The following is a 57238-nucleotide window of genomic DNA, read 5'->3' on the forward strand; positions in this document are numbered from 1 at the left end:
ATGGAGTATCTGAAGCGCTTCAGCCCCAAGCACGCCCCCACCGAGGAGGAGCTGCACGAGGTGCGCTTCGACTTCGACCCGGCCCCGCCGCTCGAAACCCTCATGCTGCATTTCTGCGGCGAGATTCGCCTCAACCACTGGTACCGCCGTGCCGCCCAGTGGCACACCGAGCCGGTCATCAAGCACATCTACACCACGCTGAGCCAGGACGAAGCCCGCCACGGCGGCGCCTACCTGCGCTACATGAAGCGCGCGCTGGAGAAGTTCGGCGACGAGGCCCGTGCCGCCTTCACCAAGGTCGGCGTCCTGATGGCCAGCGCCCGCCGCACGGCGCAGGCCCTGCACCCGACCAACCTGCACGTCAGCAAGGCGCACTTCCCGCGCGACACCGTGCAAAGCCGCATGCCCGACCCCGACTGGCTGGAGCACTGGCTCGACAAGCAGATCAAGTTCGACGCCGTCTGGGAAACCAAGGTCGGCGAGCGCATCCTGCACAACCTGAGCCTGCTGATGAACCGCAGCTTCAAGACGGTGCAGGAGCTGAACCGCTACCGCAAGGAACTGGCAGCCACCCTCGGCCCCAAGCCCGAGTACCAGGGCGCGTAACTGTTGCTCGCCCCCAGGCTGCACGACATTTCGTGTCGCTTCGCCAACCCCCTAGCGGGGGCGGCCGTGCGCGACGGCCCTCCCTAAAACTCCACCTGTTGGTGAGAGGGCGTCACAAACCGGGGACGCCAGCCGTCTAGCCCGCATGGACGACGCAACCCTCACCTTCGACCGCCACCGCCCTCGCCTGCAGGGCATCGCCTACCGCATGCTCGGTTCCGTGGCCGAGGCGGAAGAGGTCGTGCAGGACGCCTGGCTGCGCTGGCACGAAGCCGCCAGGGACACCCTCGACAGCGCCGAAGCCTGGCTCGTGACCGTGGTCACGCGCCTGTCGATCGACCGGCTGCGTGCCGCCAAGGTCCAGCGCGAGCACTACATCGGCGCCTGGATGCCCGAGCCCACGCTGACCGGCGAGCACGATTCGCCCGCCACGCCCGAACAGCTGCTCGAGCGCGCCGACAACATCTCCGTCGCCTTCCTCGCCGTGCTGGAACGCCTCGCGCCCGAGGCCCGCGCCGCCTTCCTGCTGCGCGAGGTGTTCGATGCCGACTACGACGAGATCGCCCTCACCCTCGGCAAGACCGAAGCCGCATGCCGCCAGCTCGTGCACCGCGCCAGGCTCCAGGTGCAGGAAGGGCGCCCGCGCTTCTCCGTGCCGCGCGAGACCCACGAGCGCCTGTTGCGCGCCTTCGCGGACGCCGCCTCGCGCGGCAGCCTGCAGGAGCTGAAGGCGCTGATGGCCGAGGACGTCGAGCTCATCGGCGACGGCGGCGGCAAGGTGCAGACCTTCAGCAAGATCCTGCGCGGCAGTCAGCGCCTCGCGCAGCTGTACTTCTCGCTGTGGCGCCGCCTGGGGCCGGCGGTGCGCATGGAGCTTGTCGACATCAACGGCGAGCCCGGCATGCTGCGCTTTCTCGACGGCGAGCTCGAATCGGCCCAGACCTTCGAGATCGAGAACGACCTCATCGTGCGCATCCGCGCGCAGCGCAACCCCGACAAGCTCGCACGCATCGCGCAGATCTATTCCTCGAAATAGTTCGCGCGGCTGTCACAGGGCGCCCGGCCCGCCCGTCTTCAGTGGGTAAGCAGATCGATTCCATCGCAACCCACTGGAGAAACCGAACCATGAACACCACCGCACGCCTGAACTGGTTCAAGCTGGTCCCGAAGTCCTTCGAGGCCATCCTCGGCGTCAACGCCACCATCGAGTCGAGCACGCTCGGCAAGGTGCTGGTCGACTACGTCTACGCCCGCGTCTCGCAGATCAACGGCTGCGCCTACTGCCTCGACATGCACGTGCGCGACCTGCGCAAGCAGGGCGAGGAATGGCAGCGCATCAACAGCCTCGCCACCTGGCGCGAGGTGGGCTTCTTCAACGAGCGCGAGCGCGCGGCGCTGGCCTGGGCCGAATCGCTCACGCGGCTGGCCGACCGCTACGACGCGCGCGACGCCGAATTCGCGGCGCTCAAGGCCAACTTCAGCGACCTGGAGATTGCCGAGCTGTCGGTGGCCGTCGCGCAGATCAACACCTGGAACCGCCTCAACGTCGCCAGCGGCATTCCGGTAGCGGTCAAGCCGCTGCTCTGACCACAAGGCGAAGGCGCGCAGGTGCCTACCTGCGCTCGACCACCATCGGCGAGATGTGCAGGTTCTCGCGCAGCTGGCCGACCACCTCGCCGGCTGCGTTGCGCGAGGCAAATGGCCCGGCCTGCAGCCGATGCGTGCCGGCCTCGCTGAACACGCGCAGCTGCGACGCCAGCGACGGCACGCCGCGCGCGGCCTGGTTCAGCAGGCTCTCGGCACCGTCCCGCTCGCGGAATGCGCCCAGCTGCACCCAGAAGCCGGGAAGTGCCGCGGCGGGCCGCTGAGCGACGTCGGCGGGCGGCGTAGAGGGCCGCGCAGAGGGCGGAGCCGCTGCCGCCTGCAGCGGCGGCAGCTCGTTGACCACGATGGCCTGCCGGCCCGGCGGAATGGATGGCGGCGACTGCGCCGATTCCGGCTCCGCCCCCGTCCCCGGCGGCAGGGCCGCGGCCATCGGCGTCTGCGGAACGACGGGCATCGTTGATGCGGGCTGCGGCGCGTCGCCGCCGGCCATCGCCACCGGGGCCACCCATTCGGCCGGCACGCGCACTTGCTGTTGCTGCTGCTGTGGCAGCGCCGCGCTCGCCACGCGCACCGGCGCCGTCCGTACCGGCGGGGGCGTTTCGGCGGCGGCATACGCCGTTCCCGAATCGCGCCGCCATGCGCCGGTGCGGATGTCCTCGTTCGTGATCCGCTCGATCTCCACCGGCGCCACGCCGCGAAGCAGGTCGAGCTTGAGCGCGGCCGTGTAGCTCAGGTCGATGACGCGGCCGTCCACGAACGGGCCGCGATCGTTCACGCGCACGATCACCTCGCGCCCGTTGGCCGGGTTGCGCACGCGCACGTAGCTCGGCAGCGGCAGCGTCTTGTGCGCGGCCGTCATGGCGTACATGTCGTAGGGCTCGCCGCTGGACGTGGACGCCGCATGGAACTTGCGCCCGTACCACGAGGCCAGCCCCGATTCGCGGAACGGCCGGTCGTCGGTGATCGGCACATAGCCGCGACCCAGCACCGTGTAGGGCTTGCTGGTGCCGCCCAGGCTGCGGATCGGCTCGACGCGGGGTTCGGCGTCGGGCACGTTGGCGAGGTCGGGCGGAATGTTGGTCCCGGGGCCATCGCGGCCGCTGGCCACGCCGCCCCCGCTGCGCGGACCGCTGGCGCAGCCCGCAAGAAGAACGGCGACGGCTACCGCGCACGCCGCCAGCGCGGTGGTGGCCGGGGAACGGGTTCCCTCAGCCAAATACGGCCTTCCACAGCGCCAGCATGGCATCGCGCTCGGCCGCCAGCGCGGGCGGCGTGACCTGCGTAGGTTCCTCGTTGAGGCGCGCGCGGTGCTGCACGCGGCGCAGCTCGCGGTACGCGCGCGCCGCGCTGCGGCCCACGCCTTCGGGCAGCAGGCCGGCCAGTTCGGCACGCAGCAGGAGGGCGATGTTGCCCACGTTCGGAATCAGCTCGGGATGGTCGGCCGAAGACGACAGCACCAGGAACTGCACCGCGAACTCGGCATCGACCATGCCGCCGGGGCTGTGCTTCACATCGAAGCGGTCGGGCTTCACCGGCCGCGCGCTGCGCAGCTTGTTGCGCATCGCGATGATCTCGGCCTTCAGCGCCTCGCGGTCGCGCGGCGCCACGAGCACCGCCTCGCGCACCTGGTCGAATCGCGCGCCCAGCTCGGCGCCGTGGTCCTCGCTGCCGAGCACGAAGCGGGCGCGCGTCATGGCCTGGTGCTCCCAGGTCCACGCGGTGTTGCTGCCGCGGCCGAGCTGGTACTTCTCGTAGGCCTCGAAGCTGGTGGTCAGCAGGCCGGAGTTGCCGTTGGGCCGCAGGGCGGTGTCGATCTCGAACAGGTCGCCCTCGCGGGTCTTCACCGTGAGCCAGTTGATGAGCTTGCGCACGTAGGCCGCATAGACCTCGCCGGCGCGCTCGTCGTCGTCGTCGTAGACGAACACGATGTCGAGGTCGCTGCCGTAGCCCAGCTCCTTACCGCCGAGCTTGCCGTAGCCGATGATCGCGAACTGCGGCACCTCGCGGTGCCGGTTGCGCACGTGCGGCCAGCACCAGCGGGCGGTCACGCGTAGCGTGGCGTCTGCCAGCGCGCTGAGGTCGTCGGCCACCTGCTCGACGGTGAGCCGGCCGTCCACGTCGCGCGCCAGGGTGCGGAACACCTCGGCGTGGTGCGCGTGGCGCAGCAGGTTCAGCAGCCGCTCCTCGTCGGCCTCGCCGGTGCGGGTGAGCGATGCGTGGCGCGCGTCGAGCTCGCGCTCGAACTCGGCGGCGACGAAGCGGCCCGAGAGCATCTCGTCGCTCGCGAGCTCGTCGATCACGCCGGGGTGCTGCATCAGGTAGCGTGCGGGCCACTTGGCCGCGCCCAGCAGGCGCAGCAGGCGTTCCTGCACGGCGGGGCGCTCGACCAGAAGCGCCAGGTAGCTCTCGCGGCGCATCAGCGGCTCGATCCAGTCGGCCCAGCGCATGGCGGCGTCGACGTGGCGCGGGGTCTGGCCCGCGCCGTCGCCGTCGGGCTCCTTGAGCCACTGGCCGGTGCGCTGCACCAGCTGGCGCAGGCGCGCGCGGGTTTCCTCGCGCAGCGCCAGCACGCGGGGTTGCTCGCACCAGTCGCGGATGCGCTCGGCGAACACCGGGGGCAGGTCGCCGAGCAGGTCGGCCAGGTCGGCGGGGGCGGCGGCCTTCTTGCCGCTGCACTTGCCGTTGCAGGGCTTCTCGCCGCCGAGCAGCTTGTCGAACTCCTGCGCGACGAACTCGCGGTGCGTGTCGAGCTGCTCGAGGAAGGGGCAGCAGCTCGCGTAGCCCATGCTCTGGGCGATCCAGCGCAGGTCGTCGTCGGACACCGGCAGCACGTGGGTCTGCTGGTCGTCGAGGTACTGGATGCGGTGCTCGACGCGGCGCAGGAACTCGTAGGCCGCGGCCAGCGCATCGGCCGTCTCTTGCGGCATGAGGTTGGCGCGAGCCAGGCGCTGCAGCGCGTCGAGCGTGGGCCGCGTGCGCAGCTCGGGGAACTGCCCGCCGCGCACCACCTGCAGCAGCTGCACGGTGAACTCGATCTCGCGGATGCCGCCGCGCGAGAGCTTCACGTCGTTGGCACGCTCGGGGCGCCCGGCGCTGCGGCGTGCCGACTGCTCGCGGATCTGCCGGTGCAGCACGCGCAGCGAATCGAACACGCTGTAGTCGAGGTAGCGTCGGAACACGAAGGGCAGCACCGCGCCGCGCAGGCCCTGGGCCTGGCCCGCGAGCACGACGTCGCGCGGCGCGACCACGCGGCTCTTCATCCAGGCGAAGCGCTCCCACTCGCGGCCCTGCACCTGGAAATACTCTTCCAGCGCATCGAGCGAGACCACGCTCGGGCCCGAGTTGCCGTTGGGCCGCAGCGCCAGGTCGACGCGGAACACGAAGCCGTGCTCGGTGGTGTCGCCCACCAGCGCGTAGATGCGCTTCACGGCGCGCGCGAAGTATTCCTGGTTGGACAGGCGGCCGCGCCCGTCGGCGTCGCCCTGGGTCTCGCCGTCGACGTCGTAGAGGTAGATCAGGTCGATGTCGCTCGACACGTTGAGTTCGCGCGCGCCGAGCTTGCCCATGCCCACGATCCACAGCTGCGCGCGCTGACCCTCGGGGCCCATCGGGGCGCCGTGCGTGGCGTCGAGTTCGCGGCAGGCCTCGCGGCAAGCGATGTCCAGCGCCAGTTCGGCCAGCTCGGTGACGGCGGTGGTCACCACGGCCAGCGGTGCCTGCTCGTCGCAATCAAGAGTTACAAGCCTCTCCATCACCAGCTGCCGCACAATGCGCAGAGCGTCGCCGACGCCGTCCCCGCGCTGGCGCAGTGCCTCGTAGGCCACCGCCATCGATTCGCGCCGCGGCGCGCCCGGGGGAAGCAATGCAAGCTCGGCGGCATACCTGCGGCGCAGGCGCTGCACGAACCTCGAATACGAAGAGAAGGCGCCCTGCGGCGCCGGAGAACTGGGAGAAATGGTGTCTGGCAACTGGTTCACACCGATGCTGGTTTCCGCGGAACCCGTCTGAAAGCTGGCGGTCATAATTCCGGACACAGCGCGATCCTCAATGAACGACACGGCGTCTTCCCCTTCACGTCTGCTCAAAATCACCGCTGTGACGGCGCGCTGGCTGCTCGGTCTCTTGATCGCTGCATGGCTTCTGCTGGCGCTGTCAGTCGTTGTCCTACACGCGTGGATTGTGCCGCGAATCGGCGATTTCCGTGACGCGCTCGAGGCGCAGGCTAGCAAGGCCATCGGCGTGCCGGTGCGCATCGGATCGATCACCGCCCGCTCCGAAGGGCTTTTCCCGGCCTTCGAATTGCGCGACGTGGTGCTGCAGGACGTGGACAAGCGGGAGGCCCTTCGCCTCGCACGCGTGGTGGCCAGCGTGTCGCCGCGCTCGCTGTGGAGGCTCAATTTCGAACAGCTCTACATCGAGCGCCCGCAGCTCGACGTGCGCCGCGACCGTCAGGGAAAACTCCATGTGGCTGGTTTGCACATGGACACCGACACGACCGGAGAAACCCGCGGTGCCGACTGGTTTTTTGCGCAGCGCGAGCTGGTCATCGAAGGCGGCACCGTGCGCTGGACCGACGAGCAGCGCCAGGCAGAGCCCCTGCTGCTGACCGACGTGCGCTTCGTCGCGCGCAACAGCGCCCGGCGCCACGGCCTGCGCCTGGACGCCACGCCGCCGGCCGGCTGGGGCGAGCGCTTCACGCTGCGCGGCCAGTTCCGCCAGCCGCTGCTGTCGATCCGCACCGGCCACTGGCAGACCTGGGACGGCCAGCTGTACGCCGACCTGCCCTACATCGACGTCACCCGGCTCGGCCAGTACATCTCGCTCGATGCGCGCATCCGCGAGGGCAACGGCGCGCTGCGCCTGTGGGCCGACGTGGACGACGGCCAGGTCGTCGGAGGCGCGGTCGACCTGGGGCTCGACAAGGTCGACGTCTCGCTCGACAAGGGCCTGCAGCCGCTGGTTCTGCGCGCGGTCACCGGCCGCCTTTCCGGCCAGCTCACCGAGGAGACGCTGGAGTTCTCCACCACCGCCTTGCAGTTCGATACCGCCGACGGCATGCGCTGGCCCGGCGGCAACCTGTGGCTTCAGCACACGCCCGCCAGGGGCCGCACGCCCGAGCACGGGGCGCTGCGCGCCGACCGGCTCGACCTGGCCGCGCTCGCCCTCATCGCCGACCGGCTGCCGCTGGGCGACGCCACCCACCGCCTGCTCGATAGCTACGGGCCGCGCGGCCTGGTCGAGCACGTCGACCTGAACTGGCAGGGCTCGCTGGGCGCACCCACCCGCTACCAGGCCAAGGGCCGGGTCAGCGGGCTGCGCATCGCCTCGCAGCCGGCGCCGACCGACGCCGCGGCGGGGCCTTCGCAGCAGACCCCGGCGGCTCCGGTCGCGATACCCACCGCGGCGACCACGACCGTCTCCACCACGGCTGCCACCGCTGCCACCGCTGCTGCCGCTGCCAACGCCGCAGCCCCGCACCAGACCCACGACGCCGGCACCCCCGGGCTGAGCGGCGCCACCATCGACTTCGACGCCACCCACACCGGCGGCACCGCCACGCTCGCCATCGCGCAAGGCACGCTCGAATTCCCCGGCGTGTTCGAGGAGCCCGTCATTCCCGTCGACCGGCTCTCCACGCAGCTGCAATGGAAGCTCGACAGCGGCAATGGCAGCGCGCAACTGCAGGTGTCGAAGCTCAGCTTCGCCAACACCGACGCGGAAGGCGAGGCCCAGGCTAGCTGGCGCACCAGCGATCCGGCCGTCTCGGGCGGCAAGTCGCGCTTTCCGGGCGTGCTCGACCTGCAGGGCAAGCTCACCCGCGCCGATGGCACGCGCGTGTTCCGCTACCTGCCGACGGGCATCCCCCAGCACACGCGCGACTACGTGCGCGAGGCCGTCACCAAGGGCGTCGCGAGCAGCGTCGACTTCCGCGTGCGCGGCGACCTGCACGACATGCCCTTCAAGGACCCGAAGCAGGGCGACTTCCGCATCGCCGCCAAGGTGTCTGACGTCAACTACGCCTACGCGCCGCCTTCGATCACCAACGCAACGCCTTCGCGCAACGGCACCCCGGCGCGCGTCTGGCCGGCGCTCACCGGCCTGTCGGGCGAGCTGGTTTTCGAGCGCGACAGCATGCTGGTGCGCAACGCGCGCGGCCGCCTCGCAGGCACCGCCGGCGTCGAGGTGACCAGGGGCGAGGCGCAGATCCCGGAGCTTTCGCACCATGCGCAGGTGCTGCGCGTCGACGTGCAGGCCAAGGGGTCGCTGGGCGAGGTGCTGCGTGCGGGCGCGCCGCTGGCCGGCACCGAGCCGGGCGGCATCGGCGAGATCATGCAGGCCGCGCGCGCCACCGGTTCAGCCGACTACAAGCTGCACCTCGAGCTGCCGCTGGAGGCCATGGACAACGCCAAGGTGCAGGCCAGCGTGGCACTGGCCGACAACGAGCTGCAGGTGGTGCCGGCGGCGCCGTCGTTCACGCAGGCCAGGGGCACGGTCAACTTCACCGAGACAGGCTTCTCGCTGGCCGGCGTGCAGGCGAAGCTGCTGGGCGGCGACATCCGCGTCGAAGGGCGCGGGCGCTTCAGCGGCCCCAACCGCGAGGTCGCGCTGAAGGCGCAGGGCACGGCCACCGCCGATGGACTGCGCGGCGCGCGCGAGGTCGACTGGCTCGCGCGCCTCGCGAAGAAGGCGACCGGCAGCACGCCCTACACAGCCACCTTCTCGGTGCGCGACGGCGCGCCCGAGTTCTCGTTCGCCAGCAGCCTGCAGGGCCTGGCGCTGCAGCTGCCGCCGCCGCTCGTGAAGACGGCCGAGGAGCAGATGCCGCTGCGCATCGAGAAGAAGGTGCTCGCGCGCGACACCTCGAAGCAGGGGGCCGCCGCGGCCACGCAGGACCAGATCTCGCTCGACCTCGGCCGTGTCGGCGCCGTCCAGTACGTGCGCGAGCTCGTGGGCAGCGAGGCGCGCGTGCTGCGCGGCAGCATCGGCGTGGGCCTCGCGCCGGGCGAGACGGCGAGCCTGCCCGACAAGGGCGTGTTCGCGAACATCAACGTCGCCAAGCTCGACACGGCGGCCTGGGAGGCGCTGCTGGGCGAGGCGACGAGCACAGGCACAGGCGCCAACGCGGCCACCGGCACCAACGCCAGCGCCGATGCCCCCGAGCGCCCCGACGATCCGGCGATGGCCTACCTGCCCACGCGCATCGCGGTGCGCGCGCAGCAGCTCGGTGTCGCGGGACGCACGCTCCACAACGTGGTGCTCGGCGGCACGCGCGATGGAAACCTCTGGCGCGCCAACATCGACGCCAGCGAGCTCAGCGGCTATGCCGAATACCGCCACGCGCAGGCCGGGCGCCTCTATGCGCGCCTCGCGCGGCTGAAGATCGCGCCCTCCGAGGCCACCCAGGTCGAGACCCTGCTCGACGAGCAGCCCGGCAACCTGCCGGCGCTGGACATCGTCGTCGACGACTTCGAATTGCTGGGCAAGCGCCTGGGCCGCGCCGAGATCGACGCGGTCAACCGCGGCGGCGCCGGCCGCGAGTGGCTGCTCAACAAGCTGACCTTCACCATGCCCGAGGCCAGCTTCGTGGCCAAGGGGACCTGGGCGGCGGGCGCCGGAGCTCCGGCGGGCCAGCGCCGCACCGCCATGACCTTCAGGCTCGACATCGCCGACGCCGGCGAGCTGCTCACGCGCTTCGGCATGCCCGGCGTGCTGCGGCGCGGGCGCGGAAGGATGGAGGGCGACGTCAACTGGCGCGGCTCGCCGTTCTCGCTCGACTACCCGAGCCTGGGCGGGCAGCTGCAGCTCGACGTGGAGCAGGGCCAGTTCCTCAAGGCCGACCCGGGGCTGGCCAAGCTGCTGGGCGTGCTGAGCCTGCAGGCGCTGCCGCGCCGCCTCACGCTGGACTTCCGCGACGTGTTCAGCGAGGGCTTCGCCTTCGACTTCATCCGCGGCGACGCGAAGATCAGCAAGGGCATCGCCAGCACCAACAACCTGCAGATGAAGGGCGTCAACGCCGCCGCGCTGATGGACGGCTCGGCCGACATCGTGCGCGAGACGCAGAACCTGCGCGTGGTGGTGGTGCCCGAGATCAATGCCGGCACCGCCGCGCTGGTCGCCACCGCCATCAACCCGGCCGTCGGCCTGGGCACCTTTCTTGCACAGTGGGTGCTGAGCAAGCCGCTCGCGGCGGCGGCCACGCAGGAGTTCCACATCGAGGGCACCTGGGCCGACCCCAAAATAGCGAAGGTGCCCCGCACCCTGCAGCTTCTGCCGCAGACCATTCCCGGCGCGCCCGGTCTGCCGCCGACCTCGCGGACCGCGGACGACGGCAAGAAAACGGAGACCAAGCAATGAAAGTCGCAGCCATCCAGATGGTGTCGGCCATCGCCCGCGAAGCCAACCTCGCGCGCGCCCACGACCTGCTCGCGCAGGCCGCCGCCGGCGGCGCCGAGCTCGCGGTGCTGCCCGAGTACTTCTGCATGATGGGCGCGCGCGACACCGACAAGCTGGCCCTGCGCGAGACGGCGGGCGCGGGCACGGTGCAGGGCTTCCTGGCCGACGCGGCGCGCGAGTTCGGGCTGTGGATCGTCGGCGGCACGCTGCCCGTCGAGAGCACCGACGTGGAGCACGTGTTCAACAGCTCGCTGGCCTTCTCGCCCGACGGGCGCTGCGTGGCGCGCTACGACAAGATCCATCTCTTCTTCTTCGACAACGGCACCGAGCGCTACGACGAGCGCCGCGTCATCGCGCCCGGCGCGAAGCCGGTGGTGTTCGAGCTGCCCTCGCGCGACGGTCACCGCTGGCGCGTGGGCATGAGCGTCTGCTACGACCTGCGCTTTCCCGAGCTGTACCGCGCGCTCGCGAAGCAGGGCGCCGACCTGCTGCTGGTGCCCAGCGCCTTCACGCGCACCACCGGCGCCGCGCACTGGGAGGTGTTGCTGCGCGCCCGCGCCATCGAGAACCTGGCCTGGGTGGTCGCGCCCGCGCAGGGCGGCACGCACGAGAACGGCCGCCAGACCTGGGGCCAGTCGCTGGTCGTCGATCCCTGGGGCACGGTGGTGGCGCAGCAGGCCACCGACGAAGGCGTGGTGCTGTTCGACATCGACGCGGCCAAGGTGCAGAGCACGCGCACGCAGCTGCCCGTGCTCTCGCACAGCGTTCTCTAGATGACTCCCAGGCCTGCCCGCTTCGTGAGGCCGCCGACCCCCTTCGAGGGGGCAACACCGGCGGCCCGGCGAAGCCGGTTCCGCGGAACTCTCGGATTCACCCCCAGGCTTCGCGCACTTCGTGTCGCTGCGCCAACCCCCTTCCAGGGGGCAACACCGGCGGCCCGGCGAAGCCGGTTCCGCGGTGTTCCTGGAACAAGCCGCGTACCTTGCGTGCGGCGGTGGTGCCGGCATGTCTGATGCGCTGCTGACCGTCGCACCGCAGCGATGGGCGCTGCTGGCCTATGCGCGGCTGCGCTCGCTGTGGCAGCGCTGGTTCCTGTGGCTGCTGCTGGCGGTGCTGGTGTCGGTGCTGCTGGTCACGGTGGTGTGGCTCGCGGGCCGGCACGAAGTGGAGCAGGTGCAGGCCGCGCTCGACCGCGACACCGCCGACGCGGTCGCCGACCTGCGCAGCGGCTTCCAGCGCAATGCGCAGAGCCTGCGCGCCACGCAGGCGCCCGGCGCCGATCCCGCCAGGTGGCCGGAGGTGGCTGCCGCGCTGCTGCGCGAGCATCGCGAGTGGCTGCGGCTCGAATGGCGCGATTCGGCGCTGCGCCCGCTGCAGGCCGTCAATACGCCCTACCGCATGCGCGTGCTCGACGAGGACACGCGCGGCCCCGACCAGTCCGACGTGTCGCTGGCCTGCGCCGCGGCGCGCAAGCTGGGCGCGTCGGCCTATTCGCCGAGCCACTACGTGCCCATCGCGGGCGGCGGCGGCATCGAGGTGATGGAGCTGTGCGTGCCGATCGACGCGGGCGGCTACCTGGTGGCGAGCTATTCGCTGCGCGACGCGCTGATCGAGCTGGTCGGCCCCACGCTCACGCGCGGCCAGGAGGTGGCCTTCACCGAGGCCGACGGCACGCGGCTGGTGGCGCTGGGCAGCTCGCGGCGCACCGGCACGCGGGTGTTCACCTCGCAGCAGCTCATCGACCTGCCGGGCACCTCGCTGATGCTGCGCGTGGACGGCTGGCGCGCGGCGCCCGACCTGTTCCCGAACATGCTCACGGCGCTGGTCACGGCGATCTCCATCGCACTGGTGTCGGTGCTTGTGCTGCTCGCGCGCGACACGCGCCGCCGCCTGCGCGCCGAGCGCGACCTGGCCGACGCGCTGGCCTTCCGCAAGGCGATGGAGGACTCCGTCATCACCGGCCTGCGCGCGCGCGACCTGCGCGGCCGCATCACCTACGTCAACCCGGCCTTCTGCGAGATGGTGGGCTTCAGCCCCGAGGAGCTCATGGCGGACAACGCCGAGGCACCCTACTGGCCCACCGAGCTGGCGCACGAGTACCAGCAGCGGCAGGCGCGGCGACTCGCGGGCGGCATGCCGCCGCGCGAGGGCTTCGAGTCGGTCTTCATGCGCAAGGACGGCACGCGCTTTCCGGTGCTGATCTTCGAGGCGCCGCTGATCAACGCGCACAAGGTGCAGACCGGCTGGATGAGCGCGTTCATCGACGTGAGCGAGCAGCGCCGCATCGAGGAACTCTCGCGCGCCAGCCAGGAGCGCCTGCAGGCCAGCGCGCGGCTGGCCACCGTGGGCGAGATGGCCTCGCTGCTGAGCCACGAGCTCACCCAGCCGCTGGCCGCCATCGCCAGCTACGCGAGCGGCTCGCTCAACCTGCTGGGCCCCGACGCCAAGGGCGACCAGGGCGAGGTGGCGATGGCTGTGAAGCGCATCGCCGAGCAGGCCGACCGCGCCGGGCAGGTGATCCGCAGCGTGCACGACTTCGTGCGCCGCCGCGACCGCACGCGCGAGGCCGTCGCGCCGCAGGCGCTCATCGACGCGGTGCTGCCGCTGGTGCGGCTGCAGGCGCGCAAGCTGGGCGTGATCATCGAGGTGGTGCTGGAAGACCGCCTGCCCGCGGTCATGTGCGACCGCACGCTGGTCGAGCAGGTGCTGCTGAATCTCGCGCGCAACGCGATGCAGGCCATGGACAGCCCCGACAACATCGGCAGCCGCGTGCTGCGGCTGCGCGTGGCGCGCGCCGCCGCGATGGGCGCCGCGGGCCAGGAAGACGGCCGGCGCTGGATCGAGTTCTCCGTGGCCGACCTCGGCAGCGGCATCACCGAGGAGGTCGCCGAGCGGCTCTTCACGCCCTTTTTCACCACGCGCGCCGACGGCATGGGGCTCGGCCTGAGCCTGTGCCGCACCGTGGTCGAGCAGCACGGCGGGGCGCTCCTGTTCGAACCCAACAAGCCGCGCGGAACCGTGTTCAGGTTCACGCTGCCAAGTACATGATCACCCCCAGGCTTCGCGCACTTCGTGTCGCTTCTCCTTCCCCCTCGCCGGGGGCGACACCTGCGGCCCGGCGGAGCCGGTTCCGCGGTGCCCTCGAAGGGCCCGCGCCTGTTTTTGGATTGAATTGATATGCAACCGCTGATCGACGGCTTGATCTTCATCGTGGACGACGACGCCAGCGTGCGCGAGGCGCTGGCTTGGCTGCTGCGCTCGCGGCGCCTGGCCAGCGAGCACTTCGCGAGCGCGGAGGCGTTCGAGCAGTTTCTCGACCAGGACCCGCTGCCGCAGCAGCCGCTGTGCCTGCTGCTGGATGTGCGCATGCCCGGCACCAGCGGGCTGGTGCTGTTCGACCGCATCGTGGAGCGCGGGCTGCTGCCCGCGATGCCGGTGATCTTCCTGACCGGCCATGCCGACGTGCCGACGGCCGTCGACGCGGTCAAGCGCGGCGCCTTCGACTTCTGCGAGAAGCCCTTCTCCGACAACGCACTGGTCGACCGCATCGAGCATGCGCTGAGCGCGTCGCAGCAGGCACTGGAAGTGCAGCGCGCACGCCGGGGCCTGGCCGAGCGCATCGGCGAGCTGACCGAGCGCGAGCGCGACGTGATGCGGCTGGTGGTCGAGGGCCTGCCGAACAAGCTCATCGCCGACCAGCTCGCGATCAGCGTGCGCACGGTGGAGGTCCACCGCGCGCGCGTGTTCGACAAGATGGAAGTGAAGTCGGCCGTCGAGTTGGCCAACCGTCTGCGCGAACTCTAGCCCCCTGATTCTTCGCGGAACACCGCGGAACCGGCTTCGCCGGGCCGCAGGTGTTGCCCCCCTGAAAGAGGGAAGGCGCGCGCGACATGCAGTGCGCGAAGCCTGGGGGTCAGCTCAGGACCACCGCGGAACCGGCTTCGCCGGGCCGCAGGTGGTGCCCCCTGAAAGGGGGTTGGCGAAGCGACACGAAGTGCGCGAAGCCTGGGGGTTAGGCCTTCTCCGCCACGAAGATCTCGACGCGGCGGTTCTGTGCGCGGCCTGCGGCCGTGTTGTTGTCCACCAGCGGTTCGCGCGAGCCGCGGCCGTCGGTGGTGATGGCGGTGGTCGAGACGCCGCGGCTCACGAGGTGGTTGCGCACGCTGTCGGCGCGGCTCACCGAGAGGCGCTCGTTGCCTTCCTCGCTGCCGGTGTTGTCGGTGTGGCCCACCACGCGCACGCTGGCGGCGGTGGCGCTCTTCAGGCCTTCGGCGACCTTGTCGAGCACCTGCGCGAGGTTGCGCTTGACGTTGGCGCGGCCGGTGTCGAACGACATCTCGTTGGGAATCACCAGGTGGAGCTGGTTGTCGGCGGTCTGCTCGATCACCACGCCCGTTCCCTTGGTCGAGGTCTCGAGGTCGCTCTTCAGCGTGGCCAGGCGGGCCGTCCAGCTGTTGGCCGGTGCGGCTGCGGGCGCGGCTGCAGGCGCGGGTGCCGGCGGGGGAGCCGACTGCGATGCGCAGCCCGCGATGAACAGCAACGCGGCGGCTGCCGCACTCGAAACAACGAACTTCCTCATGAGATTCCCTCTTAATGGACCAATGGAACGGTTATGGCGGGAACCGGCCTTTCAGCGCGGCCGGTTTCCCTCTCGTGCGCCGGCGCTCGCTCAGCCTCGCGGCCCGCGCTCGCCCACGTAGATTTCGACGCGGCGGTTCTGTGCCCTGCCTGCGTCGCTGTTGTTGTCGGCGATCGGCTCGTGCGAACCGCGGCCTTCGATGCGGAAGATCGCTGCGTTCACGCCGCGCGCCACGAGGTAGTCGCGGGTGCTGGCCGCACGTTCGACCGACAGGGGGTTGTTGATGGCGTCCGAACCGGTGCTGTCGGTGTGGCCGATGATGCGCACTTCGGCGTTCGGGTTGCCGCGCAGGCCGCTGGCGAACTGGTCGAGCACCGGCGCGAAGTTGGGCTTGATGTTGGAGCGGCCCACGTCGAACGACACGTCGCTCGGGATCTGCAGCTTCAGCTCGTTGTTGGGCGTCTGGGTCACGGCCACGCCGGTGCCCTGGGTGGCGGCTTCCATCTGGCGCTTCTGGTTCTCCATGCGCTGCGACCACAGGTAGCCGCCGAGCGCGCCGGCTGCCGCGCCGACAACCGCACCCGTGCCGATGGCCCCGCGGTTTCCGCCGGTGGCCGAGCCGATGGCGGCTCCGCCCAGCGCGCCGATGCCGGCGCCGATGCCGGTGTTGCGCTGCGTGTCGGTCATGCCGCCGGCACAGCCCGAGAGGACGAGCGCGGCGGCGGTGGTGGCGAGTACGAACTTTTTCATGGCGTTCCCTTTCGAGGTTGATTGAAGCGAGCGACAGCTTAGCCTTCGGGGAGTGCGTGATGGTACGGGCTCAAAGCCCTACGGAAAATAAGAAAAGTTTCGTCATCGCGCATGAATGCTGCGATGATTGCTACCAAAGTAATAGCAATGGGGTGGTTGTCCGACAGTGCTGAGCGGCCGGGGACTTCAGGAGCAATTCACGCTTCGGGCGGGCGCTTTCCCTGGTCGGTGCCGCGGCCGGCCTCCGGCTCGTCGTCGTCATCGTGCAATTCACCCTTGTTGCGGCCGGAAAACATGGTCCACCAGATGATCAGAATGAACACCAGTCCCGCGGCGAGGGCTTCAAGCAGAATCAAACCCATGAGAAATGGACTCCAGTGGCTGGTCGGGATTGCGATCGTAGCAACGCTCGCCGCCTGCTCCACCGGCCCGCGCACGCCCGAGGCCCCCATCCGCCCCCCCGTCAGCCAGCCGCGCGACCTCGGTCCGCTCACCGGTTCGCTCGCGCATCCCAAGAGCCGCTGGGTGCCCGTCGGCTGGAGCGAGCTCCCTGGCTTCGGCGAAGACCCCCTGCACGAGGCGTGGATCGCACTGCTGGCGAACTGCACCCGCCCCAACGCCGCCTTCGCGCCGCTGTGCCGCGACGTGCGCCAGCTGACCATCGCCACCCCCGAAGAGCAGCGCCAGTGGATGACAGAGCGGCTGCAGCCCTATCGCGTGGAAGCGCTCAACGGCCAGAGCGAAGGCAAGCTCACCAGCTACTACGAGCCGGTGTACGAGGCCTCGCGCGTGCCCACTGCCACCTTCAACGTGCCGATCTACCAGGCGCCCGACGGCCTGGTGCCGCGCCGCCCCTGGTACACGCGCCAGGAGATCGAGACCCTGCCCGAGGCGCAGGCCGCATTGCGCGGGCGCGAGATCGCATGGATGGCCGACCCCATCGACGCGCTGATGCTGCACATCCAGGGCTCCGGGCGGCTGCGCATCACCGAGGCCAACGGCTGGCAGCACACCGTTCGCGTCGCCTTCTCGGCCACCAACGAGCAGCCCTACCGCAGCGTGCAGCAGTGGCTCGTCAGCCAGGGCGTGGCCAAGGTCGGCAAGTGGCCGGACGACACCAAGGCCTGGGCCGCGCAGAACCCGCAGCGCGTGACGCAGATGATGTGGAGCAACCCGCGCTACGTGTTCTTCCGCGAAGAGACCATGAGCGAGGTCGATGCCGCCTTCGGCCCGCGGGGCGCGCAGGGCGTGCCGCTCACGGCCGGCCGCTCCATCGCGGTCGACCGCGAGAGCATTCCCTACGGCACGCCGGTGTGGCTGGCATCCAGCGGACCGGCGGCGCAGCTGCAGAAGCTGGTGGTGGCGCAGGACACCGGCAGCGCCATCCTCGGCGCCGTGCGCGCCGACTACTTTGCCGGCACCGGTGCCGATGCGGGCCGCCTCGCGGCGAGCATGAACCAGCCGCTGAGGCTGTGGGCCCTGTGGCCGCGGCAGCTGCCCGCGCCCTGAGCAGGGGAGCGCCGATCCGGACGAGGCTTCGATGAAGGGTTTCCGAAAAAGACCCGGCATAACCTGACCGGAAGCTGATCAATTCACGGAGTCGTCATACGAAGTGCCTAACTTCGCGGGCTGGTTTTTCCCCAACCCACGAAGAAAGACATTGCGCATGACCGCAAACACCCGCTCCGACGATCGCCCGGTCGAAATCGAAGACATCGGCACCAACACCACGTCGAATCCCTCGTTCAACGACCTGATCGCCGCCCGACTGAGCCGCCGCCGCCTGTTCGGCCTGGGCGTCGGCACGGCCGGCACCGCGCTGCTGCAGGCCTGCGGCGGTGGTGGCGGCGGCGGCACCGCCTTCCCGGTGCTGCCTCCGGCACCTGCACCGGCTCCCGCTCCGGCGCCTGCCCCCACGCCGGCACCGAGCCCCGCCCCGATGAAGCTCGGCTTCAATGCCGTTGCCAAGAGCCTCGCTGACGTGGTCACCGTGCCGGCCGGCTACACCGCCAGCGTGCTGTACCGCCTGGGCGATCCGATCGCCTCGGGTGTCGCCGCGTACCAGAACAACGGCAATGACGACGCCACCACGTACGACCGCCGCGCAGGCGACCATCACGACGGCATGACCTACTTCGGCATGAACGCGTCGAACAAGTGGGATGCCGCCGGCGCATCGCGCGGCCTGCTCGTGATGAACCACGAGGCCATCACACCGCTGTTCCTGCATCCCACCGGCCAGACCATCGTCAGCGGCGCGCGCACCGTCCCCGACGAAGTGCTGCGCGAGTTCTACCTGCACGGCGTGAGCGTGATCGAGGTCAACAAGAGCGGCAGCACCTGGAGCTACAAGCAGGACTCGAGCTTCAACCGCCGCGTCCACACGCTCACGGAAATGGCCTTCTCGGGCCCCGCTGCCAAGACCGGCTACCTGAAGACCAAGTACTCGACCGACGGCAGCAAGACCCGCGGCACGGTCAACAACTGCGCCAACGGCACCACGCCGTGGGGCACGTACCTCACCTGCGAGGAGAACTGGGCCGGCTACTTCCGCCGCATCGCCGTCAACGACGATGCCAACCGCACGGCCAAGGAACTGGCTTCCTTCAGCCGCTATGGCGTGGCCGGCACCGGCCGCGAACTCTGGGCCACCGTCACGCCCGACACCGCCGACAACCTGTACGGGCGCTGGAACACCGAGGTCGTCGCCACGAGCGGCACCGCTGTCGACGACTACCGCAACGGCGCGAACACCTATGGCTGGGTGGTCGAGATCGATCCGTTCAACCCCTCCAGCACGCCCAAGAAGCGCACCGCGCTCGGCCGCTTCGGCCACGAGGGTGCCTGCCTGGGCCCGGTCGTGGTCGGCAAGCCGCTCGTCTGGTACATGGGCGACGACTCGCGCAACGAGTACATCTACAAGTTCGTGTCGACCAAGAACTGGGACGCCGCCGACATCGGCGGCGGCACGGCCGCCGGCGACAAGTACATGGACGACGGCAAGCTCTACGTCGCGAAGTTCAAGGCCGACGGCACGGGTGACTGGCTCGAGCTGAAGCTGGGCGTCAACAACATCACCGCCGGCTACTCCGCATACGCTTTCGCCGACGCGGCCGACGTGCTGATCAACGCCCGCCACGCAGCCGATGCGGCCGGCGCCACCAGGATGGACCGCCCCGAGTGGACGGCCGTCAATCCGAAGACCGGCGAGGTCTACGTCACGCTGACCAACACCAATTCGAGCTCGCGTCCGATCGGCAAGACCGACGCCGCCAACCCGCGCTTCTACAACGACAAGACCACCGCCGGGGAGGACCAGAAGGGCAACCCGAACGGCCACATCGTGCGCTTTGCCGATACCAACGGCGACCCGACCTCCGCCACCTTCAAGTGGGACGTGTACCTCTTCGGCGCGCGTTCCACCGCGTCGGCCGATGTCAACCTCTCGCAGCTTGGTGCCGACAACGACTTCTCCAGCCCCGACGGCATGTGGTTCAGCCAGGCGGCGCCCGGCCTGCTGTGGCTGGAGACCGACGATGGCGCCTACACCGACGTGACCAACTGCATGCTGCTGGCGGCCCTGCCGGGCAAGGTCGGCGACGGCGGCGCGAAGACCATCACCAACGTCGACGGCTCCACCACCGCCACGCAGGCCACCTTCGTCGGCAAGGCTCCGGGCACCGACGGACTGCGCCGCTTCCTGGTCGGCCCCATCGACTGCGAGATCACCGGCATCGCCGAATCCGGCGACGGCCGCGCGCTGTTCGTGAACATCCAGCACCCAGGCGAGACCACGGCCAGCACGAACATCTCGGATCCGACGAAGTTCCTCAGCCACTGGCCGGAAGGCGGCAATGCCCGCCCGCGCTCGGCAACCATCGTCATCACCAAGAACGACGGCGGCCTGATCGGCCTCTGATCGACCTGGGTCGGATTCCCCTGTCCGGCGGGGGCACCGCGGAACCGGCTTCGCCGGGCCGCAGGTGTCGCCCCCGGCGAGGGGGGTGGCGCAGCGACACGAAGTGCGCGAAGCCTGGGGGTGTGCCTATTTCGGCAACGGCAGCGCCGTCTTGTATCTCACCTGCTTCAGCGCAAAGCTGGAGCGGATCTTCTCGACTCCCGGAATCGGCGTGAGCTGTTCCAGGATGAATTTCTCCAGCGCCGCCATGTCCGCCACCGCGATGCGGATCAGGTAGTCGCTGTCGCCCGTCATGAGGTAGCACTCCATCACTTCGTCGTGCTCGGCGATGCGCTGCTCGAAGTCCGCGAGCGACTGCTTGCTCTGCGTCGTGAGGCTGATCGAGATGAACACGTTGAGCCCGAGGCCCAGGGCCTTGGCGCTTGCGAGCGCGACATAGCGGTCGATCACGCCGCTGGCCTCGAGCACCTTCACGCGCGAGAGGCAGGGCGATGGCGACAGGTGCACGCGCCGCGCCAGCTCCACGTTCGACAGCGCGCCATCGCGCTGAAGCTCGTCCAGAATGCGCAGGTCGATGGCGTCGAGTTGCATGAAATGCCGTGCAGATTGAATATCGCGGAATTTTATGCTGCGAGGCCTGCATGGGCTTGGCGCTGCCGGTAGCTAATTTTCCGGACTGCGGCCTAAAGTGCTGCCATGAACGCCCCGATTTCGCCCGACCAGATGCGCGCCCTGCTGCTGGATGAAGCGCAGCTCTCGCACGATCCCGACCCCGCCGAGACCGCCGAGTGGCGCGACGCCTTCGTGGCACTGGCGCAGACGCAGGGGCCGCAGCGCGCCAGGCAGATGCTGGCCGAGCTGGCCCGCCTCGCACGGCAGCAGCGCATCGGATGGCAGCCCGAACTCGCCACGCCGTACGTCAACACCATCGCGGTGGAAGACCAGCCGCCGTTTCCGGGCGACCTCGCCATCGAGGAAAAGCTCGCCTCGCTGATGCGCTGGAACGCGCTCGCGATGGTGGCAAAGGCCAACCAGGCGTACGGCGAACTCGGCGGCCACATCGCCAGCTATGCGAGCGCGGCCGACCTGTTCGAGACCGGCTTCAACCATTTCTTCCATGCGCGCAGCGAGCACCATCGCGGCGACCTCGTGTTCTTCCAGCCGCACAGCGCCCCCGGCGTCTATGCCCGCGCATACCTCGAAGGCCGCCTGAGCGAGGAAGACCTGAAGCACTACCGCCAGGAACTCACCGCGCCCGCCTTCGTCGACGGCAGCGGCGCGCGCGGCCTGTGCAGCTATCCGCATCCGTACCTGATGCCGGACTTCTGGCAGTTCCCGACCGGCTCGATGGGCATCGGCCCCATCAGCTCGATCTACCACGCGCGCTTCATGCGCTACCTCACGCATCGCAACCTGCTGAACTGCGAAGGCCGAAAGGTGTGGGGCGTGTTCGGCGACGGCGAGATGGACGAGCCCGAGTCGATGAGCGCCTTGACGCTCGCCGCGCGCGAGAAGCTCGACAACCTCGTGTGGGTGGTCAACTGCAACCTGCAGCGCCTCGACGGCCCGGTGCGCGGCAACGGCCGCATCATCGACGAGCTCGAGAAGCTCTTCGCCGGCGCGGGATGGAACGTCGTCAAGCTGATCTGGGGCAGCGACTGGGACGGGCTCTTCGCCCAGGACGTCAGCGGCGCGCTGGCGCGCGTGTTCGCCAACACCGTCGACGGGCAGATGCAAACCTTCGCTGCCAAGGACGGCCGCTTCAACCGCGACAACTTCTTCGGCCAGAACCCCGAGCTCGCGCGGCTGGCCGAAGGCATGACCGACGAGCAGATCGACCGCCTGAAGCGCGGCGGCCACGATCTCGTGAAGATCCATGCCGCCTACGCCGCCGCCGCGGCGCACCGCGGCCAGCCCACCGTGATCCTCGCCCACACCAAGAAGGGCTACGGCATGGGCAGCGCCGCGCAGGGCAAGATGACCACGCACTCGCACAAGAAGATGGGCGACGTGGACCTCATCGAGTTCCGCGACCGCTTCAACCTGCCGCTGACCGACGCGCAGGCCACCGCGATGGACTTCTACCGCCCCGCCGAGGACAGCGCCGAGATGCGCTACCTGCGCCAGCACCGCGAGTCGCTCGGCGGCGCCATGCCGCGCCGCGAGACTGCCTGCGAGGTGGTCGCCAAGCCCGACATCGCGAGCTACGCGCAGTTCGCCACTGTTGCCGGCGGCAAGGAGATGAGCACCACCATGGCCTTCGTGCGCATGCTGGGCAACCTCATGAAGGACAAGGCCCTCGGCCCGCGCATCGTGCCCATCGTGGCCGACGAGGCGCGCACCTTCGGCATGGCCAACCTGTTCAAGCAGGTCGGCATCTATTCGAGCGTGGGCCAGCGCTATGCGCCGGAGGACATCGGCTCGGTGCTGAGCTACCGCGAGGCCACCGATGGGCAGATCCTGGAAGAAGGCATCAGCGAGGCCGGCGCCATCGCGAGCTGGACGGCCGCGGCCACCAGCTACAGCGTGCACGGGCTGGCGATGCTGCCCTTCTACATCTACTACTCGATGTTCGGCTTCCAGCGCGTGGGCGACGCGATCTGGGCCGCGGCCGACCAGCGTGCGCGCGGCTTCCTGCTGGGCGCCACGTCGGGCCGCACAACTCTCGGCGGCGAGGGCCTGCAGCACCAGGACGGAAGCAGCCACCTCGTGGCCGCGACCATCCCCAACTGCAAGGCCTACGACCCGGCCTTCGCGGGCGAGATGGCGGTGATCGTCGACGCGGGCATCCGCGAGATGATGGTCGAGCAGCAGGACGTGTTCTATTACGTCACGCTCATGAACGAGAACTACGCGCAGCCCGACGTGCCGGCCGGCGCGGAAGGCGACATCCTGCGCGGCTGCTATCGCTTCGGCACTTACGCGCCGGCATCGGGCAAGGCGAAGAAGAAGGTCACGCTGATGGGCTCGGGCGCGATCCTCACCGAGGTCGTGAAGGCCGCTCAGCTGCTGGCCGACGAAGGCATCGAGGCCGAGGTGTTCAGCGTCACGAGCTGGAGCGAGCTCGCGCGCGATGGTCTGGCCTGCGAGCAGCGCGAGCTGGCGGGCGAAGAAGCCGGCGTGCCCTTCGTCGCGCAGCAGCTCGGCAAGGGCGGCAGCAAGACACCGATCATCGCCGCCACCGACTACGTGCGCGCCGTGCCCGAGAGCGTCCGCGCCTTCCTGCCCGAGGGCCGCCGCTACGTCACGCTGGGCACCGACGGTTTCGGCCGCAGCGACACGCGCGCTGCGCTGCGCGGCTTCTTCGGGGTCGATGCGCAGAGCATCGCGAAGGCCGCACGCCACGCGCTGGGCTGAATTCCTGCGGTCTCCGCGACGGGGCGGGCCCTGCGTTAGAGTCGCAGGCCCCACCCCCTTCGCACCCATGACCGCCCGCTTCCAGTCCATCGCCCCTGCCGTCCGCCTGGCCGACCGGGTGGCCGATGCGCTTGCGGCCGAGGTGCGCAGCGGGCGGCTCTCCGAAGGCGACCGGCTGCCGACCGAGACTGCGCTGGCCGAGCAGTTCGGCGTGAGCCGCACGGTGGTGCGCGAGGCGGTGTCGCGGCTGAAGTCGCTGGGGCTGCTCGATTCGCGGCAGGGAAGCGGCGTCTACGTGCGCGCTGCCGGTGTCGAGCCGCTGCGCTTCGAGATGCCGCACGTGGCCTCGCGCGAGGCGGTGATCCAGATGGTCGAGCTGCGTCGCGCGCTCGAAGCCGAGGTGGCCGCGCTGGCCGCAGAGCGGCGCACCGAGGAGGAGATGCAGCGCATCCGCGACGCCATCGCCGCATTGCACGCGGCGGTCGAGGCGGGCGGCAACGGGGCGGACGAGGACGTGCTCTTCCACCGCGCCATCGCCGAGGCGGCCCGCAACCCCTTCCTGATCGGCACGCTGCAGTACCTGCGGCAGTTCCTGCACGGCGCCACCCGCGTCACGCGCGCCAACGAGGCGCGCCGCGCCGATTTCGCGCGCGAGGTGGCGCAGGAGCATGCGCGCATCGTGGAGGCGATCGAGGCCGGCGACCCGTTGCGCGCGCGCGAGGCCGCCAAGAGCCACATGGACAACGCGATCCGCCGCATCGAGCAGGCCGATCCGGTGTTCTGGCAGCAGGAGGGCGAGCAGCTCGCCCGTCCGCTGGTCGAAGGCTGGCCCGCCGGCGGCTGAGCCGACACACAAAGACACCACAAAGTCGCGAGAAGGCGAGTTTTCCGAGGGTTTACCCGGGTCGGCCAACAAAACCCAGATTTGTATGATGACCTGACAAATCATCAGAGACGCAGCTTTTCATGACTTCCTCGACCCTCCAGGCCGGCGCCATGTCGCCCGCCGCCGCCGACGCCGCGCTCGAAAAGCGCGCCTATTCCAAGGTGTTCTGGCGCCTCGTGCCCTTCCTGATGCTCTGCTACGTGATCGCGTACCTCGACCGCGTGAACGTCGGCTTCGCCAAGCTGCAGATGGGCCAGGACCTGGGCTTCAGCGAAACCGTGTTCGGCCTGGGCGCCGGCATCTTCTTCCTGGGCTACTTCCTGTTCGAGGTGCCGAGCAACCTGCTGCTCAACCGCGTGGGCGCGCGCATCTGGATCGCGCGGATCATGATCACCTGGGGCCTGCTCTCGGCCTGCTTCATGTTCGTGAAGACGCCCACCAGCTTCTACATCCTGCGCTTCCTGCTCGGGCTGGCCGAGGCGGGCTTCTATCCGGGCGTGATCCTCTATCTCACGCACTGGTACCCGGCGCACCGGCGCGCGCGGATCATCGCGGTGTTCATGTCGGCGATTCCCGTGGCGGGCATCTTCGGCAACCCGCTGTCGGGCTGGATCATGGACAGCTTCCACGGCGTGTCGGCCATGAGCGGCTGGCAGTGGATGTTCCTCATCGAGGCCATCCCCGCAGTGCTGATCGGCCTGATGGTGCTCTTCTACCTGGACAACGGCATCGCCCAGGCGCGCTGGCTGAACGCCGAGGAAAAGGCGCTGCTGCAGCGCGAGGTGGCGAGCGACGCCGTCCACGGCGCCAAGGGCCCGCACTCGGTGGCCGGCGTGTTCCGCGATGCGCGCATCTGGTGGATGGCCTTCATCTACTTCGCGTTCGTGATGGGCCAGTACGCGCTGACCTTCTGGCTGCCGACGCTGGTCAAGGCCACCGGCGTGCAGGGCAACCTGAACATCGGCCTGCTCAGCGCCATTCCCTTCCTCTGCGCCATCGTCGCGATGAACCTCTTCGGCCGCAGCGCCGACCGGCGCCAGGAGCGCCGCTGGCACCTGATCGTGCCGGCCATGATGGGCGCCGTGGGCTTCACCGTCGCCGCCTCGTACACGCAGAACACCGCCGTGTCGCTGGCGTTCCTCTCGCTCGCCGCCGCCGGCGTGCTGACCTGCGCGCCGCTCTTCTGGTCGCTGCCCACCGCCTTCCTGACGGGCACGGCGGCCGCCGCGGGCATCGCCGCCATCAACTCGGTGGGCAACCTCGCGGGCTTCGTGAGCCCCTACCTCATCGGCTACCTGAAGGACCTCACGGGCAGCACGCAGATCGGCATGTACGTGCTGGCCGGCGCGCTGGTGCTCGGCGCCATCGCCGTGTGGTTCACGCCCAAGCAACTCGTCAACCGCTAGATGAAGTACACCCTCAGGCTTCGCGCGCTTCGTGTCGCTGCGCCCACCCCCTCGCCGGGGGCGACACCCGCGGCCCGGCAAGGCCGGTTCCGCGGTGGTTCCCCAATGGGGCGCGTCGCACCGGGCGGCCGGCCCTGCAACTGAAGGAAGCAACGCAATGAATCAAGAAAAGACTCCCGCCGCCACCTCCGCCGCCACCTCCGCCGCCACCCCCGTCGTCGGCCTCGTGGGCCTGGGCGCCATGGGCGCCGGCATGGCGCAGTCGCTGCGCCGCGCGGGCCATGCGCCGCATGTGTTCGACGTGCGCCGCGAGGCTGCCGAAGCCTTAGCGCGCGATGGCGGCACGGCCTGCGCCACGCTGGCCGAGCTCGGCGCGCAGTGCGACATCGTGGTCAGCGTGGTGGTGAACGCCGCGCAGACCGAGTCGGTGCTGTTCGGCGACGGCACCTCGCCCGGCTGCGCGGCGTCGATGAAGCCCGGCAGCCTGTTCGTGATGTGCTCCACCGTCGATCCGAACTGGTCGGTGGCGCTCGAGGCGCGTCTCGAAAAGCTCGGCATCCTCTACCTCGACGCGCCCATCTCCGGCGGCGCCGCCAAGGCCGCGAGCGGCCAGATGACGATGATGACCGCCGGCACGCCCGCCGCCTACGAGCGCGCCGGTGCGGTGCTCGACGCCATGGCCGCCAAGGTCTACCGCCTGGGCGACAAGGCGGGCGCCGGCAGCAAGGTGAAGATCATCAACCAGCTGCTGGCCGGCGTGCACATCGCGGTGGCGGCCGAGGCCATGGCGCTGGGCCTGCGCGAGGGCGTGGACCCGGCGGCGCTGTACGAGGTCATCACCCACAGCGCGGGCAACAGCTGGATGTTCGAGAACCGCATGGCGCACGTGCTCGCCGGCGACTACACGCCGCTGTCGGCCGTGGACATCTTCGTGAAGGACCTGGGCCTGGTGCTCGACGTGGCGCGCGCGAGCAAGTTTCCGCTGCCGCTGTCGTCCACCGCGCACCAGATGTTCATGCAGGCCTCGACCGCCGGCTATGCGCGCGAGGACGACAGCGCCGTCATCAAGATCTTCCCCGGCATCGAGGTGCCGGCGCCGAAGGGGAAAGCGCCGTGAGCGAGCCGGCGCTCAAGTTCATCGACACGCCGCTGCTGCGCATCGGCTACGAGGAATGGAACCCCGCGGGCAAGGCCACCGCGGTGCTGGTGCACGGCTGGCCCGACAGCCCGCGCTGCTGGCACGGCGTTGCCGAGCGGCTCGTCGAAGCCGGCTGGCGCGTGCTGCTGCCCGCCCTGCGGGGCTTCGCGCCGACGACCTTCCTGCATGCCGACACGCCGCGCAGCGGACAGCTCTCGGCGCTGGGCCGCGACCTGCTCGACTTCATCGACGCGCTCGGCCTGCAGCAGCCCGCGCTGGTCGGCCACGACTGGGGTGCGCGTGCCGTGGCCAATGCCTGCGGGCTGCGGCCCGGCGTCGCCAGCGCGCTCGTGCTGATGTCGGTCGGCTACGGCACCAACGCGCCCGACCAGCCGATGCCGCTCGCGCAGGCGCGCAACTACTGGTACCACTGGTACATGGCCACGCCGCGCGGCGAACGCACGGTGCATGACGACCGCATCGCCTTCACGCGGATGATGTGGGACACCTGGGCGCCGGCCGGCTGGTACGAGCCCGCCGAGTTCGAGGCCACCGCCACCGCCTTCGAGAGCGACGACTGGGCGCGCGTGGTGGTGCATTCGTACCGCCATCGCTGGGGCCATGCGCCGGGCGATCCGCACTACGCGGCCGACGACGCCGCGCTCAACCCCGCGCCCGTGCTGCCGGTGCCCACGCTGGTGCTGCACGGCGCGGCCGATTCCTGCAATCATCCCGACACCTCGGCCGGCAAGGAACGCTTCTTCAGCGGCCCCTACCGCCGCGAGCTGCTCGACGGCGTGGGCCACTTCCCGCAGCGTGAGGCGCCGCAGGCTGTGGCCGACGCGCTGCTGCGCTTCCTGCCCGCGCTCTAGAACGAACACGAAAGACAAGACGACCATGAACATCCTCATCACCGGCGGCTGCGGCTTCCTGGGCGCCCGCCTCGCCCGCACGCTGCTCTCGGGCGGCAGCCTTGCGCTGGCCGGATCGGCCGCGCAGCCCGTCTCGCGCATCACCCTGGCCGACCGCGTGCCGCCGCCCGCCGACCTGGCGTCCGATGCGCGCGTGCAGTTCGTGCAGGGCGACCTGCTGGAGCAGCTCGCGAACGGCGCGCTGCCCATCGCCGACACGCAGCTCGTCTTCCACCTCGCCGCCGCCGTGAGCGGCGAGTGCGAGGCCGACTTCGACCTCGGCATGCGCAGCAACCTCGACGCCACGCGCGGCCTGCTCGAAGCGGCGCGGCGCGCGGGCCATGCGCCGGTGTTCGTGTTCTCCAGCTCGGTCGCGGTGTTCGGCGATTCGCCCGAGCAGCGCCTGCCCGCCGTCATCGAGGACACCACGCTGCCGACGCCGCAGAACAGCTACGGCATCCAGAAGTTCATCGGCGAGCAACTGGTGGCCGACTTCACGCGCAAGGGCTTCGTGCAGGGCCGCAACGTACGGCTGATGACGGTGTCCGTGCGCCCCGGCCGACCCAACGGCGCGGCATCGAGCTTCCTGAGCGGCATGCTGCGCGAGCCGCTGGCCGGCGAACGCGCACGCTGCCCCGTGTCGCCCGACACGCCCGTCGCGCTGGCCTCGCCCGGCAACACCGTCGCGGGCATCGTGCGCGCGGCCACCGCCAGCGCCGCCGAATGGGGCGCGCGCACGGCGGTCAACCTGCCGGCGCTGACCACCACCGTGCGCGAGATGGCGCAGGCGCTCGAACGCATCGCGGGCAAGGAGGCCACCGGCCTGATCGACTGGGAACCCGACGCCGCCATCGCGAAGATCGTGACCAGCTGGCCCAGCCGCATCCACGCCGCGCGCGCCGAGGCGCTGGGCCTGAAGTCCGACGCCAGCTTCGACGCGATCCTGCGCGACTACGTGCGCGAGAACGCGCAGGCCGTGAAGCTTGCGCTGAAGGACTGAACGCCATGTCCAAGCTCGTGCTCGGCTGCATCGCCGACGATTTCACCGGCGCCACCGACCTCGCCAACAACCTCGTGCGTGCCGGCATGCGCGTGGTGCAGGCCATCGGCGTGCCCGAAGGCCCACTCGATGCCGACGTGGATGCGGTGGTGGTCGCGCTCAAGTCGCGCACCATCGCGCCGGCCGAGGCCATCGCGCAGTCGCTCGGCGCCTTGCGCTGGCTGCAGGCGCAAGGCGCGAAGCAGATCTACTTCAAGTACTGCTCCACCTTCGACAGCACGCCGCAAGGCAACATCGGTCCCGTGACCGAAGCGCTGATGGACGCGATGGGATGCGACTTCACCATCGCCACGCCCGCCTTCCCCGACAACAAGCGCACCGTGTTCAAGGGCTACCTGTTCGCGGGCGACGTGCTGCTCAACGAGAGCGGCATGCAGAACCATCCGCTCACGCCGATGACCGACCCGAACCTCGTGCGCGTGCTGCAGGCGCAGTGCACGCGCAAGGTGGGGCTCGTCGACTACGCGGTGGTGGCGCGCGGCGCCGCCGCCATCGAGGAGCGCATCGCTCAGCTCAAGGCCGAGGGCGTCTCCATCGCCATCGTCGACGCGGTGTCGAACGACGACCTGCTGCGCATGGGCCCGGCGCTCGCGAAGATGCCGCTGGTCACCGCAGGCTCGGGCGTGGCCATCGGCCTGCCGGCCAACTTCGGCCTCGCGCCCTCGTCGCAGGCGAGCGAACTGCCCGGGGCCGGCGGCAAGTCGGCGGTGGTCTCGGGCAGCTGCTCGCTGGCCACCAACCGGCAGGTGCTCGATTTCATCCAGCGCGGCGGCGCGGCACTGGCCATCGATCCGCTGCGCATCGCGGCCGGCGTCGACGTCGCGGCCGAGGCGCTGGCGTGGGCCGCTCCGCTGATCGACAAGGGCCCCGTGCTCGTCTACTCGACCGCCGAGGCCGGCGCCGTGAAGTCGGTGCAGGGCCGCCTGGGCGTGGAAGAGGCCGGTGCGATGGTCGAGCGCACGATTGCCGCCATCGCGCGCGGCCTGGTCGAGCGCGGCGTGCACCGGCTGGTGGTGGCCGGCGGCGAGACCTCGGGCGCCTGCGTGCAGGCGCTGGGCATCGCGCAGATGCAGATCGGCCCGCAGATCGACCCCGGCGTGCCGTGGTGCCATGCGCGCTCCGAAGCCGCGCCCGAGGCCGGCCTGCACATCGCGCTGAAGTCGGGCAACTTCGGCAGCGACGATTTCTTCACCAAGGCATTTACAGTGCTCGCATGACCGAGAGCATGACTGCAGAGAACCAGGCCCGCGAGGAGATCTGCCGCGTCGGCCGCAGCCTGTTCGAGCGCGGCTACGTGCACGCCACGGCCGGCAACATCAGCGTGCGCCTGGACGACGGCGGCTTCCTCATCACGCCCACCGATGCCTGCCTCGGCTTCCTCGACCCGGCGCGGCTCGCACGGCTCGACGCGCAGGGCCGGCAGACCGGCGGCGACCGCGCCAGCAAGACCATCGCGCTGCACACGCGCATCTACGCTGCCGCGCGCGCGTTCGATGCGAACACCGCCTGCGTGATCCACACCCACAGCACGCACTGCGTGGCGCTCACGCTGCAGGCTCCCGGCGATGAACTGCTGCCCGCGCTCACGCCCTACTTCGTGATGAAGGTCGGCCATGTGCCGGTCATTGCGTACCACCGGCCGGGCGCGCCCGAAGCGGCCGAGCAGGTGGCGCAGGCCATCGGGCGCTTCGGCGCCGCCGGCACGCCGATCCGCGCCGTGATGCTCGCGCGCCTGGGCCCCAACGTGTGGCACGACACGCCGGCCGCCGCCATGGCCGTGCTCGAGGAACTCGAGGAAACCGCAAGGCTCCAGCAGCTCGCCCAGGCCGCAAGGCCCGAGCCGCTCGATGCCGACCAGATCGATGAACTGCGCCGCACCTTCGGTGCGCGCTGGTAGTAAAAACACCCCATGCCCCAATTCGCCGCCAACCTCTCGATGCTCTACCCGGAGCTCGCCTTCCTCGACCGCTTCGACGCCGCCGCGAAGGACGGTTTCAAGGCCGTGGAATACCTCTTCCCCTACGACTTCACCAAGGAAGAAATCGTCGCCAGGCTCGAGCACAACGGCCTGCAGCAGGTGCTGTTCAACGGCCCGCCTGGCGACTGGAACGGCGGCGAGCGCGGCCTGGCCTGCCTGCCGGGGCGCGAGGCCGAGTTCCGCGAAGGCATCGCCAAGGCCATCGACTATGCCGTGGCGCTCGACTGCCCGCGCATCCACGTCATGGCCGGCCTCGTGCCCGCCGGACAGCAGCGCGACGCGCTGCAGCCCGTCTACATCGACAACCTGCGCTGGGCCGCTGCCGAGGCCGCCAAGGCAGGCCGCGACGTGCTGATCGAGCCGATCAACACGCGCGACATCCCGGGCTTCTTCCTCAACCGGCAGGACCATGCGCACGAGATCGTCGAGACGGTGGGCGCACCCAACCTCAAGGTGCAGATGGATCTCTACCACTGCCAGATCGTCGAGGGCGACGTGGCGATGAAGATCCGCAAGTACCTGCCGACCGGCCGCGTCGGCCACATCCAGATCGCGGGCGTGCCCGATCGCAACGAACCCGACATCGGCGAGCAGAACTACCCGTACCTCTTCGACGTGCTCGACGAGGTGTCGGCGCAGTGCGGCTGGCAGGGCTGGGTCGGCTGCGAGTACCGGCCGAAGCGCGGCGCGGAGCCCGGCGGCACCTCGGCCGGCCTGGGCTGGCTGCGCGACTGGCGGCAGCGGCACGCATGAAGCTCGAGGCGCTGCGCATCCCGGCGCCGCTGCGTGGCTTCGCGGCGGGCGATGTGCAGCTGTTCGACATCGTGCTGGCCGGCGACAGGGTCGCTTCCATCGCGCCCAGCGCGCAGCAGCAGCATGCGAAGGGCACGCTGCTGAGCGCACTGGTCGAGGCCCACGCGCACATCGACAAGAACTACACCGTGCAGGATGTGGGCGCCGCGCAGGGCAACCTGTTCGTCGCGATCGAGCGCATGAATCGCCATCGCGAGAGCTGGACCGGCGAGTCGCTGCGCCTGCGCATGGAGCGCGCGCTTCGCGATGCCTGGCTGTCGGGCACGCGCGCGCTGCGCACGCACCTCGACTGGGTGCAGCCCGAGCCGCCGGCCGCGCTGGCGGTGTTCGAGGCGCTGCGCGAGGAATGGCGCGGCCGCATCGAGCTGCAGTTCGTATCGCTCACGCCGCTCGACCTGTTCGCCGGCATCGACGCCGGCGAGCGCATCGCGCGCGAGGTGAAGCGCGCGGGCGGCGTGCTCGGCGCCTTCGTCTACCGCAACGAGGGCATCGTCCACAAGCTGGGCCGCGTGTTCGACCTTGCGCAGCAGCATGGCCTGGCGCTGGACTTCCACGTCGACGAAGGCCTGGACATCGAGGCCACCGGCCTGCGCAGCATCGCCCAGTTGGTGCGTGCGCGCGACTTCGGGCAGGGCGTGGTCTGCGGCCATGCCTGCTCGCTGTCGGTGCAGGAAGACGCCGTGGCCGCCGAAACGCTCGCGCTGTGCGCCGGCGCCGGCATCCACCTCGTCGCGCTGCCCACCACCAACCTCTACCTGCAGGGCGCATGGGACCGCACGCCGGTGCAGCGCGGCATCACGCGCATCCGCGAGGCGGCGGCACGGGGCTTGCGTGCGAGCCTGGCGACCGACAACGTGCAGGACGCCTTCTATCCCTACGGCAGCTACGACCTGCTGGAGACCTTCGGCCTCGGCGTGCAGGCGGCGCACCTCGCGCCGGCCGACGACTGGCTCGACACCGTCACCGTGAGCCCAGCGAAGGCGCTGGGGCTCGCGTGGGACGGGCGCATCGCGCCGGGCTGCCCGGCCGACCTGCTGGTGCTGTCGGCCACCGGGGAACATGAACTGATCGGCCCGCGCGGACGGCAACGCACCGTCATCCGCGCCGGCCAACGACTGGAGAGCAACGAGCAATGAGCATGGGCAAGCCGATGGCCAACTACGCGGCCGCCAAGCGCGTGGGCGATTTCGTCTTCATGAGCGGCGTGGTCGCCGTCGATCCGGCCACGCGCCGCGCGGTGGCCGGCTACGACGCCATTCCGGAAGAAGCGCGCACCGCGCTGCAGGGCGTGGGCTACGCCACCGGACAGATGTCGGTGGACGTGTTCGAGGCGCCCATCGTCGCGCAGAGCTGGTTCGTGCTCGAGCGCATCCGCCAGATCGCGGCCGAGCACGGCGGCACGATGGAAGACGTGGTGAAGCTGGTGCAGTACTTCCGCCACCTGCCGCACTACGCCTTCTACAACCGCGTGCGCGGCCTGTTCTATCCGGGCGAGCCGCCCGTCAGCACGGTGGTGGAGGTGTCGCGCTTCCTGCCGGGCGACGAGGTGCTGGTGGAAGTTGAGGCGACCATGTACCTGCCGGAATAGGTACTCCCCCAGGCTTGCCCACTTCGTGTGGCCGCCAACCCCCTCGCCGGGGGCAACACCTGCGGCCCGGCAGAGCCGGTTCCGCGGTGTTCCGCGGTGTTCCGCGAAAAGTCTCGCCCTACCTGACGCCCGCGCCCTTCAAAAGGAACTCCGTCACCTGCTCGATCAGGTAGCGCCGGTCCTTGTCGTCGCCCTGCTGCGCGGTGTCGCGGAAGTAGGCGGCCTGCGTGGCGTGGTCGGCGTAGAACTGCGTCACGGCCCAGATGTGGAACAGCACCAGCATCGGGTCGGCCTTGTCCATCAGGCCCTGGTTCATCCAGTTCTGGATGACGGCGGCAGCCTGTTCGGTGCGCTGCTTGCTCGTTGCCATCATGTCGTTGATGACCGGCGCGCCGCGCATCATCTCGGCCGTGAAGATGCGCGAGCGCAGCGGGTGCTCGAACGAGAACATCATCTTGCGCCGGATCAGGTCGCCCAGCACCCTGCGCGGGCCGAAGGCCTCGTCGCTGAAGCCGAACACCACGATCCAGTCGTTGAGGATGTCCTGCAGCACCTGGCGGTACAGCGCCTCCTTGCTGTCGATGTAGTAGTGCAGCTGCGCCTTCGAAAGCCCCGCCTTGTCGGCGATCGCCTGCGTCGACGCGCCGGCCAGGCCCTCGCTCGCGAACACCTCGATGGCGGCCTGGTTGATGAGGGCCAGCACCTGCGTGTACTTGCGCGAGCGCCCGCGCGTGGCGGGAGCCTCGCCGTCGTTCTCCTGGGTGATGGCGGAAGCCGCAGCGGAAGAGGCAGACGCACGCGCGCTCACAGCTGCAGTTCCAGTTCCAGCCCCTTGGCGCGCGAGCAGCACAGCGCCACCTTGTGGCGGCGCTCGCTGCCGGTCAGGCAGAAGTCGCGGTGCTCGGCGCCTTCACCGTCGCCCTCGACCACGCAGGTGCCGCACAGGCCCTGCTGGCACGACACCGGGATGTCGATGCCGACCTCGTGCAGCGCGTCGACGGCGGTCTGGTCCGCCGCCACCGGCACCGTGATGCCGCGCTTGGCGAGCTTCAGCGTGAAGGGCAGGCCGGCGGCCGCGCCGGCATCGGTGGGCGCGGAGAAGTATTCGGCGTGCAATGCGTCTTCCGGCCAGTGCGCGGCGGCGTCGCGCACCGCCTGCATGAAGCCGCCGGGGCCGCACACATACAGGTGCGTGCCGGGTGCGCGCTGGGCCAGCAGCGAACGCAGGTCGATGCGCTGCGATGCGTCGCCCTGGTCGAGGTGCAGCCGCAGGTGCGGTGCGAGCGACGGCGCGCGCAGCGCATCGGCGAAGGCCAGGTGCTCCTCGCTGCGCGCGAAAACGCACAGCGTGAAGGCGGCGCCGCGCCCGGCCAGCGCCTGCGCCATCGCCAGCAGCGGCGTCATGCCGATGCCGCCGGCCAGCAGCAGGTGGTGCGCGGCCTCCTCGCGCAGCGGGAAGGTGTTGCGCGGCGCGCTGATCGGCAGCAGGTCGCCCTCGCGCACGCGCTCGTGCATCGAGGCCGAGCCGCCGCGGCTGGAAAGCTCGCGCTTCACGCCGATCACGTAGCGCCCCGCGCTGGCCGACGACGGCGCCCGCGCCAGCGAATACTGGCGCGAGAAGCCGCCGGGCATGTGCACGTCGATGTGCGCGCCGGCCTCGTACGAGGGCAGCGGCCGGCCCCACGGGTGGGCCAGCTCGAAGGCCAGGATTTCCGGCGTCTGGCGCGAGATGCGTTCGACGCGGACGGTGAGCGTGCGTTCGAGGCTCATGGTTTCGTGTCTCCCTCTGGAGTCTGTGGCTCTTCTGCTAGATGCTGCTCAGCTTGCGCGAGACGCGTTCGATGAAATGGGTGCGGTCGTTCGCGGTGACGGCGTTCATGTCGTGCAGCTGCAGCCAGGTCACCTTGCAGCGCCACGCGAAGAGTGCGCGCAGCGCCCGCGTGAAGAGGCGCCTGCCCGGATCTCCGATGACCATCACGAACCAGCGCGGCGAGCCGCCGGTGGTCACCACCGTGAGCCGCCTGATGTGGCGCATGCCCGACTTCGCGAGCTGTCCCTTGCGTTCCGCCGGCAGGAAGGCCACGCCAGGCAGCCAGACCCGCTCCAGCCAGCCCTTGAGCATCGACGGCGGCCCGTGGAACCAGGTGGGAAACACGAACACCAGGTGCTCGGCCCACAGCAGCGCTTCGACGTGGGGTTTCACACGTTCGCGGATCAGGTCGGGGTTGTCGAGGTAGGCGATGCGCTCTTCGCATGTCAGCGTGGGGTCGAAGCCCTCGGCATAGAGGTCGATGGCCTTGACGGGATGTCGCGGCGAGAGCGCCTCGAGGGCGGTGCGGTAGAGCGCGTGGTTGAAGCTGTCAGGGTTCGGATGGCAATGGACGACGAGCGTTTTCATGGTTGAGGGCCGGTTCGCTCGGCGGTTGTCGGCCGCCGGCGAGACGGGGTCAGAGCCCAGGGGGTGAAAGGCCGCGCGGTGCCTTATGGCAACCCAGGCGCCGGCATCTGACCCCGGCGCAAGCCCCGCGCGGCCCGCGGGAAAAATGCGTTCTTCGCAGGGGCCTTACTTGCCCGTGAGCTTCTTGCGAACGTCGATGCCGACGCCCTTGTTCACGAACTGCGTGGTGACCACCTTCGACAGGTCGACCTCGCCGGGCTTGTACAGGCCGGCCTTGACCATCTTGTCGTAGAAGTCCTTCACGCGGGCCTCGTCCATCGCGCCGATGCCCTTGGTGAGCGATTCGCCGCTGTCGACGATGCCCATCTTCTTCATCAGCTCGATGGAGCCCTGCGAGGACGCCACGGGCGAGTCGGGGTTGATCTTGGCGATCATCTCGTTGGCGGCCTTGTTGTCGCCGTAGAGGTAGTTGTTCCAGCCGATGATCGAGGCCTCGATGAACTTGCGCACCGTCTCGGGCTTGGTCTTGACCATGTCGGCGCGCGTCTCGATGGTGGTCGAGTAGGTCGAGAAGCCGTTGTCGGCCAGCAGCTGCACCACCGGGTCGAAGCCGGCCTGCGCCTTGATCGACAGCGGCTCCGAGATGGCGTAGCCCTGCTGGATGGACTTCTTGTCGGCCAGGAAGGGGCCGACGTTGAAGGTGTAGGGCTTGAGCTGCGAGTCCTTGAAGCCGTGCTCCGACTTCATCCACTGCCAGAAGCTGAACTGGCCGTCCTTGCCGATGAAGGCCACCGGCGCCTTGGTCATGTCCTTGAAGGTGTCGAAGCCCTGGCCCGGGTGGGCGAACATGGCCTGCGGGTCCTTCTGGAAGAAGGCCGCCACCACCACCGTGGGCACGCCGTTCTTCACGTTGTCGAAGGACTGCAGCAGGTTGCCCGTCATGAGGAAGTCGACCTTGCCGGCCGGCAGCATCGGCCGGTTGTTGACCATCGGGCCGCCCTGCTGGATGTCGACGTCGAGGCCGTACTTCTTGTAGGTGCCGTCCACCAGCGCCTGGTAGAAGCCGCCGTGGCCGGCCTGCGCCTTCCAGTTGGTGGCGAACACCACTTTTTCCTGCGCCTGCACGGCGAAGGCGGCGCCCGCGAGGGCCAGACCCAGAACGAGCGGGCGGAGGGTGAATGCGGGGATGCGCATGGGAACGTGCTCCTGTGGAGGTTTCGTTGAAAAGAAAGGGATGCGCAGACTAAGGCTTTTCAGCGTTCGATGGCCATGTCGGCGCGCCACCCGCGTGTTTTTCCGGGGTTCATCAGGCCCATCGGGTCGCTGCGCTTCTTGAACTCGATCTGCTTCGTGTCGATGGTCTTCATGCCGCCGTCCTCGATGGTGACGACGTGCGGGTTGAAGATCACGCAGCCGCCCTGCGACTCGATCTCGCGGATCACCTCGTACTGGTGGGCCTTGCCCTTCCAGCGCACCAGCAGGATGCCGAAGGTGCCGCATTCGCCGTTGGCGCGCGCGAAGTCCTGGTGCTGCAGCACGTCGTCGCCGAAGATCTCAAGGTGCCGCTCGACCACGGCCGGGTCGAAGGGTTGTGCGTAGGCCACCTGCAGGTAGGTCCAGCCGCGGTCGGCCTTCAGCGCCTGCAGCGTCGTGTGGTTGAAGGCGCACTCGTAGGCGGGAGGCAGCCCGTCGGCGAGCAGCTCGGCCTCGGTACCCGCTACCGAGATGGTGCCGCCCTGCGCATCGGCGAGCGCGCGGAACTCGGCCATCGATTCGGGCGAGACCATCGCGAACACCGCGTGCCGGTCGGCCGGGAAGCGGTCGCGCATGGCCGTGTAGTAGGGCGAGAAGCGCGCCTCCACCGTCGACAGCAGGAAGATGTCGAGCGAAGGCGCCTGCGCGGCGATGCCGAAGTCGAGCGCGCCGCGGTAGGTGCCGAAGAGCACCGTGCAGTGCACCCAGTCGACGGCAGGGCTCAGCGCCACTTCCACGTCGAGGATCACGCCGTTGGTGCCGTAGGCGTGGTGCACCTGCTGGATCTCGTCGCCGTGCAGCTCGATGACGCGCGGCTCGCGCTCCACCGTCATCACGCGCGCGCGCAGCAGGTTGCCGGGGTCGCGCAGGATGCCGTGGCGGAACGAGCCGATGCCGCCGAAGCCGCCCGCGATGAAGCCGCCGATGGAGGCCACGTGCCAGGTCGAGGGCCACATGCGCAGCGCCTGCCCGGTCTCGCGCGCGGCGAGGTCGATGTCGTGCATGCGCGCGCCGGCCTCCACGCGGATGCTGCCCTCGCGGATGTCGAGCACGCGGCACATCTGCGTCACGTCCAGCACGATGCCGCCTTCCAGCGGCACGCACTGGCCGTAGTTGCCGGTGCCGCCCGCGCGCACCGTGAGCGGCAGCTTCCACTTCGCGGCCACGGCCGCGGCCTGGCGCACGTCGTCCTCGGTGCCGACCTTCACCACCAGGTCGGCCACGCAGCCCGCGAGCTGCTCGGTGAGGATGGGGCTGTACCAGTAGAAGTCCTTCGACAGCTGCTTGCGCTGGCCGGGCGCGGTGATCACGTTGAGGCCGCGCAGTTCCTCGCGCACGGCGTTCCAGTCGACGTTTGCAGGGGAAACGTGTTCGGAGTTCATCGACGCTCCGTCAAGGGGGACTCTTCGCAAGGGAACGCCGCGGAACCGGCTTTGCCGGGCCGCAGGTGTTGCCCCCGGCAGGGGGTTGGCGAAGCGACACGAAGTGCGCGCAGCCCGGGGGCGAGCCAACTATCTTTCACGGCGCATCTCGCTTTCGTGCCAGTGGCCGAGGACCAGGCGCGACAGGGCCGCGAACACGATGAAGATCACGATGCCCAGCAACGACACCAGCAGCAGCGCCGCGAACATCATCGGGATCTCTGTTCGGAAACTCGATTCGAGGATGCGCGAGGCCAGCCCCGTCTCCTTGCCCGCCGTGCCGGCCGTGAATTCGGCCACCACCGCGCCGATCAGGCTCAGGCCGCCCGCGATCTTCAGGCCCGCCATGAAGTAGGGCAGCGCGCTCGGCGCCAGCAGGTAGCGGAAGGTCTGCCAGGGCGAGGCCTTGTAGAGCTGGAACAGGTCGCGCAGGTTGCTGTCGGCGCTCTTCAGTCCGATGACGGTGTTCGACAGGATCGGGAAGAAGGCCACGATCCACGCGCACAGAAGGAGCGCCGCCGTGGTGCTCGACACGTAGATCAGGATCAGCGGCGCGATCGCGATGATCGGCGTGACCTGCAGGATCACCGCGATGGGGAACAGGCCGATCTCCACCCACTTGAAGAGCGCGAAGGCGATCGCCAGCAGCACGCCGCCCACGATGGCAGCGACCAGCGCCAGCAGCGTGAGCTTCACCGTGAACCACAGCGCGCTGGACAGCGATTCCCAGTTGTCGAACAGCGTGCGGATGATGAGCGAGGGCGCGGGCAGGATGTAGTGCGGGATGTTGTTGGCGCGCACGGTCCATTCCCACGCCAGCAGCAGCAGCGCGACGATGGCCGCGGGCACCGCGATGCGCAGCATCGACTCGCGCCGGCGCAGCCGGTCCTCGTGTGCGCGCAGCGAGGCCTCGGAGGGCGCGGCGGCGGCATCCGCGAGAGGGGCGGCCGCGTGGGTCTCAGTGATCGATGTCGAGGCCATGCAGGGCTCCATGCAGCGATTGCGACACCGCGGTGCAGTGCGCGTTGTAGCGGGTCGAGGTGCGGAAGTCTTCGCCGCGCGGATACGGCTCGTCGATGCGGATCTCGTCGATCACGCGGCCGGGCCGCGCTGCCATCACCACGATGCGGTTCGACAGATACACCGACTCGTACACGCTGTGCGTGACGAACACCACCGAGAAGCGGTGCTCGCGCCAGATGGCCAGCAGGTCGTTGTTGAGCTTGATGCGCGTCATCTCGTCGAGCGCGGCGAAGGGCTCGTCCATCAGCAGCAGGCGCGGGTGGGTGACCAGCGCGCGGGCGATCGACACGCGCATCTTCATGCCGCCGGAGAGCTCGCGCGGGTACACGTCGGCGAAGCGCGAGAGGCCGACCATCTCCAGCGCCTGCTTCACCACCGGCGCCGCTGCGTCGCGGCTGGTGCCGGCCAGCTTCAGCGGCAGCCAGACGTTGTCGAACACCTTCGCCCAGGGCATGAGCGTGGGCTCCTGGAACACGAAGCCCAGGTCGCGGTCGGTCTTGCCGTTCTTGCTGTTGCCGGCGGCGGCACCGCCCCAGTGCATGTCGCCCGAACTGATGCGCGTGAGCCCCGCGATGAGGCGCAGCGCCGTGCTCTTGCCGCAGCCCGAGGGGCCGAGGAAGCTGATGAAGTCGTGCTCGCCGATGTCGAGCGACATGCCCTGCAACGCGAGCGTGCCGTTGGCGAAGCGCTTGCTGACGTTGCGCAGGCTGACCAGCGGCGCGCCGGCGGCGGCGGTGGTGGCTTCCGTGCTCATTTCCAGGCCGGCTCGTTGGCGAGGCGCGAGAGCGGGAAGCGGTCGACCTCCTGCAGCAGCTCGACGAAGCGGCGGCCCACGTGGTCGAGCACGGCCGCGCCCTTCTCGGCGGTCGCGCGCGTGGCGTCGCCGGCGGCGCCTGCGGGGTTGATGTCGTGCATCTGCCAGCCGAGCTTGCCGCTGGGCGTGATCGAGAGGAACCTGTTCTCCGCGGCCAGCTGCTCGGTCATCGAGCTGAAGTTCCGGAACTGGTCGCGGCGCACGTAGTCGGGCGTGAGGTGCAGCATCACCGAGCTCTCGAGGTCGCCCGCGTGGATGCCGTGCCTGCCCTCGTGCGCGGTGAACAGGCCCTCGGGCAGGCCCAGGGTGTACCAGTTGGCGGCCACGACCATCATGCCGTGCTCCTCGCGCAGGTCGCGCGCGACGATGTCCATCACGCTCATCTGGCCGCCGTGGCTGTTGTAGAGCACCAGCTTGCGCACGCCGGCTTTCGCGACGCAGGCGCCGATGTCCTTCCACATCGAGATCAGCGTGTTCGCCGACACGGTGAGCGTGCCCGGGTAGCGCGAGTGCTCGTTGCTCTTGCCGTAGGGAACGGTGGGCAGGAAGAGCACCGGCAGGTCGTCGGGCAGGTGCGGCAGCGTGGCGCGCACCATGCCGTCGATGGTGGCGGTGTCGGTCGACATCGGCAGGTGCGGGCCGTGCTGCTCGGTGGCGCCCACCGGCAGCACGGCGATGAGCCGTTCGCGGTCGAGGCGGGAGAACTCTTCGCTGGTCAGGTCGGACCAGAAGCGGCTGCGCAGGGGAGGCGGATTCATCGCGGGTGTACCTCGTGGCGCCTGGTGTGGCGGTGGCTTAAATTATCCATGCGGTCAAAAAAGAGCGGATATACGTGGATACCCGGCAAATTTTTCCATGCAAGCGCCGTGCCATTAAAGTTAACCGATTGGTAAAAATTGGATGGCAAGCATCCGACCGACCGGATGCCCGCTCAGCGCCGCACGATGTACCGCGTGACGACCGGCCCCGACTCGCCGATGTGGAAGGCGAGCCTGCGTTCGCGCAGCGCCATGTCGCTGGCGGTGGCGCGGGTGAAGCGCCGCAGGTGGTCGGTCCACGACTCGTCGACGATCTGCTCCACGTAGCGCTCGGGCTGCCCGATGTCGTGCAGCAGCTCCCAGCCGATGGCGCCCTGGCTCAGGCGCGCGCGGCGCGTCTGCTGCATCACGAGGTGGAAGGCGGCGGCGCGCGCGGGGTCGATCAGGTATTCGACGGTGACCACCACGCGGCCGGTCTCCTCGGGGGCTTCCGCGGGCGGACCGACGGCCCAGCCGGCCTGCGCGGGGCTGGTGTCGTCCTCGCCGCTCAGGTCGGTCACCCAGCGCAGCGCCGCGAGCATCAGCAGCGTGCCGCTGACCGCCGCAACGCTCAGGCTCGCGACCAGCGAGCTCAGCGTGGCCACCTGCCCCCAGATGGCCGCGCCGATCGCGCTCGCGCCCATGATCGCCATCTGGTACATCGACATGCCGCGCGCGCGCACCCAGTCGGGCAGCGCGAGCTGGGCCGACACCGACAGCGAGTTGGCCACGGTGATCCACGCCATGCCGCCGAAGAACATCGCCGGCACCGCGATCCACGCATTGGGCGCGAACGCCATCACCGCCGTGGCGCCCGACTGCAAGAGCGTGCCGCGCAGCACCAGCTGGTCGCGCCCCATCGCCTGGCGCAGCCGCGGCAGGAACAGCACCGCGACGATCGCGCCCGCGCCCATGGCCGCCAGCAGCAGCGTGAAGGTGCCTGCGCCGCCGCCCTGGAGGTTGCGCGCCAGCAGCGGCAGCAGCGCCAGCAGCGCGGTCGAGTGGAAGAAGAAGATCGAGATGCGCGTGAGCACCGCGCGCATGCGCTGCGACTGCCGCACGAACTGCACGCCGACGCGCATCGCGCTCACCAGCTTCTCGCGGCCCAGCGGATTGGGCGTGTGCTCGCGCCGCCAGCGCAGCACGACGAAGCCCGATGCCACCGACAGCACCGCGTTCAGCGCGAACACCCAGATGCTGCCCGCGCTCGCGATCAGCATGCCGGCGGTGAGCGGGCCCACGATGCGCGACGCGTTCATCGCGATGCCGTTGAGGCCCAGCGCGGCCGGCAGCTGTGCGCGCGGCACCAGCTCGGGAACGATGGCCGCGAACACCGGCCAGCGCAGCGCCAGCCCGATGCCGTTGGCGAAGGTCAGCGCCAGCAGCAGCGGCGCGGTCATGAGGTCGAGCGCCAGCGCGGCGCACAGCACGATGGCGGTGCCGGCCAGCCAGAACTGCGTGGCCACCAGCCAGCGCCTGCGGTCGAGGATGTCGGCCAGCGCGCCGCTGGGCAGGCCCAGCAGGAACACAGGCAGCGTGGAGGCCGACTGCACCAGCGCCACCCAGATCGGCGAGGAGGTCAGCGTGGTCATCATCCACGCGGCGGCCACGTCGTTCATCCACATGCAGATGTTGGCGACGAGCCAGGTGCTCCACAGCATGCGGAACACGGGAATCTTCAGGGGCACGAGCGCCGCGAACTTCGTCGGCTGCGGCCTCGCGGGCGGGATGGGTGTCTCTTCGGTGGATATGGGGGGCATGTGGCGCTATTTTGGCTCCGCGCCAGCAGAGCCCGCGATCCCGTCATCGCCATCGCGCGAACACCGAGGAACCGGCTTTGCCGGGCCTCAGGTGTTGCCCCCTGCAAGGGGGGTGGCGCAGCGACACGAGGTGCGCGAAGCCTGGGGGTGTGCCTAGGTCCTGTCGCTGCGGGCGAGGCGGTGCTCGAGGCGGCGCAGCAGCGTCGTCAGGATCAGCGTCATCACCCAGTAGATGACGGAGATCGCCAGGTACGGCTCCCAGTAGCGCGCATAGGCGCCGGCCACGGTCCGCGCGGCGTAGGCCAGCTCGGCCAGGCCGATGGCGGAGACCAGCGAGGTGTCCTTCAGCAGCGCGATCGCGTTGTTGCCCAGCGGCGGCAGCATGCGGCGGAAGGCCTGCGGCAGCACCACGTAGCGCATCACCTGCGCGGGCGAGAAGCCCAGCGAGCGGCCCGCGTCGAACTGGCCGCGCGAGATCGACTGGATGCCCGCGCGGAACACTTCCGAGATGTAGGCCGCCGAGTTGAGCGTGAGCGCCACCACGCCCGAGATGAGCGCACCGTGCTCCTGCTTGAGCGTGCGCGCGAGCTCGCCGTCGATCAGCAGGCCCGAGGTCGGATGGATGAACACCGGCATCACCGCGAAGTGGATCAAGAGGATCTGCACGAACAGCGGCGTGCCCCGGAAGAAGCTCACGTACACCGTGGCAGGCCAGCGCAGGAAGAAGCGCGCGACCCAGGTCCACGGCGCGTGGCGCGGCTGCGCAAGCCGCGCGAGCGCGAGGCACAGGCCCCAGCTCGCGCCCAGCAGCACGCAGACCACCGTCATGCGCAGCGTCATCCATGCGCCCTGCCAGAACAGGTCTTTGTATTCCACGAGGATGTCCCATCGGAACCATCCAAACAGCAGGATCGGTTGTTCCATGCTTGCGTCCTCAGCTCTCAGTCAACAAAAAAACGAAACGGCCGCTTCGAGGCGGCCGTGTTCGGAGAAATGCCGTGCGGCTCAGCGCACGTTCGGGTCCTTGTTGAACCACTTCTTGTAGATCGTCACGTAGCTGCCGTCGGCGCGGATGGCAGCGAGGCCGGCCGTGAGCTTGTCCAGCAGGGCCTTGTCGCCCTTCTTCACGACGATGCCGAAGCCCTCTTCGGGGAAGGACTTGTCGTCGATGGTCTTCAGCTCGGGGTTCTGCGCCACGCGGTAGGCGATCACGCCGTTGTCGCCCATGGCGGCATCGACGCCGCCGCCGGCCAGCTCGGAAATGATGAGCGGCGTGCTCTCGAAGCGGCGGATGTCGGGGCTGGTCTTGCCGAACTCGCGCGAGGCGATGTCGTCGGCGGTGGAGGCGCTGACCACGGCGATCTTCTTGCCGGCCAGGTCCTTCAGCGAGGCGACCTTGCTGTTCTTCGGCACCGCGATCAGCTGGCGGGCCGCGAAGTACGGCGGCGTGAAGTCGTAGCTCTGCTTGCGCTTCTCGTTGATGGTCACGCCCGAGATCACGAGGTCGACGTCGCCGTTGTTCAGTGCGCCGAAGATGCCGGTGAAGGGCGTGTTGACGATCTTGATCTTCAGGCCCTGCTGCTTGGCGATGGCGTTGATGATGTCGATGTCGAAGCCGACGATCTGCTTGTCCTTGTTCTCGAAGGCGAAGGGCGCGTAGGTGGCGCTGGAGGCCACGATCAGCTCGCGGTTCTGGGCCTGGGCGCCAAAGGCGAGCGTGGCGGCGGCGAGGCCGAAAGCCAGGGCGCGGCGGAGGGAGTTCATGCGGGGTCCTTGTTGTTCGCCGTCCGGCGGGAGAAAGGTGGTGGGCGGGGATTTTAGGCTGTCGCTATCGGTGGCCTTCCGTTGCACCTGTTTCAAGGATCGCCGCACGAGGCCAACCAAGGTTCTCAGGGCGGCGCGAAGGACATCGGCCGGCCGTCGCGGTCCGCTGGCTAGCATCCGGGGCTTTCCGGCCCCAGGAGCGCCTCGCATGACGACACAGCGGCTTGCCTTCCATCTTCTCTGCGGCATCGGCCTCGCATCGGCCGCCGCCATCTCGCTGGCCGCGGCCGACGCACCGGCGCCGCCCTTCGATCCGCAGCGCCTGTCGCAGATCGTGAAGACGGTCTCCGGCGACGACTTCGAGGGCCGCGCGCCGGCCACGCCGGCGGAAGCGAAGACGCTCGACTACCTCGTCGCGCAGTTCAAGGCCGCCGGCCTCGCGCCCGGCGGCGATCTCGAAGGCGGCCGCCGCACGTGGACGCAGTCGGTGCCGCTTGTGAAGACCGAGTTCCGCGGCACGCCGCAGATCACGCTGCAGGTGGGCGCGCAGCGCGACGCGCTGGCGCAGGGCGAGCAGATCGCGGTGCGCGCGGCGCTCGACGGCTCGACCGCGGTGTCGATCCAGCAGGCGCCGCTGGTCTTCGTGGGCTACGGCGTCAGCGCGCCCGAGCGGCGGTGGGACGACTACAAGGGCGTCGATCTCAAGGGCAAGATCGCCGTGGTGCTGGTGAACGACCCCGACTTCGAGACGGGAAGCGGCGACTTCGGCGGCAAGGCCATGACCTACTACGGCCGCTGGACCTACAAGTTCGAGGAGGCCGCGCGCCGCGGTGCGCTGGGCGTGCTGATCGTGCACGAGACCGCGCCGGCCGCCTACGGCTGGGCCACGGTCAAGAACTCCAACACCGCGACCATGCTCGACATCGAGCGCGAGCAGCCCGCGGCGGTGCATCCGAAGCTGGAGGGCTGGATCCAGCGCGACGTGGCGGTCGACCTGCTGCGCCGCGCGGGGCTGGACTTCGAGGCGCAGAAGAAGCTCGCGCAGACGCGCGAGTTCCAGCCGCAGCTGCTGAAGGACGCGAGCCTGTCGGCCGAGTACGCGATCGACCGGCAGGTGATCGTCTCGAAGAACGTGGTCGGCCGCGTCGAAGGCCGCCGGCACCCCGACGAGACCGTGATCTACAGCGCCCACTGGGACCACCTGGGCGTGGGCGCGCCCGACGCGAAGGGCGACCGCATCTACAACGGCGCCGTCGACAACGGCACCGGCCTGGCCGCGCTGGTCGAGATGGGCCGCGCCTTCGCGAGCGCGCGCCACAGGCCCGAGCGCTCGGTCGTGTTCCTCGCCGTGACTGCGGAGGAGCGCGGCCTGCTCGGCTCGGAGTTCTATGGCGCGAAGCCGCTCTATCCGCTGGCGAAGACGGTGGCCGTGATCAACATGGACGCGCTCAGCCCCGAGGGCCCGGCGCGCAACTTCAGCACCTCGGGCAGCGCGGTCTCGCAGCTGCAGGACCTGCTGGTGGAGCAGGCGCGCGGTTTCGGCCTGGCCTATGCGCCCGATCCGCATCCCGAGGCCGGCTACTTCTTCCGCTCCGACCATTTCTCCTTCGCCAAGCGCGGCGTGCCGGCGCTCTCGTTCGCCTCCGGCAACGACCTGGTGGACGGCGGCCTCGCGGCCGGCGAGGCCGCCAGCAAGGCCTACAACGCCGAGCGCTACCACCAGCCGGCCGACGAATGGCGCGCCGACTGGTCCTTCGCCGGCATGGCGCACGACCTGCCGCTGCTCTACCGCGTGGGCGAGACGCTGGCCAACAGCCGGCGCTGGCCGGAGTGGGGGCAGTCGTCGGAGTTCCGCGCGATCCGCGAGGCCAGCCGCGCCGAGCGGCGCTGATTCCGGGGCCCCTCGGAGCACCAGACCTGCGGAAAGGGCAGCCGGGGCAGGCCGCCCGGCGTTGCGCTCCTGGCGTGTGCGTGTGCGCACGCGTCGTCCCGCGCCTTGATCGGCCCGCCCTGGTGCCCTTCGCGGCTCCGGAAACAGTGTGAACGGGCCCTATGCCCCGCGCGAGCGGCCGGTGCCGCCGCCCAGGTGCGCCAGCGGCAGCGCGCTGCTGGCCTTCACCTCGCCCAGCGAGAAGCTGGTGTGCAGGTCCTTCACGTTGGGCAGGTTCATCAGGTGCTGGCGTGCGAAGGCCGAGAAGCTGTCGAGGTCCTGCGCCACCACCTGCAGCTCGAAGGTGCCGGTGCCGCTGATGTAGTGGCAGGCGATCACGTCGGGCAGCTTGCGGATCGCGTCTTCCAGCCGGCGCGTGGCCTCGTGGGTGACGCGCTCCGTGTCGACCCGCACGAAGGCGAGCACGCCCAGGCCGATCTTGTGGCGGTCGATCTCGGCGTGGTAGCCCTTGATGAAGCCGGCCTCCTCCAGCGCGCGCACCCGGCGCCAGCAGGGCGCGGCCGACAGGCCCACGCGCTGCGCAAGCTCGGCGTTGGTGAGGCGTCCATCGGCCTGCAGTTCTTGCAGGATTGCGAGGTCGAACTTGTCGATGCTTTCCATGGATGCCGATGTTAAGCAAGATTCTTTCTGGAAGCGCGTTTTTCAAGGCAGAGAACGCAAACACCTGTCGCGGACCCCGGCATACACTTTGCGTGATCATGGGCTCGTGCCCTACCCGGGCACAGACCCAGAAACAGCCAGGCCCATGAGGCCCTGCCAAACGGAGACAGACGACATGAATGCACCGCTACCCGCGCACATTCGCAAGGCCCTAGAAACCGTCACGCTCGACGACAAGTACTCCCTCGACTACGGCCGCGCATTCATGAGCGGCGTCCAGGCCCTTGTGAAGCTGCCCATGCTGCAGCGGCTGCGCGACAAGCACGCCGGCAAGAACACCGCCGGCTTCATCAGCGGATACCGCGGCTCCCCGCTCGGGGGCTACGACCAGGCGCTGTGGAAGGCCAGCAAGTTCCTCAAGGAACAGAACATCGTCTTCCAGCCCGGCGTGAACGAGGAGCTCGCCGCCACCGCGCTGTGGGGCACCCAGCAGCTGGGCTTCTCCCCGCAGGGCACCAACAAGTTCGACGGCGTCTTCGGCATCTGGTACGGCAAGGGCCCGGGCGTGGACCGCTGCTCCGACGTCTTCAAGCACGCCAACATGGCCGGCACCACCGAGTACGGCGGCGTGATCGCGGTGGCGGGCGACGACCATATCTCCAAGAGCTCCACCGCCGCGCACCAGAGCGACCACATCTTCAAGGCCTGCGGCACGCCGGTGTTCTTCCCGGCGAACGTGCAGGAAATCCTCGACCTGGGCATCCACGCCTTCGCCATGAGCCGCTTCGCGGGCGTGTGGTCGGGCATGAAGACGATCCAGGAGATCGTCGAGTCGAGCGCCACCGCCATGATCGACCCCGACCGCGTCGAGATCGTCATTCCCACCGACTTCGAGATGCCGCCCGGCGGCCTGCACATCCGCTGGCCCGACCACGCGCTGGAGCAGGAAGCCCGGCTCATGCACTACAAGTGGTACGCCGCGCTGGCCTACATCCGTGCCAACCGGCTCAACCACAACGTGATCGAGGGCCCGAACGACCGCTTCGGCATCATGGCCAGCGGCAAGGCCTACAACGACACCCGCCAGGCGCTCATCGACCTGGGCCTGGACGACGCGGCCTGCCGCCAGCTCGGCATCCGCCTGCACAAGGTGGGCGTGGTGTGGCCGCTGGAGGCGCAGCTCACGCGCCAGTTCGCCACCGGCCTGCAGGAAATCCTGGTGGTCGAAGAGAAGCGCCAGGTCATCGAATACCAGCTCAAGGAAGAGCTCTACAACTGGCGCCCCGACGTTCGGCCCAACGTGGTCGGCAAGTTCGACGAGGGCGAGGTGCACGCGGCCGAGGGCTATTCGGGCGGCGAATGGTCGATGCCGAACCCGACCTCGCACACGCTGCTGCGTGCCAATGCCGACCTGAACCCGGCGCTCATCGCCAAGGCCATCGCCTCGCGCCTGAAGAAGACCGGCCTGCTGGCCGCGGCCGGCGCCGACATGGCCGCGCGCATCGACGCGCAGCTCGCCATCCTCGAAGCCAAGGAGCGCTCGATGGCGCTGCAGCAGGCCTCCACCGGCGTGGCCGACGCCACGCGCCAGCCGTGGTTCTGCTCGGGCTGCCCGCACAACACCAGCACCGTGGTGCCCGAGGGCTCGCGCGCCATGGGCGGCATCGGCTGCCACTTCATGGCGACCTGGATGGACCGCTCCACCATCGGCTTCACGCAGATGGGCGGCGAGGGCGTGCCGTGGGTGGGCCAGCAGCCCTTCACCACCGACCAGCACATCTTCGCGAACCTGGGTGACGGCACCTACTTCCACAGCGGCCTGCTCGCCATCCGCCAGAGCATCGCGGCGGGCGTGAACATCACCTACAAGATCCTCTACAACGACGCGGTTGCCATGACCGGCGGCCAGACGGTGGGCGAGCGCCCCGAGGGCCACTCGGTGCTGCAGATCGCCGAGAGCCTGCATGCCGAGGGCGCGGCCAAGGTCGTCATCGTGACCGACGAGCCCGAGAAGTACGAGGGCGTGAGCATCCCTGGCGACCATGTGCAGGTGAAGCACCGCGACCTGCTCGACGACGTGCAGCGCGAGTTCCGCAAGATTCCCGGCACCACGGCCATCATCTACGACCAGACCTGCGCCACCGAGAAGCGCCGCCGCCGCAAGCGCGGCACGGCGGTCGATCCGGCGAAGCGCGTGGTCATCAACGAGCTGGTCTGCGAAGGCTGCGGCGACTGCAGCGTGCAGAGCAACTGCCTGAGCGTGGAACCGCTGGAGACCGAATTCGGCCGCAAGCGCACCATCAACCAGAGCAGCTGCAACAAGGACATGAGCTGCCTGAAGGGCTTCTGCCCCAGCTTCGTGACCGTCGAGGGCGGCCAGCTCAAGAAGAAGGGCAAGAACAAGGCGGCCATGCCGGCCGAGTTCGGCCTGCTGCCCGAGCCTTCGATCCCGTCGCTGGAAGGCGGCCGGGTCTGGGGCGTGGTGGTGGCGGGCGTCGGCGGTACCGGCGTGATCACCATCGGCCAGCTGCTGGGCATGGCGGCGCACATCGAAGCCAAGGGCATCGTCACGCAGGACGCGGCGGGCCTCGCGCAGAAGGGCGGCGCCACCTGGAGCCACGTGCTCATCGGCGACACGCAGGACGACATCCGCACCACCCGCGTGGGCACCGCGGCGGCAGACCTGATCCTGGCCTGCGACCCGCTGGTCACGGTGAACGCCGAGACCATGGCCCGCATGCGCGAAGGGCGCACGCACGTGGCGCTCAACAGCCACAGCTCGCCGACGGCCGCCTTCGTGCGCAACGCCAACTGGAAGAATCCGGAAGAAGCCTGCGCCGCCGAGATCGCACGCGCTGTGGGCACCGACGGTGTGGGCAGCTTCGATGCCGACGCCGCCGCGACCGCGCTGATGGGCGACACCATCTATGTCAACCCGATGATCCTGGGCTACGCCTGGCAGAAGGGCTGGATCCCGCTGGCGCACGAATCGCTGATGCGCGCCATCGAGCTGAACGCCGTGGCCGTCGACAACAACAAGGCGGCCTTCGAATGGGGCCGCCAGGCGGCGGTGCGGCCGGAAGAGCTGAACAAGCGCGTTCGCCCGGGCCAGGTCATCGAGTTCAAGAAGCGCGAGTCGGTCGAGAGCATCGTCGAGCGCCGCGCGGAGTTCCTCACCGGCTACCAGAACGCCGCGTACGCCGAGGAATACAAGCGCTTCGTCGGCAAGGTGCGCCAGGCCGAGTCGGCCGCGGGCAAGAGCACCGCGCTGACCGAGGCGGTGGCGCGCTATCTCTTCAAGCTGATGGCGTACAAGGACGAGTACGAAGTCGCCCGCCTGCACAGCGACCCGGCCTTCCTCGGCCGCATCGAAGGCATGTTCGAGGGCCAGATGGGCAAGGACTTCAGGCTCAATTACCACCTGGCGCCGCCGATCGTCGCGAAGAAGAACGCCAAGGGCCAGCTGCAGAAGCAGAAGTTCGGGCCGTGGATGCTCACCGGCTTCAGGCTGCTGGCCAGGCTCAAGGGCCTGCGCGGCACGGCGCTCGACATCTTCGGCCGCACCGAGGAACGCCGTACCGAACGCGCGCTGATCGGCGAGTACCGCGCCGCCATCGAGGAAGTCATCGGCGCCCTGCGCGCCGACAACCACGCGCTGGCGCTGGAAATCGCGAGCCTGCCCGAGCAGATCCGCGGCTACGGCCACGTCAAGGACCGCAACCTGGCGGCCGCCCGCACCCGCTGGAGCGAGCTGATGGCCAGGTGGCGCAATCCGCAGGGGCAGCGCGCGGCGGCCTGAGCCTCGGGCCGGCCGGGCATGCAAAAGGGCGCCTGCGGGCGCCCTTTGCTATTGAATCGATAGCGATCGAGAGCAGCAGGAACTGCTGGAAAGCCCTCCCCACCGCGCCGGATAAGCGCTCCGGGCGGCGATCCGCGCCGAATACAATGCCCGGTGCTGTGCGCGGCCAGGCCCCGCCGCGCTTTGACTTGGCGCACCCGCATCCCGCGTGGCCGCGAACCCCAAGGAACCGCGGGCGTGGCCCGCGCTCCCACACTTTTTCTTTCTCTTCCCTCTGCTGGAGACTCTCTTGTTCATTTCCTCTGCTTTCGCCCAGACCGCGCCCGCTGCAGGCGGCGGCGACATGATGTCCTCGCTCGGCAGCATGCTGCCCCTCGTGCTGATGTTCGTGGTGCTGTACTTCGTCATGATCCGGCCCCAGATGAAGCGCCAGAAGGAAGCCCGCGCCATGATCGAGGCGCTCGCCAAGGGCGACGAGGTCGCCACCGCCGGCGGCCTGCTCGGCAAGATCACCTCGCTGAACGACCAGTACCTGGGCCTCGAGATCGCCAACGGCATCGAGATCAAGATCCAGCGCAGCGCGGTGGTGCAGGTCCTGCCCAAGGGCACCGTCAAATAAAGGCGTGAGCTGACCTTGCGCCTTCGGGCGCGGGGCCCCAATTCACGCCGTGTTCCGTTTCAGAAAAAGCGCTTTCTCATGAACCGTTACCCGGTCTGGAAGTACGCGATCATCCTCGTCGTGCTGCTCGTGGGGCTCATCTACGCCCTGCCCAATTTCTTCGGTGAGGCGCCTGCGGTGCAGGTGTCGGCGGCGAAGTCCACCGTCAAGATCGACGCGTCGACCCAGGCCAGGGTGCAGGAACTGCTCAAGACGGCAGGCCTCACGCCCGACCTGCTGACCCTCGAGCCCACCGCGGTGCGCGCCCGCTTCGCGACCACCGACGACCAGATCAAGGCACGCGACACGCTCCAGCAGGCGCTGGTGCCCGATGCCGACGACGCCTCGTACACGGTGGCGCTCAACCTCGTGTCGCGCTCGCCCTCGTGGCTGACGGCGCTGCACGCCTTCCCGATGTACCTGGGCCTCGACCTGCGCGGCGGCGTCGACTTCCTGCTGCAGGTCGACATGCGCGGCGTGCTCGACAAGAAGGCCGAGTCCTTCGCGGGCGACATCCGCATGGGCCTGCGCGAGAAGAAGGTGCGCGGCAGCGCCGTGAACCGCAACGGCCAGACCGTCGAGATCACCCTGCGCGACGCCGACAGCGTCGAGATCGCCCGGCGCCTGATCCAGGACCAGATGCCCGACCTGAGCACGGTCGAGACCCAGCAGGGCAGCGAATGGCGCATCGTGGCCAGCATCAAGCCCGAGGCCGCCCGCCGCTTCCAGGACGCGGCGCTCAAGCAGAACGTGACCACCCTGCACAACCGGATCAACGAACTCGGCGTGGCCGAACCCGTGATCCAGCAGCAGGGCATCGACCGCATCGTCGTGCAGCTGCCCGGCATGCAGGACCCGGCCCAGGCCAAGCGGATCATCGGCCGCACCGCCACGCTCGAGATGCGCCTGGTGGATGAAAGCGCCGAAGGCCGTGCCGCCGAACTGAGCGGCGGCCCCGTGCCCTTCGGCTCCGAGAAATTCCTCGACCGCCAGGGCCGTCCCGTGATCGTCAAGAAGCAGGTGCTCGTCACCGGCGAGAACCTCACCGACGCGCAGCCCGGCTTCGACCAGCAGAGCAACCAGCCCAAGGTCGACCTGACCATGGACTCCAAGGGCGGCACCATCATGCGTGACGTCAGCCGCGAGAACTACAAGAAGCGCATGGCCATGCTGATCTTCGAGAAGGGCAAGGGCGAAGTGCTCACGGCTCCCTCGATCAACGGCGAGCTCGGCAACCGCTTCCAGGTCTCGGGCTCGATGAGCGTGGCCGAAGCCAACGACCTCGCGCTGCTGCTGCGCGCCGGCTCGCTGGCCGCGCCCATGGAAATCATCCAGGAACGCACCATCGGCCCGACGCAGGGCGCCGAGAACATCAAGAAGGGCTTCGACAGCGTGATGTACGGCTTCGCCGCGATCATGGTGTTCATGTGCATCTACTACGCGCTGTTCGGCCTGTTCTCGTCGATCGCGCTGGCCGTCAACCTGCTGCTGCTGGTGGCCATCCTCTCCATCCTGCAGGCCACGCTGACGCTGCCGGGCATCGCGGCCATGGCGCTGGCCATCGGCGTCGCCATCGACTCCAACGTGCTGATCAACGAGCGGGTGCGCGAGGAGCTGCGCAACGGGGCGTCGCCGCAGGCGGCGATCCATGCGGGCTACGAGCGCGCCTGGGGCACCATCCTGGACTCGAACGTGACCACGCTGATCGCGGGCATCGCGCTGCTGGCCTTCGGTTCGGGCCCGGTGCGCGGCTTCGCGGTGGTGCACTGCATCGGCATCGTCACCTCGATGTTCTCGGCCGTGTTCTTCTCGCGCGGCCTCGTGAACTTCTGGTACGGCCAGAAGAAGAAGCTCAAGTCGGTGTCCATCGGTACGGTGTGGCGCCCCTCGACCGGCGGCACGGCCGCGGCCGAAATCAAGTAAGCGGCAGAAGAAGGACGCACAGCCATGGAATTCTTCCGCATCCACAAGACCATCCCGTTCATGCGCCACGCGCTGGTGCTGAACATCGTTTCCGTCGTCACCTTCGCGCTGGCGGTGTTCTTCCTGTTCCACCGCGGGCTGCACCTGTCGGTGGAGTTCACCGGGGGCACGGTGATGGAAGTCGCCTACAACCAGTCGGCCGACGTCGGCAAGGTCCGCGATATCGTCGGCAAGCTGGGCTACACCGAAGTGCAGGTGCAGAGCTTCGGCAAGTCGGTGCAGATCCGCCTGCCGGTGAAGAAGGGCGTGACCTCCGCCCAGCAGAGCGCCGAGGTGATGGATTCGCTGAAGGCCGCCGACCCCTCGGTGGAGCTGCGCAGCAATGAATTCGTCGGCCCGCAGGTGGGCGACGAGCTGACCACCAACGGCCTGAAGGCCCTCGCGATGGTGGTCGTCGGCATCATGATCTACCTGGCGTTCCGCTTCGAATGGAAGTTCGCGCTGGCTACAGTGCTGGCGAACCTGCACGACGTGGTGATCATCCTGGGCTTCTTCGCCTTCTTCCAGTGGGAGTTCTCGCTGGCGGTGCTGGCGGCGGTGCTGGCGGTGCTGGGCTACTCGGTGAACGAGTCGGTCGTGATCTTCGACCGCATCCGCGAGAACTTCCGCCGCTACCGCAAGATGTCGACGGTCGAGATCATCGACAACGCGATCACCTCGACCATCAGCCGGACCATCATCACCCACGGCTCCACCCAGCTGGTGGTGCTGTCGATGTTCTTCTTCGGCGGCCCGACGCTGCATTACTTCGCCCTGGCGCTGACCATCGGCATCTGCTTCGGCATCTATTCCTCCTGCTTCGTGGCGGCGGCCATCGCCATGTGGCTGGGCATCAAGCGCGAAGACCTCGTCAAGGGCGGCCCGGCCAAGCGCGACGGCGGCTCCGAGGACGATCCGAACGCCGGCGCCGTCGTCTGACGGATACTCCGGGGCTCGACAACCGAAGGCGCCTGCGGCGGCGGCGAAAGCCCCCGCCGCGGTTCGCATGCAACGCCGGGCAATCCCACACTTGTGCGGCAGCCCGTCCCGATGCAAGCTCCGGTTGTCGCCAACGAATCGACCACCCTGGCCTTCCGACCTTTCAATGAGCATTGCGCGGTCCGCTTCCTCCCTGCAGCTCGCACGCGAGACGCGTGAGCGTTTCGTCTCGGCCACGGAAGGCGCCATCGCCCCCCTGGCGCGCGCGATCCGGGACCGGCTGACCACGCTGTCCACCGAGGCCGGCACCGCCCGCTCCATGCAGGAGCACCGCGACGACTTCGTCGCCTTCCAGGGGCAGGCCACCCACTGGGTCGCGCTGTCCCAGGCCGGCTGGCGCAAGGCGCTGGCGGCCAGTTCGGGCGGCCCGGGCGCCGTGCCCTCGGCGCTGCGGCTGGAGCTCATCGGCGACGAGGTGGTCGAGAGCAACATTCTTTCGTCGCGCCTCGCGCAGCTCATCCACGACAAGGCCAGCTTCGAGCTCAGCGACCTGCGCCTGCGCATCCAGCACCTCGAGGGCACCACCGAGCTCGATTCCAAGGACGTGCTCAAGCCCGAGACGCTGGCCAAGCTGCTGGTCGAGCAATGGCTCGCGGCAGGCCTGAGCCGCGGCCTCTGGACCCGCGTGCAGGACACGGTGCAGCAAGGCCTGGTCGACGTGATCGTCAAGGCCTACCAGAGCGCCAACGCCTACCTGATCGCCGCCGGCGTGATGCCGGAGATCGACCTCAAGAGCTTCGTCCGGCGCACGGGCAATGCCACAGGCGCGGGAGGAGGCGGCGGATCGGGCGCGGCGCCGATGGACAGCGGCATGTCCGCGGCTCACGCCCCCCAGGCCGTGCAGCGGCCCGGTTTCGGATTCGAAGGCCAGCAGCAGCAGCTTTCGGTGCCTGGCTCCGTCGCGACAACGACCACCGGCGGTTCGCCGCTGATGATTGCGCGCCAGCGCGCGCAGACGGCGCTGCTGAGCCTCAAGCGCTTCGTGACCGCCCGCATCGGCGGCGACCCGGGCGCGGCGGGCGGCGCCTTCCAGGCCGGCGCGGGGGAAGGCCGCACCACGAGCCCCGGCAGCCAGCAGGGCGGCCAGGGCGGCGGAGGCGGCGTGAGCCCCGCACCGCGCGCCTTCTCCAGGACGTTCGCCGGCGCCATCGCCGAGGCCGAGGCCGCCTACCGCATGGCCGCCACTCAATACATGGAAGGCGCTGGCGAGCAGGCCACCGTCATGCAGCAGACGGCGGTCGACCTGCGCCGGCGCACGGCCGAGCTCAAGAAGCGCGCGCCGACCACCGCCGACAAGGCCACCGTCGAGATCGTCGCGCTGATGTTCCAGGCCATCCTCGCCGAGGAGCGCATTCCTTTCTCGGCCCGCGTGTGGTTCGCGCGCCTGCAGATGCCGGTGCTGCGCGTGGCCATCGCCGAGCCCGAGTTCTTCGGCACCCTGCAGCACCCCGCGCGCATGCTGATCGACCGCATGGGCTCGTGCGTGATGGGCTTCGACGCCGCAGCCATCACCGGCAGCGCGCTCGAAGGCGAGATCCGCCGCGTCGTGCAGGTGATCGAGCAGTACCCCGAGACCGGCCAGCGCGTGTTCAAGCTGGTGTTCGACGAATTCGTCGCCTTCCTCAACCGCTACCTGACCCAGAGCGACACCACGCAGCGCGTGATGAGCGTGGCCCAGCAGGTCGAGCAGAAGGAGACGATGGCGATCCAGTACACCATCGAGCTTCGCAAGATGCTCAACGACATGCCGGTGCGCGACGAGATCCGGGAGTTCCTCTTCAAGGTCTGGGCGGAGGTGCTGGCCATCGCCGCGCTGCGCTACGGTGCGCAGGGCGAGCAGACCGTGATGCTCAAGCGCGTGGCCTCCGACCTCGTGTGGGCCGCGAGCGCCAAGCCCAACCGCACCGACCGCGCCCGCGTGATCCAGGACCTGCCGCAGCTGCTGCAGCGCCTGCGCCAGGGCATGGCGCTGCTGGGCATCGTCGACGAGCCGCAGGAAGCGCACATCAAGACCATCGGCGCCACGCTGTCGGATGCCTTCCTGTCGAAGACCGAGGCGATCCCGCAGGTCAAGATCGAAGCGATGGCCGAGCGGCTCGCGCACCTCGAAGACTTCGTGACCGACGTGGGCGGCACCGCGGACCTGCCGCTCGACGCGCACAGCATCGAACTGCTGCTGGGCGTGGACGCCGCATCCATCGAGGTCATCCCCGACACCGCCGGCGCCAAGGTGCCCGACGACATGATCGCCTGGGCGCATGAACTGCAGGTGGGCAACTGGTTCATGCTCGACCATAACGACCGCGTGAGCCAGGTGCAGTTCGTCTGGCGCAGCGACCGCAAGCAGCTTCACCTGTTCGCCTCGGGCGACGGCCGCAGCTTCCTGATCCAGGCCGGTCGGCTGGCTGCCTATCTGCAGGCCGGCCTGCTGGTGCCCGCGGAAGAGGAAACGCTCACCGTGCGCGCCACGCGCGAAGCGCTGGCGAAGCTCGACGCCAACCCCGAGCGCCTGCTGAACTAGCAGACCGGGCTTCTGCTCTTTTCAAGGAACACCGAGGAACCGGCTTTGCCGGGCCTCAGGTGTTGCCCCCGGAAGGGGGTTGGCGTAGCGACACGAAGTGCGCGCAGCCCCGGGGGGTGAGCCTGGCTAATGCGCCGTGCGGCCTTCGCGGCTCTCGCACAGTTCGTCGAGCACCAGTGCATCAGGCTCGATGCCAGTGCTCCAGTGCACCATCAGCACGATGATCTTCAGTTCGTCGAGCGCGACGGGGTCGCCCGGCGCGGCCATCGCGCGTTCGACGACGATCTCGCGCAGCCCGCAGGGCAGCACGTTCGACGATTCGAGAAAGCGGATGAAGCCGAGGCACTCGGCGCCCAGGTGCTCCTGCTCGGCCTGCGAGTACACGCGCATCGCATCGTCCGATTGCGCCAGGGCCGCTTCGGGCCTGCTGCGCGAGCCGACGGTGGCGCTGGCTTTGCCGTCAGGACTGCGTTCGATCTGCAGGCCCTGCGTTGCAAGGCTCAGGCCGTCGAGCCAGTGAAGAGCTT

At 69.4% G+C, this 57238-nt stretch carries 45 protein-coding genes (2 of these 45 cut by a window edge); 26 read left to right on the top strand and 19 right to left on the bottom strand.

Annotated elements, in window-relative coordinates; all coding sequences use genetic code 11:
• From FHY06_RS19635 to FHY06_RS19645, 3 genes are all read left to right on the top strand, one after another.
• Nucleotides 1-606, top strand: partial view of a ferritin family protein gene (locus tag FHY06_RS19635; RefSeq protein WP_019653852.1) — the 3' portion only. 252 nt of this gene lie to the left of the window's left edge; 606 of the gene's 858 nt are visible here — the last part of the coding sequence; the start codon falls outside the window, past its left edge; it ends in the stop codon at nucleotides 604-606.
• 145 nt (nucleotides 607-751) lie between these two features.
• On the top strand, nucleotides 752-1642 hold the full coding sequence (locus tag FHY06_RS19640; RefSeq protein WP_126183707.1) for an RNA polymerase sigma-70 factor: 891 nt from the start codon (nucleotides 752-754) through the stop codon (nucleotides 1640-1642).
• Nucleotides 1643-1731: 89 nt separating this feature from the next.
• Nucleotides 1732-2193 (top strand): carboxymuconolactone decarboxylase family protein, encoded by a 462-nt coding sequence (locus FHY06_RS19645; RefSeq protein ID WP_126183708.1) that lies wholly within the window; start codon nucleotides 1732-1734, stop codon nucleotides 2191-2193.
• Between the two features lie 25 nt (nucleotides 2194-2218).
• On the opposite strand, the gene FHY06_RS19650 is transcribed toward FHY06_RS19645, so the two are convergent.
• A complete protein-coding gene (locus FHY06_RS19650) occupies nucleotides 2219-3427 on the bottom strand; it encodes a septal ring lytic transglycosylase RlpA family protein (RefSeq protein ID WP_184606099.1) in 1209 nt (402 codons plus the stop codon).
• Entirely contained in the window at nucleotides 3420-6233 is a 2814-nt protein-coding gene (gene glnE, locus FHY06_RS19655; RefSeq protein WP_184606100.1) for a bifunctional [glutamate--ammonia ligase]-adenylyl-L-tyrosine phosphorylase/[glutamate--ammonia-ligase] adenylyltransferase, read from the bottom strand. The genes FHY06_RS19650 and glnE overlap by 8 nt, the downstream gene beginning before the upstream one ends.
• Before the next feature lie 25 nt (nucleotides 6234-6258).
• Between glnE and FHY06_RS19660 the strand changes: the two genes are divergently transcribed.
• The 4 genes from FHY06_RS19660 to FHY06_RS19675 all read left to right on the top strand — a co-directional run bounded on the left by FHY06_RS19660 (nucleotide 6259) and on the right by FHY06_RS19675 (nucleotide 14409).
• The gene (locus FHY06_RS19660; RefSeq protein WP_184606101.1) at nucleotides 6259-10566 is read left to right on the top strand and encodes a YhdP family protein; all 4308 of its coding nucleotides are present in this window, start codon (nucleotides 6259-6261) and stop codon (nucleotides 10564-10566) included.
• On the top strand, nucleotides 10563-11378 hold the full coding sequence (locus FHY06_RS19665; protein WP_184606102.1) for a carbon-nitrogen hydrolase family protein: 816 nt from the start codon (nucleotides 10563-10565) through the stop codon (nucleotides 11376-11378). The genes FHY06_RS19660 and FHY06_RS19665 overlap by 4 nt, the downstream gene beginning before the upstream one ends.
• A 232-nt stretch (nucleotides 11379-11610) precedes the next feature.
• Nucleotides 11611-13653, top strand: coding sequence for an ATP-binding protein (locus FHY06_RS19670; RefSeq protein ID WP_019653859.1), 2043 nt, complete (start codon nucleotides 11611-11613; stop codon nucleotides 13651-13653).
• 129 nt (nucleotides 13654-13782) lie between these two features.
• Nucleotides 13783-14409 carry a response regulator transcription factor gene (locus FHY06_RS19675; protein WP_184606103.1) on the top strand — a complete coding sequence of 209 codons (627 nt, stop codon included), beginning with the start codon at nucleotides 13783-13785 and terminating at the stop codon, nucleotides 14407-14409.
• Between the two features lie 208 nt (nucleotides 14410-14617).
• Here FHY06_RS19675 and FHY06_RS19680 read toward each other — a convergent pair whose 3' ends face one another.
• From FHY06_RS19680 to FHY06_RS19690, 3 genes are all read right to left on the bottom strand, one after another.
• Nucleotides 14618-15184: an OmpA family protein gene (locus tag FHY06_RS19680; protein WP_019653861.1), complete on the bottom strand. Its 567-nt coding sequence runs from the start codon at nucleotides 15182-15184 to the stop codon at nucleotides 14618-14620.
• A 90-nt stretch (nucleotides 15185-15274) separates the two neighbouring features.
• Nucleotides 15275-15934, bottom strand: coding sequence for a YiaD family glycine zipper/OmpA-like lipoprotein (locus tag FHY06_RS19685; protein ID WP_132754349.1), 660 nt, complete (start codon nucleotides 15932-15934; stop codon nucleotides 15275-15277).
• 197 nt (nucleotides 15935-16131) lie between these two features.
• The gene (locus FHY06_RS19690; protein WP_164713485.1) at nucleotides 16132-16296 is read right to left on the bottom strand and encodes a hypothetical protein; all 165 of its coding nucleotides are present in this window, start codon (nucleotides 16294-16296) and stop codon (nucleotides 16132-16134) included.
• On the opposite strand from FHY06_RS19690, the gene mltA reads away from it, so the two are divergent.
• Nucleotides 16295-17443 carry a murein transglycosylase A gene (gene mltA / locus FHY06_RS19695; protein ID WP_019653864.1) on the top strand — a complete coding sequence of 383 codons (1149 nt, stop codon included), beginning with the start codon at nucleotides 16295-16297 and terminating at the stop codon, nucleotides 17441-17443. The genes FHY06_RS19690 and mltA overlap by 2 nt on opposite strands.
• A gap of 157 nt (nucleotides 17444-17600) precedes the next feature.
• Complete coding sequence (locus tag FHY06_RS19700) at nucleotides 17601-19853, top strand: PhoX family protein (RefSeq protein ID WP_184606104.1); 2253 nt, start codon at nucleotides 17601-17603, stop codon at nucleotides 19851-19853.
• A gap of 126 nt (nucleotides 19854-19979) precedes the next feature.
• On the opposite strand, the gene FHY06_RS19705 is transcribed toward FHY06_RS19700, so the two are convergent.
• Nucleotides 19980-20444, bottom strand: coding sequence for an Lrp/AsnC family transcriptional regulator (locus tag FHY06_RS19705; RefSeq protein ID WP_184606105.1), 465 nt, complete (start codon nucleotides 20442-20444; stop codon nucleotides 19980-19982).
• A gap of 105 nt (nucleotides 20445-20549) precedes the next feature.
• On the opposite strand from FHY06_RS19705, the gene mdeB reads away from it, so the two are divergent.
• From mdeB to FHY06_RS19760, 11 genes are all read left to right on the top strand, one after another.
• Complete coding sequence (gene mdeB / locus FHY06_RS19710; protein ID WP_184606106.1) at nucleotides 20550-23210, top strand: alpha-ketoglutarate dehydrogenase; 2661 nt, start codon at nucleotides 20550-20552, stop codon at nucleotides 23208-23210.
• Nucleotides 23211-23277: 67 nt separating this feature from the next.
• Complete coding sequence (locus FHY06_RS19715; RefSeq protein WP_019653868.1) at nucleotides 23278-24054, top strand: FadR/GntR family transcriptional regulator; 777 nt, start codon at nucleotides 23278-23280, stop codon at nucleotides 24052-24054.
• A gap of 122 nt (nucleotides 24055-24176) precedes the next feature.
• Nucleotides 24177-25502 (top strand): MFS transporter, encoded by a 1326-nt coding sequence (locus tag FHY06_RS19720; protein WP_019653869.1) that lies wholly within the window; start codon nucleotides 24177-24179, stop codon nucleotides 25500-25502.
• Between the two features lie 157 nt (nucleotides 25503-25659).
• Nucleotides 25660-26619 (top strand): L-threonate dehydrogenase, encoded by a 960-nt coding sequence (gene ltnD, locus FHY06_RS19725; protein WP_184606107.1) that lies wholly within the window; start codon nucleotides 25660-25662, stop codon nucleotides 26617-26619.
• Nucleotides 26616-27512, top strand: a complete 897-nt coding sequence (locus FHY06_RS19730; protein ID WP_184606108.1) for an alpha/beta fold hydrolase — start codon at nucleotides 26616-26618, stop codon at nucleotides 27510-27512. The genes ltnD and FHY06_RS19730 overlap by 4 nt, the downstream gene beginning before the upstream one ends.
• A 25-nt stretch (nucleotides 27513-27537) precedes the next feature.
• A complete protein-coding gene (denD, locus tag FHY06_RS19735) occupies nucleotides 27538-28551 on the top strand; it encodes a D-erythronate dehydrogenase (RefSeq protein WP_145759588.1) in 1014 nt (337 codons plus the stop codon).
• A gap of 5 nt (nucleotides 28552-28556) precedes the next feature.
• On the top strand, nucleotides 28557-29828 hold the full coding sequence (gene otnK / locus FHY06_RS19740) for a 3-oxo-tetronate kinase (protein ID WP_184606109.1): 1272 nt from the start codon (nucleotides 28557-28559) through the stop codon (nucleotides 29826-29828).
• A complete protein-coding gene (locus tag FHY06_RS19745; RefSeq protein WP_184606110.1) occupies nucleotides 29825-30508 on the top strand; it encodes a class II aldolase/adducin family protein in 684 nt (227 codons plus the stop codon). Before otnK ends, FHY06_RS19745 begins: the two co-directional genes overlap by 4 nt.
• Before the next feature lie 12 nt (nucleotides 30509-30520).
• Nucleotides 30521-31342 carry a 2-oxo-tetronate isomerase gene (gene otnI, locus FHY06_RS19750; protein ID WP_019653875.1) on the top strand — a complete coding sequence of 274 codons (822 nt, stop codon included), beginning with the start codon at nucleotides 30521-30523 and terminating at the stop codon, nucleotides 31340-31342.
• Entirely contained in the window at nucleotides 31339-32538 is a 1200-nt protein-coding gene (locus FHY06_RS19755) for an amidohydrolase family protein (protein WP_184606111.1), read from the top strand. Before otnI ends, FHY06_RS19755 begins: the two co-directional genes overlap by 4 nt.
• Nucleotides 32535-32990, top strand: coding sequence for a RidA family protein (locus FHY06_RS19760; RefSeq protein WP_019653877.1), 456 nt, complete (start codon nucleotides 32535-32537; stop codon nucleotides 32988-32990). The genes FHY06_RS19755 and FHY06_RS19760 overlap by 4 nt, the downstream gene beginning before the upstream one ends.
• A 118-nt stretch (nucleotides 32991-33108) precedes the next feature.
• Here FHY06_RS19760 and FHY06_RS19765 read toward each other — a convergent pair whose 3' ends face one another.
• The 11 genes from FHY06_RS19765 to FHY06_RS19815 form a co-directional block, all read right to left on the bottom strand.
• Entirely contained in the window at nucleotides 33109-33798 is a 690-nt protein-coding gene (locus FHY06_RS19765; protein ID WP_019653878.1) for a TetR family transcriptional regulator C-terminal domain-containing protein, read from the bottom strand.
• Nucleotides 33795-34760, bottom strand: coding sequence for a PDR/VanB family oxidoreductase (locus FHY06_RS19770; protein ID WP_184606112.1), 966 nt, complete (start codon nucleotides 34758-34760; stop codon nucleotides 33795-33797). The genes FHY06_RS19765 and FHY06_RS19770 overlap by 4 nt, the downstream gene beginning before the upstream one ends.
• Before the next feature lie 37 nt (nucleotides 34761-34797).
• Nucleotides 34798-35388: an NAD(P)H-dependent oxidoreductase gene (locus FHY06_RS19775; RefSeq protein ID WP_019653880.1), complete on the bottom strand. Its 591-nt coding sequence runs from the start codon at nucleotides 35386-35388 to the stop codon at nucleotides 34798-34800.
• A 165-nt stretch (nucleotides 35389-35553) separates the two neighbouring features.
• A complete protein-coding gene (locus FHY06_RS19780; protein ID WP_019653881.1) occupies nucleotides 35554-36582 on the bottom strand; it encodes an ABC transporter substrate-binding protein in 1029 nt (342 codons plus the stop codon).
• Nucleotides 36583-36641: 59 nt separating this feature from the next.
• Nucleotides 36642-38024, bottom strand: coding sequence for an FAD-binding oxidoreductase (locus tag FHY06_RS19785; RefSeq protein ID WP_019653882.1), 1383 nt, complete (start codon nucleotides 38022-38024; stop codon nucleotides 36642-36644).
• Between the two features lie 129 nt (nucleotides 38025-38153).
• Nucleotides 38154-39044 (bottom strand): ABC transporter permease, encoded by an 891-nt coding sequence (locus FHY06_RS19790; RefSeq protein ID WP_184606113.1) that lies wholly within the window; start codon nucleotides 39042-39044, stop codon nucleotides 38154-38156.
• On the bottom strand, nucleotides 39022-39840 hold the full coding sequence (locus FHY06_RS19795) for an ABC transporter ATP-binding protein (RefSeq protein WP_184606114.1): 819 nt from the start codon (nucleotides 39838-39840) through the stop codon (nucleotides 39022-39024). Before FHY06_RS19795 ends, FHY06_RS19790 begins: the two co-directional genes overlap by 23 nt.
• Entirely contained in the window at nucleotides 39837-40658 is an 822-nt protein-coding gene (locus FHY06_RS19800) for a creatininase family protein (RefSeq protein ID WP_019653885.1), read from the bottom strand. The genes FHY06_RS19795 and FHY06_RS19800 overlap by 4 nt, the downstream gene beginning before the upstream one ends.
• 173 nt (nucleotides 40659-40831) lie before the next feature.
• A complete protein-coding gene (locus FHY06_RS19805) occupies nucleotides 40832-42457 on the bottom strand; it encodes an MFS transporter (protein WP_184606115.1) in 1626 nt (541 codons plus the stop codon).
• A gap of 153 nt (nucleotides 42458-42610) precedes the next feature.
• Nucleotides 42611-43381 carry an amino acid ABC transporter permease gene (locus FHY06_RS19810; protein ID WP_019653890.1) on the bottom strand — a complete coding sequence of 257 codons (771 nt, stop codon included), beginning with the start codon at nucleotides 43379-43381 and terminating at the stop codon, nucleotides 42611-42613.
• A gap of 81 nt (nucleotides 43382-43462) precedes the next feature.
• Nucleotides 43463-44221, bottom strand: a complete 759-nt coding sequence (locus FHY06_RS19815; protein WP_126183730.1) for a basic amino acid ABC transporter substrate-binding protein — start codon at nucleotides 44219-44221, stop codon at nucleotides 43463-43465.
• Between the two features lie 208 nt (nucleotides 44222-44429).
• Here FHY06_RS19815 and FHY06_RS19820 point away from each other — a divergent pair, with 208 nt between their 5' ends.
• Entirely contained in the window at nucleotides 44430-46112 is a 1683-nt protein-coding gene (locus FHY06_RS19820; RefSeq protein ID WP_019653892.1) for a M28 family metallopeptidase, read from the top strand.
• Between the two features lie 159 nt (nucleotides 46113-46271).
• Here the strand turns inward: FHY06_RS19820 and FHY06_RS19825 are convergent, their stop codons facing one another.
• Nucleotides 46272-46772 carry an Lrp/AsnC family transcriptional regulator gene (locus tag FHY06_RS19825; protein WP_132801484.1) on the bottom strand — a complete coding sequence of 167 codons (501 nt, stop codon included), beginning with the start codon at nucleotides 46770-46772 and terminating at the stop codon, nucleotides 46272-46274.
• A gap of 175 nt (nucleotides 46773-46947) precedes the next feature.
• Between FHY06_RS19825 and FHY06_RS19830 the strand changes: the two genes are divergently transcribed.
• The 5 genes from FHY06_RS19830 to FHY06_RS19850 all read left to right on the top strand — a co-directional run bounded on the left by FHY06_RS19830 (nucleotide 46948) and on the right by FHY06_RS19850 (nucleotide 56711).
• Nucleotides 46948-50571 (top strand): indolepyruvate ferredoxin oxidoreductase family protein, encoded by a 3624-nt coding sequence (locus tag FHY06_RS19830; RefSeq protein ID WP_184606116.1) that lies wholly within the window; start codon nucleotides 46948-46950, stop codon nucleotides 50569-50571.
• Nucleotides 50572-50860: 289 nt separating this feature from the next.
• Nucleotides 50861-51190 (top strand): preprotein translocase subunit YajC, encoded by a 330-nt coding sequence (gene yajC, locus FHY06_RS19835; RefSeq protein WP_019653895.1) that lies wholly within the window; start codon nucleotides 50861-50863, stop codon nucleotides 51188-51190.
• Nucleotides 51191-51268: 78 nt separating this feature from the next.
• Nucleotides 51269-53152, top strand: a complete 1884-nt coding sequence (secD, locus tag FHY06_RS19840) for a protein translocase subunit SecD (RefSeq protein ID WP_184606117.1) — start codon at nucleotides 51269-51271, stop codon at nucleotides 53150-53152.
• Between the two features lie 24 nt (nucleotides 53153-53176).
• The gene (gene secF, locus FHY06_RS19845; protein WP_019653897.1) at nucleotides 53177-54130 is read left to right on the top strand and encodes a protein translocase subunit SecF; all 954 of its coding nucleotides are present in this window, start codon (nucleotides 53177-53179) and stop codon (nucleotides 54128-54130) included.
• A 166-nt stretch (nucleotides 54131-54296) separates the two neighbouring features.
• Nucleotides 54297-56711: a DUF1631 family protein gene (locus tag FHY06_RS19850; protein WP_184606118.1), complete on the top strand. Its 2415-nt coding sequence runs from the start codon at nucleotides 54297-54299 to the stop codon at nucleotides 56709-56711.
• Nucleotides 56712-56837: 126 nt separating this feature from the next.
• Here the strand turns inward: FHY06_RS19850 and FHY06_RS19855 are convergent, their stop codons facing one another.
• Nucleotides 56838-57238: the 3' portion of a Smg family protein gene (locus tag FHY06_RS19855; protein ID WP_019653899.1), read on the bottom strand. It continues 118 nt past the right edge of the window; the window shows 401 of its 519 coding nt (coding positions 119-519); its start codon lies off the right edge, out of view; its stop codon occupies nucleotides 56838-56840.

The sequence above is a fragment of the Variovorax atrisoli genome, from assembly GCF_014195185.1.
In the GTDB taxonomy this organism is placed as follows: domain Bacteria; phylum Pseudomonadota; class Gammaproteobacteria; order Burkholderiales; family Burkholderiaceae_C; genus Variovorax; species Variovorax atrisoli.

What these genes read in the sequence shown, in the direction of transcription:
- FHY06_RS19640 (WP_126183707.1), top strand. Translation starts at nt 752, where the DNA reads ATGGACGACGCAACCCTCACCTTCGACCGCCACCGCCCTCGCCTGCAG.
- FHY06_RS19645 (WP_126183708.1), top strand. Translation starts at nt 1,732, where the DNA reads ATGAACACCACCGCACGCCTGAACTGGTTCAAGCTGGTCCCGAAGTCC.
- glnE (WP_184606100.1), bottom strand. Translation starts at nt 6,233, where the DNA reads ATGACCGCCAGCTTTCAGACGGGTTCCGCGGAAACCAGCATCGGTGTG.
- FHY06_RS19660 (WP_184606101.1), top strand. Translation starts at nt 6,259, where the DNA reads ATGAACGACACGGCGTCTTCCCCTTCACGTCTGCTCAAAATCACCGCT.
- FHY06_RS19665 (WP_184606102.1), top strand. Translation starts at nt 10,563, where the DNA reads ATGAAAGTCGCAGCCATCCAGATGGTGTCGGCCATCGCCCGCGAAGCC.
- FHY06_RS19670 (WP_019653859.1), top strand. Translation starts at nt 11,611, where the DNA reads ATGTCTGATGCGCTGCTGACCGTCGCACCGCAGCGATGGGCGCTGCTG.
- FHY06_RS19675 (WP_184606103.1), top strand. Translation starts at nt 13,783, where the DNA reads ATGCAACCGCTGATCGACGGCTTGATCTTCATCGTGGACGACGACGCC.
- FHY06_RS19680 (WP_019653861.1), bottom strand. Translation starts at nt 15,184, where the DNA reads ATGAGGAAGTTCGTTGTTTCGAGTGCGGCAGCCGCCGCGTTGCTGTTC.
- FHY06_RS19685 (WP_132754349.1), bottom strand. Translation starts at nt 15,934, where the DNA reads ATGAAAAAGTTCGTACTCGCCACCACCGCCGCCGCGCTCGTCCTCTCG.
- mltA (WP_019653864.1), top strand. Translation starts at nt 16,295, where the DNA reads ATGAGAAATGGACTCCAGTGGCTGGTCGGGATTGCGATCGTAGCAACG.
- FHY06_RS19690 (WP_164713485.1), bottom strand. Translation starts at nt 16,296, where the DNA reads ATGGGTTTGATTCTGCTTGAAGCCCTCGCCGCGGGACTGGTGTTCATT.
- FHY06_RS19700 (WP_184606104.1), top strand. Translation starts at nt 17,601, where the DNA reads ATGACCGCAAACACCCGCTCCGACGATCGCCCGGTCGAAATCGAAGAC.
- FHY06_RS19705 (WP_184606105.1), bottom strand. Translation starts at nt 20,444, where the DNA reads ATGCAACTCGACGCCATCGACCTGCGCATTCTGGACGAGCTTCAGCGC.
- mdeB (WP_184606106.1), top strand. Translation starts at nt 20,550, where the DNA reads ATGAACGCCCCGATTTCGCCCGACCAGATGCGCGCCCTGCTGCTGGAT.
- FHY06_RS19715 (WP_019653868.1), top strand. Translation starts at nt 23,278, where the DNA reads ATGACCGCCCGCTTCCAGTCCATCGCCCCTGCCGTCCGCCTGGCCGAC.
- FHY06_RS19720 (WP_019653869.1), top strand. Translation starts at nt 24,177, where the DNA reads ATGACTTCCTCGACCCTCCAGGCCGGCGCCATGTCGCCCGCCGCCGCC.
- ltnD (WP_184606107.1), top strand. Translation starts at nt 25,660, where the DNA reads ATGAATCAAGAAAAGACTCCCGCCGCCACCTCCGCCGCCACCTCCGCC.
- denD (WP_145759588.1), top strand. Translation starts at nt 27,538, where the DNA reads ATGAACATCCTCATCACCGGCGGCTGCGGCTTCCTGGGCGCCCGCCTC.
- otnK (WP_184606109.1), top strand. Translation starts at nt 28,557, where the DNA reads ATGTCCAAGCTCGTGCTCGGCTGCATCGCCGACGATTTCACCGGCGCC.
- FHY06_RS19745 (WP_184606110.1), top strand. Translation starts at nt 29,825, where the DNA reads ATGACCGAGAGCATGACTGCAGAGAACCAGGCCCGCGAGGAGATCTGC.
- otnI (WP_019653875.1), top strand. Translation starts at nt 30,521, where the DNA reads ATGCCCCAATTCGCCGCCAACCTCTCGATGCTCTACCCGGAGCTCGCC.
- FHY06_RS19755 (WP_184606111.1), top strand. Translation starts at nt 31,339, where the DNA reads ATGAAGCTCGAGGCGCTGCGCATCCCGGCGCCGCTGCGTGGCTTCGCG.
- FHY06_RS19760 (WP_019653877.1), top strand. Translation starts at nt 32,535, where the DNA reads ATGAGCATGGGCAAGCCGATGGCCAACTACGCGGCCGCCAAGCGCGTG.
- FHY06_RS19770 (WP_184606112.1), bottom strand. Translation starts at nt 34,760, where the DNA reads ATGAGCCTCGAACGCACGCTCACCGTCCGCGTCGAACGCATCTCGCGC.
- FHY06_RS19775 (WP_019653880.1), bottom strand. Translation starts at nt 35,388, where the DNA reads ATGAAAACGCTCGTCGTCCATTGCCATCCGAACCCTGACAGCTTCAAC.
- FHY06_RS19780 (WP_019653881.1), bottom strand. Translation starts at nt 36,582, where the DNA reads ATGCGCATCCCCGCATTCACCCTCCGCCCGCTCGTTCTGGGTCTGGCC.
- FHY06_RS19785 (WP_019653882.1), bottom strand. Translation starts at nt 38,024, where the DNA reads ATGAACTCCGAACACGTTTCCCCTGCAAACGTCGACTGGAACGCCGTG.
- FHY06_RS19790 (WP_184606113.1), bottom strand. Translation starts at nt 39,044, where the DNA reads ATGGCCTCGACATCGATCACTGAGACCCACGCGGCCGCCCCTCTCGCG.
- FHY06_RS19795 (WP_184606114.1), bottom strand. Translation starts at nt 39,840, where the DNA reads ATGAGCACGGAAGCCACCACCGCCGCCGCCGGCGCGCCGCTGGTCAGC.
- FHY06_RS19800 (WP_019653885.1), bottom strand. Translation starts at nt 40,658, where the DNA reads ATGAATCCGCCTCCCCTGCGCAGCCGCTTCTGGTCCGACCTGACCAGC.
- FHY06_RS19805 (WP_184606115.1), bottom strand. Translation starts at nt 42,457, where the DNA reads ATGCCCCCCATATCCACCGAAGAGACACCCATCCCGCCCGCGAGGCCG.
- FHY06_RS19810 (WP_019653890.1), bottom strand. Translation starts at nt 43,381, where the DNA reads ATGGAACAACCGATCCTGCTGTTTGGATGGTTCCGATGGGACATCCTC.
- FHY06_RS19815 (WP_126183730.1), bottom strand. Translation starts at nt 44,221, where the DNA reads ATGAACTCCCTCCGCCGCGCCCTGGCTTTCGGCCTCGCCGCCGCCACG.
- FHY06_RS19820 (WP_019653892.1), top strand. Translation starts at nt 44,430, where the DNA reads ATGACGACACAGCGGCTTGCCTTCCATCTTCTCTGCGGCATCGGCCTC.
- FHY06_RS19825 (WP_132801484.1), bottom strand. Translation starts at nt 46,772, where the DNA reads ATGGAAAGCATCGACAAGTTCGACCTCGCAATCCTGCAAGAACTGCAG.
- FHY06_RS19830 (WP_184606116.1), top strand. Translation starts at nt 46,948, where the DNA reads ATGAATGCACCGCTACCCGCGCACATTCGCAAGGCCCTAGAAACCGTC.
- secD (WP_184606117.1), top strand. Translation starts at nt 51,269, where the DNA reads ATGAACCGTTACCCGGTCTGGAAGTACGCGATCATCCTCGTCGTGCTG.
- secF (WP_019653897.1), top strand. Translation starts at nt 53,177, where the DNA reads ATGGAATTCTTCCGCATCCACAAGACCATCCCGTTCATGCGCCACGCG.
- FHY06_RS19850 (WP_184606118.1), top strand. Translation starts at nt 54,297, where the DNA reads ATGAGCATTGCGCGGTCCGCTTCCTCCCTGCAGCTCGCACGCGAGACG.